Below are 57,671 nucleotides of genomic sequence, written 5' to 3' on the forward strand. Positions count from 1 at the left end.
AAAAATTAGAACAGATTCCATTGAGAATAAATAGTAGCTTGTTAAAACCAGTTAAATCATTGGTGATCTTTAGCTTTTTACCATATTGTTCTCCACCAGGTTGTAATATTGTAACTACAGAAGATTTTGATGATACATCAATTCCTACAACAAAGTCATTAATAAAATTATTCATAAACATTCTCCTTTGTTTGAATAGATTCCTCATTGGATATCAATGAACTATATCCTCGTTTGTTATTCGGGTAATTCTACAATATATAGAAACCCAACCAGTTACTCATAGAATTCATTGAATGAGGTAACAGTCTAAACAGCGGGTATTGCATAAGCTCCCAGGAATTTAACGTCAATAACTCTATTCAAAATAATTTAGTTTCACTAGTTAGGGTTTACACTAAAAATATGAATATTCGTATATGTTTTTATACTTTTATAATACGAGGAATTTATAAATTCCATCCTTCAGTGAGTAGAAGAAGCATATATAGCGTAAAAGTCATCGTAACAAGCTTTAGAAATTCTTATTTATTTTCGTAATATATGCCTTTGTTCTATTAAATATTGCGAAATTGTAAATATTTAATAAAAAATATAGTATAATTATACAATTGATAATATTTATGGTATAATAATCCCTGGATTGTGTTTATAAACTAATAATGCTAAATATTACAAAATAAAGTGAAGGAAGGTGACGTTATGTTTAATAACATAATAATAAAAGGAATTGGAATTTATCATCCTGAGAATATAGTTGAAAACGAATTTTTTGTTGATCATTTTTCTAAAATAGGAATTAATATCGAAGAAAATTTAAGAGGAATGGGTAGAGAAAAACGATATCTTTCTAATATAGATGGAGAAACTGTAATAACAATGGGTAAAGAGGCTTCACTTAAAGCATTAAAAGAAGCTGATGTGATTCCGGAAGATATAGATATGTTGATTTTTGCTACGGATAGTCCTGAGTATACTTGTCCTACTAATGCTTTATTATTAAATTCTGAATTAGGGGCTACTAATGCTGGCCTAACATTTGATATAAATACTAATTGTACTGGAATGCTATATGCAATTGATGTGGCTTGTAAAATGATGAAAGGTAGTGAAAGTATAAAAAAAGTTTTAATTGTGGGAAGTTTACTTGCTAGTCTAATAGCATGTGAAAAAGATCCTGCGATATATGCAAACTTTGCTGATTCAGCAGCTGCATTAGTTTTGGAAAGTGTAGAAGAAAATACTGAAAGAGGATTTATAGACTCTGCTTGTGTAACTAATGCGTTTGTAAAAGATGGATTTATGATGCCTAAAAAAGGTTTCTCTCAAATTTATAATGATGATATTGAAGTACATGATAAAAAGTTTCAGTTAAATCCATTTGATGCTAGTTTTGTACCAGAAGAATGGGTTAAGTTGATAAACAAGCTTTTAGAAAATAACAATTATAAGGCAGATGATATAAAACAATTCTTATTTTCTCAATATGCAAAACAAATGGGAGAAGGAACTTTGGACATGCTAGGATTATCTACGGATTTTCTTACATATGTAGGGCATATTTATGGATATACAGGTGTAACTAGTCCAATACTAGCATACTATCATGCTCTAGAAGAAAATAAAATAAAAAATGGGGATAATATTATATTTTGTTCAGTAGGAGCAGGATTTAATGCAATGGCAAATTTATATAAACAATAAAAAAGAAGGGGCTAAATATAGCCTCTTCTCCTTGTATAGGAACTTATATATGCCTTTGTTCTTTGAAGTATTTTACAGTAGTGTATATGCTTCGTCTTTTGAACTTACAAATGTAAGTTTATCAAAGCCTGGACGAGTTTTTCCAAGTCTTACAAATTGTGATTGACCGATAAAATCACTTAATTTTACTACGAATCTTTTCTTAAATGGACCTTCTATGTATAGCTTAATTGCGTTATTTAAAGCTTCTGCAACTTCTTTTGTAGATGGTTTTACTCCTCCAGCATCAACGATTAAGTTATATTCGTTTGCAGGTAAAGCATTAGATTTTTGTATGAATTCCTTACAAAATCTTTCACCTTGCTCCATTGAAAAAAAACCTTCTGCAAATGCTATAAATACTTTCTTATTATGATCTACGATCATTTCATATTTTCCTGTTGCCATGTTTTTAAAACCCTCCTAATATTTAATTTGATTGTCAAAATAAAACACTTATAAGTATATAATAAATTTATGGAAATCACAAGAAAAAACTTATAAATTAAATGAAAAAATTAATAATATTTAAAAATAAATTATACAAACGTTGCGATAATTAAAAAAAGGTTATATTATTTGATTTTTTTACATAACTTGATATTGTATTAGGTCGATTCTTAGTATTTAAATATTTATAGCGGCATGGAGAATACAAAAAAACTATTTAATTTGAAAAGAAATTTATAAAACAATATTGACAAAATGAACCTTGTTCACATATAATATATGAACAAGGTTCATTTTGGTTGGTCAAGAGTTAATAGGATCTTAATAAGTTTAATTTGGAAGGTGAAAATTATGGACGATAAAAGAATAAAATTATTAAAAGACGCCCCTGTAAAGAAAGCTATAAATTCAATGGCTTTACCTGCTATTATAGGATTCATTGTAACTGCTATATATAATGTTGTAGATACAATGTTTGTTGCTTGGTTGGGAACTGGAGCTACTGGAGCTACACAAGTTATATTTCCTGTTGCTATGTTGATTTCATCAATTGGGTTATGTTTTGGTATTGGTGGAGGAACCTTTGTATCACGATTACTTGGTAATAAAGATTATGAAAAGGCTAATAAAGTAGCATCTACGGCATTGTTTAGCTCGATTATTATTAGTGTATTATTTACAGCATTATCAATTATATTTATAGAACCGTTATTAACACTATTTGGAGCAAGTTCAACAATTATGGATTTATCTAAATCGTATGGATTCTATATATTATTAGGAAGTCTATTCCAAATGGGTAATATGTCTATGAACAACTTACTTAGATCAGAGGGCAGCGCAAAAATGTCTATGATTGGTATGGCAACAGGAGCTGCTATAAATATAATTTTGGATCCAATTTTAATATTTGGACTTGATTTAGGAATAGCAGGGGCAGCCATAGCTACTACAACATCACAAGCTATTACTTTTCTTATATTGTTATCACAATATTTAAGACATAAAACTGTAACAAGAATAAGCTTTAAGTTTTTTACACTATCTAAAGAAATTTACTCTCAAATTTTTAAGATAGGAATACCTACGTTTTTAAGACAAGTATTATTTAGTTTTTCAATTGGTTTTATGAATCAGGCTGCTGTTGGGACAGGTGGTGACTCGCTATTAGCTGCTATTGGGATTGTGACAAAATTAATTATGGTACCAAATTATATAATATTTGGTATTGGACAAGGGTTTCAACCTGTAGCAGGATACAATTTTGGTGCAGGGAATGATGAGCGTGTTAAAGATTCTTTAGCTTATTCAATAAAAATAAGTGCTATGGTTTCAATCACTAGTGCGGTTATTCTAATAGTCTTTGGCGAACAACTAATGAATATATTCAAAGCTGCTGAAGAAGTCGTGATTTATGGGGTTAAAGGATTGAGATATTTTTCTCTGAGCTTAGTGTTAATGTCAGTAACAAATACTATAAGTATCTATTATCAAGCTATAGGAAAAGGAAAAGAATCATTAATTTTATCAGTGGCAAGGCAAGGAATTTTCTTTATCCCAGCAATATTTATTCTACCAGGAATTTTGGGTGTTGAAGGAGTCTTGATTTCTCAACCTGTAGCGGATATACTTACTATGATATTAACTATGGGGATGTATATTCCATTTGCTAAGAAAAAACGTCTTGAAGCGGAGATGAGAATATGAGAAAAAAAGCAGTAACAAAAGATTCTATTATTGAAATGGCAGCTGAAATAATTGAAGAAAAAGGCACGGCGCAATGTAATATGCGGGAAATAGCAGCACGGTTAGGAATAGCTGTAGGTACACTTTATAATTATTATAATTCAAGAAATTTACTACTCAATGATTTATTTCATCAAAGCTGGAACAAAACATTTCAAAGTCTAGAGATAATTCAAAACGCAGAGATTAGTTTTGAAGAAAAGATTAAAAAATTAGTTTTTGTAATTACTGATGATATCAATAAACGTGGTGGATTAGGATTAGAATTAATGAAAACACAAGATAAAGATTTAGATTTTAAAAAATCTCAGAAATTCGTTGACGTAAGGAATCATATTGTTAAAATTATTACTAATATATATATGATAGAAAACCAAGAGAAAAAACTTGGTTATTCAGATGAGGAATTGACTACATTATCTCGATGGATATATGCAATAGTCAATGATAGTTTAATGAGAAAGAAAGAATTTACGGATACTCAATTTGAGCTATTGTTTAAAATTTTAAGATAATGTTTTGTTTTAAGTAGCTGTTGATTTTGTGAGCAATTTATAGTGAAGAGTTATGGACACCTTTCGCAAGTGAAGGCTTTTAATTAAATAAAAGATGAAATATCTTCCTTTTGCATAGCAAAAGATCAGATTTACCGTTAGCGAAGTTAACAAAATCTAAATATATCGAGTCTATTCAATATGAATAGGCTCTTTTTTTATAAAATAAATAAATGGGGCTATATTTATGATATAATAGTTGGGTAATTATGAATATTATAGATTGTTAATTTAATATAAAGGGAGAAAAGTAATGGTTATTAAAAAAAATATTTCAAAACACCTAATCATCGGAAGTATAATTATTTTAGTATCACTAATAGCTAATGTGTTATTTGCGTGGACAAAGAGAATTGATGAACCAATTTTCTTTGAACATTTTATAGAAGAAGCAGTTTATAATAATAATTCAAGTTTTATAGAGATTCATTATATAACAAATGCTAATGATACAAGAAAACTTATGAATTTAAAATTCGAAGAATTATCTAATTATATTTATGTTGAGCACAACAATGAAGATAATGGAAAATACTACAAACATCATATAGCACATTTACAAATTGTCTTTTGTGATGAAGATATGAAGAAATTAGAAGATAATAAAAAGATAGTTTTAAAAAATGCAATCGCACAATTTTCAGATGGAAAGGAACAAGCTGTAGATATAGGCGAAATTGTTTTACTTCCAATAGACAAAAACAAGGAAAGATTAAGAAGTACCATGAGTAGTTCATCATCAAATCATACATCAAGAACGTCATACGATATTAATAAAAAAATCAAAATAACGAAGGTTGAATCAGAAATTCTTGATGAAGCATCAAATATTTTTAAAGTTGGAATTTCAGCAGGTAGTGATCTATATAGCAGTTCTAAAAACAGGGAATCAAGAACAAAAATTAGTGATATAAAGTTTCCAATAGTTGCTGAAAATACTTTAACAATTGATACAGAAGCAGTTCCTGATAGCGAATCTTTCTTCTTCTGCAGAATGTTATTAAAGCTTTCTTATGAAGATGACGATGGAAATAGCGGTATAATTGAAGTGTTAAATATGAGATACGAACCGTATTTATCGGAAAAAAATATAAGAGAATATGTTAAGAGTAAAGGAGAATAAGATGGGGAAAGCTTACAGTAAGTTATTTACAGGTGTTTTGTTTACAGTTATAAATATAAATATAGGTCCTATTGATATTCTACCGAATTTTATTGGGTATATTATAATTTTAAACGGGCTTTCAATTTTACATACAGAAACATCAATAAAAGATTATAAACACTCTTCTTTTATTTGTTATTTCCTCTTGATTGAAAGTATTGTCAGCATGTGCTTGCCTAATTATCTCAACATTGAGTATTTAACAACTACATCAGTAGGTTGGATGGTAATAAGCAATCTTGCACAATTATTCTTCGTTTATTTTACTTATACAGCTTCCATAGAATTATTGGGACAAAGCAGTAATTCTGAGCTTAGTGAAACTTTAAAATCAGGAAGATCAGGCTACGTATATACTATGATGGTAATTATAATGATATACACATTCCTGCCAAATTTAAGTGCTGATATAAGAACAATGGTTATAATTGGTTGTATTGTAGTAGGGTTCATTATGTTGATAAACTTTTTAGTTAATTTAAATAGACTTAAGAAGTATTTCTTGGCAGCAATATAAGGTGAAAAACAAAGTATAAAGGAGAAAAAATGAAAGCAAAGAGAATAATAACAATAATCGCTATAACAGCTTTAACGATTAGTTTATTTACTGGGTGTGGAATTAGTAATATGAATAGAATCTACAATGATAATAGTAAAATAGCGGACATGGCTGATACCTTTGGATTAGATGAAAGTGAAGAAATGATTGAAGAAGGTAGCTATAAAGGGAAATTCAAACTGAATGGAAGTGGAACCATTTGGAGATATGAGAGTGATGAAGATTTCGATTTGGAAGTACCATATAACTTATCAGTAAAAAGTGGAAAAGCTAAAATTGTTTTAATATCACCTGATAATACAGTTACTACACTTATTGAAAATACAGATAAAGCAACAATAGATGGAAATACGACTCTATCTATACCTGTTAGAAAAGGCATTAATCGCATAAAGGTAGTAGGTTACAAAAAATCAGATATTGATATTGAGCTACATATAAAAAAAGGTACATTTGAAAAAATAAGTTTTTAGTAAGTAGTAAAATAAAAATTATAAAAATAGCCTGTAATTTTCAATTACAGGCTATTTTAAGGAGTTTAAATATTAGTCATATGCAGGAAATTGAGAAAAATTGGAATCGGTAATATCTTTCATATTTACCCAACCTTCATTTCCGTCAGCAGCTTTCATATAAACCCATTCTTTATTATCTGTTGTTGTTAGAGTTACTTTTTGACCACTATTAATTGTACTATTTTTGGATTCTAAATCTTTTTCTTTATAAGATGTTACTGAATTTTTAATATCAAGAACAATACGAGTTTTATAATCAGAATCATATTTATGAATATTATCAATCAAAGAGCAATAAGTAGAATAATATGTAAATAAATTTCTACCAAACCAAGTTCCTAAAGTATCTAATCTTACAGGCGCTTCTATACCTTTGCTTTCTAAAAGTACAGCTTTATAGTCAAAATCTTCTTCATTATTTGAATCATACTCTGAGCTGTGAACTAGGAATCCTGGTACTGAACCAACAGTTACAAAGGCATTATTTCCATCAGGAGCAATTATTGAATATAGTTCAGTTACAGGGTCCATACTTGGTCCATAATCAATAATTCCTATCATATTCATAGCTGTGCCAAATTTATCTTTGAATTTAACAATAACGAAGTAATCACTTTCTGGAGCTTCAAGACAGAGTTCTATTGGATCATAACCTTTGACTGTAAGCTTTCCATTAAATTCATCAACAATTTCATATCTTATTTCTTCATCTTTACCATCTTCATTAATGTCAAAATATATTGTACTATTTAATTTAAATTTATAAAAGTTGGAACCTATTTTTTTTATTAGTCCATTATTAGAATTAGTAGAAGTAGTAGTGGAACTGCCTGTATCATTTTCTTGTCCTTGAGGGGTTCCAACATATAAATAGTAATAGCCTTCACCTTGTTCAATTCCGTAGCCAAGTGCTAAAAGTTTGTCCACATATTTTTTGAAATCTTCATTTGTTTTGTAAAGTTCGAATTGTTTAATATCTTCATCATAAAATCCACCTGGAGAATTATCAAGAAATTCGTGAAGTTTTGTTTCATATTCAACTAAGGAGGCTTTTAATTCTTCATCTGAAAGTTTAGTTATTTTGTTTTCCTCTTTTGCTTTCTTTTCTTTCATCTCAACTTCAGCTCTAACTTCTTCTTTGAGTTTGTTTCTTTCTTCTTCATTAGTTTTAGAACATCCTGAAAATACTAATGACAATATTAGTACACTAAATAAAACACTCCACTTTTTTTTCAATATCAATCACCCCGTTGTAAGAATTAATCCAATATATACATATGTAGTATTAATATGTATATAACATGAACATATGTATATAATAGACTAATTATGTAATGAAATCAAGAATATATCTATGGTTATTTCCGTGTAGCGCGCAATATCATATCATAGTGTTGCTGAACATATTGATCAGATGCTTTTGTTGAATGAGGCTTACTATTTTGAAGATATAAATCTTTTTCTTTCAGTTTTTGCCCAACGATTATTGAATCTGAAGTTAGATTATTAAATATTTTCGCTTGTCAAAGAATTATATTCTTTTATGTTATCAATACTAACATTATACTATTGAGAGATTTTCCATAATGAATCCCCAGATTGTACAGTGTGAATTATAGAGGAGGGACTTGTAGTGCTATTTTCTGCTTTTGCAATTTTAGGGTTTGCTACACCTGCAAATGAGAGAGAGCATACTAATACTGAACCAAATAATATCTTGCAAGTGTTGATTTTTTTATTTGGAAATTCTTCTTTTACATAATCACTAATATTCTGATTTAGTTTTTTATCTTTTTTTCTGAATTTTTCTATAAACTCTAAAGAAAACTCAGTTAAGCTATCATCTAGGTATAAATAAAGAGTGTAGCCGTCTTGGTTCTCTTCTAGTTTGTGATATTTAAATGCGTTCATCAAAGAAACCTCCTTTTCCTTAGTATGTACGGAATTTAAATCATTATGAATTAAAATAAAAACTACAGTCGAGTATATTATCGACTGTAGTTTTTGTTTAGTATTTACCAAAATCCAAATCATTCAAGAGGATTTTTTCGGGAATTTCTTTCTTTTTATCTTTACTCATACTTTCTAGTATTTTAAGAACTTCTGGGTTTAGAGATTCTGCATCTTTATAAGCAATAACTTCATTCTGTTCTTTTAGTTTGAATTTGCTAACTTGATTTTTTAGCATTTCTGCTTGACCAGAAAGTTCTTCACTAGCAGAAGCTGTTTCTTCAGAAGTAGCTGAAGTAGTTTGTACAACATTTGCAATTTGACTAATACCTTGATTAACTTGGTTTACACCAAGTGCTTGTTCGTTGGAAGCTATTGCAATGTTTCCTACTAATTCTGCAGCATCGGCAGCTCCTTTTACTATTTTATGAAGAGAATTTGCGGTATTATTAGCAATTTTAGTACCATCTTTGACTTTATTAATGGAACCTTCTATTAACGCTGTTGTTTCTTTTGCGGCATTTGCTGAACGAGCTGCTAAATTCCTCACTTCTTCAGCGACTACAGCAAATCCTTTGCCGTGTTCGCCAGCTCTTGCAGCTTCTACAGCAGCATTAAGAGCCAGTATATTAGTCTGGAATGCAATCTCATCAATAACTTTAATAATTTTGGAAATATTATTTGAAGATTCATTAATTTCTCCCATTGCACTTAACATTTTTTCCATTTCTAAATTACCTTTTGTAGCATTAGATTTAGCTCCTTCAGTAATTTCTTTTGCTTTGTTAGCGTTTTGTGCATTTTGTTTTGTTTGTGTGGAAATCTCTTCAATAGTTGCAGTTAATTCTTCTACAGAACTAGCTTGCTCAGTAGCCCCTTGAGATAAAGCCAAACTTGAATCAGAGACTTGTTTTGAACCAGAAGCTACTTGATCTGCTGCATTGTTAATATCTGATAAAACTTCATTTAAAGATTGAATTATATCATTTAAAGAAATTTTAATTTGGGAGAAATCACCTTTATAATCAACAGTTGTTTCAACGTCTAAATTTCCATTAGATATACTAGATAGGATGTTAGATAATTCGTTTATATTTTCTGATATACTTTTTATGGCAGCTTTGAAATAATTGTTTATCTTTAAAAAGTTTTCTCTATCTTTCGTTGTATATTCGTCTGCTTCCGCAACATCGAAATTAAGGTTTAAATTTCCTTCAGAAAGTAAATCAAGATTTTTAGCAAGTTTTTCAACTTCTGCATCTTGGTAAAGTTTTTTTCTATATTCCTCAGTGATATCGGTTATTAGTTCTATATGACCAATTTTTTCACTGTCCTTATTATATAAATAAGATGTAGAGATATTATAATTATTACCATTTTGATTAAACTTAGTTTTATTAATATTATTTTTCAATTTAGCAATTCCACAATCTTCTGTATTACACACATTTGCATCCCAATTAGAACAATGTTTTCCTAAAACATCTTCTCTTTTTATATCAAGATGTTTTAAAAGTGCTTTATTCAAGAATGTCCAGTTCATATCTAAATCAGTAACTGATATTGGATTTTCTATAGAATCTAATATACCTTCGTACCAATAAATTTTCTCTACTACAGTATCAAGAGTTTCATTTATACCTTTAACAATTTCTTTATGCTCACCATTAAATTTCTGTAAATCTCCACGAACTTCGAATTCTCCATCTACAGCTGCTTTTGTCAACATATTTGTTTCAGAGATAAGATTTTTAAGGGTTTCTACTACTGAATTCATACTGTTACCTAGTAAATCTTTTTCGGATTGTAAATCTACGCTCACTGAAAGGTCACCAGAGGCAATTTTTTCAGCTACAGTAGCATGATCTTTTATATTTGTAATCATTTTTTTGAATGAAGAGGTGAGTTGTCCAATTTCATCATTTGAATTTGATTCAACATTTACATCTACATCACCTTCAGCAAGTTTTTCTGAAGCTTCTAATAATTTTTTTATTGGTTTACTAATTATGTTTGATATGTAGAGACCAAAAACAATAGCTAATATCACTGCTATAACCACATAAATTCCCATATTTATCATAGTTTTTCCCGCAAGTTTTTTAGTCTCATTAGCTGTTTCTTTAGCTAATTCTAATTTTTTCTCAGCTAGGTTATTTATTGCAGTTTCCAAGTCGAAAGCTTTTGCACCTAATCTTCCTTTTAGTAAAACTAAAGATTCGGTATCTTTATTCTGTTGGCATAATACAAGTAGTTCGTTTAGACCTTCAGCAAATTCGGTTTTAGTAGACAAAAATTCGTTAAATAATTGGTTCATTTCTTTTGATTCAGGAGTATCACCATGAATTGATTTCTGGAATTCAGCACCAACTGTATCTAATTCTTGTAAAACCTTATTCATGTTTGAAAATTTATTATTAACTTGATAGGAATCATCTTCAAGAATCATTTCTTCAGCAGAAACCCATATTCTTTGATAGAGCGTTAGCATTTTTGAAGACTGAGATACAGGAATTGTCATATTCTCGTAGAGCTCTATATTACTGTTTTGTAATTTGAAAATTTGATTGATTCCTATAGCACCCACTATACCGGCTAGTATTGCAACTAAAATAAAACTGGTTGTGAGTTTAGTTGAAATTTTTAAGTTTCTAAATCCTTTCAATATTTTAGTGTTTTTCTTTTTATTACTAATAAGTAATTTCTTTGTTTTCTTTGTGCCTTTAAGTCTTTTCACAATTAATTTCTCCTTTATGGTAAATATTTGATTAATCGGTTTCTTCGTCATCTTGTTCTAAAAGTTCTTCGCAATCAAGGATTAATACTACCTTGTTTTCTGTTTTTCCAATATTCTTAATATAATTTTTTGTGTTATTATTAACATTTGGAGGTAGTATAATATTTTCTTCAGATATAGAAAGTACTTCTGATACACTATCGACTATAAGTCCAATAGAAATATCATTGAAGTCTATGACAACTATGCATGTCCTGTCATCATATTCAACAGCAGGTTTTTTGAATTTTAGCCTTACATCCATAACAGGAATTATTTTTCCTCTTAAATTTATTATTCCTTTTATGTATTCTGGTAATTCTGGTACTTTTGTAATTGGATGAACATTAATAATCTCTGTTACATGGGAGATTTCAACACCATATGCTTCCTTTTCAATTGAAAAAGTCAGGAATTTTCCTTTTTGTGAATCTTGAGTTTGGTTTTTAACTAAGTTTTCAGCCATATTATCGCTCCTTTTATTTTTTTAGAATAGTCTTTATTGAATTTTGTATTGGCAATGTTCTATTATTGGAAATTTTAACGTTGATTAACTATTTATCTTATTATTAAGCTATGTTTCAAAATAGGGTTGATATCAATTAAAAAGAACACGATTGAAATAAAAGACGAACTATTGCTCTCAAAATCAACAGCTATTTAAAACAAATCCTATTATAAAATTCAATAATACTTTTGTTAACCATATTAAATTATATTATAAAATGTATTGAGTGCCAAGTCTTTCCTTGAAATTATTTGTAAAATATTATATTAAATTTTATTATATTAAAAATTATATTTAATTATATGATAAAAAGTTTGAATTTTGTTAGTTCAGAAGTACATCGTCAAATAATGTTGACTTATGTAAATTTAGGTGATATCATACCTAAGGAGAAATTAAATAGTATTATATACCTCATATAAATCCGATAATATGGTTCGGTTGTTTCTACGAGAAAACCTTAAATTTTTTCGCTATGAGTAAATCTATATATATTTATACTAAATTCTAGTATCGGATTTGCTTTTATCTGAGTACTAGATTTTTTTTATGGGGAGGAAAAACTAAATGGAAACGACAAACGCAAGACAAAAATCATTATTGGAAACATTATTTAAATTATCAGAGAATGGTACAAATGTAAAAACAGAAATTTTGGCAGGATTTACTACTTATATAACAGTAGCCTATGCTTTGCTAGTTATTCCTAATATTTTAAAAATGTCTGGAATGAACGCAGCAGGATTAAGAGGGGATGAGGCAGCATTACTTACTATTTTAAATGATCCTATAGTAGGTTCAGCTTTTGCATCTACTTGTTTAGCGGCCGCCATTGGAACATTAATAATGGCATTTTATGCAAACTTACCTTTTGTACTAGCACCTGGAATTGGCCTTACAGCATTCTTTTCTTATAGTGTTTGCTTAAAGTTAGGATATACATGGCAGCAGGGATTAACTGCAGTTTGTATTTCGGGATTTATATTTATATTAATAACACTTACTTCCATAAGAGAAAAAATAGTTGATGCTTTGCCACAGAATTTAAAGCTTGCTATAACAGGTGGTATTGGACTTTTTATAGCTCTTATAGGACTGAAAAGTGGAAGTGTTATAGTGGCAAATCCAGGAACTTTAGTAAGTTTTGGGAGTTTTACAAACCCACATACTGCATTAACTATAATCGGGATAGTTATAACAGGAATACTTATGGCTCGTAAAGTAAAAGGTTCTATGTTAATAGGAATTATATTAACTACTATAGTAGGTATACCTATGGGGATAACACAGACAAGTGGTTTTAAATTATTTTATGTACCTCCAATTGGAAAGACTTTTTTTGCTTTTGATTTTCCGGGACTATTAAGTCATGGAGGAAGTGGTGTTATTGGTGCTATTGTTAGTATTGTAATGGTTGTTATTACTTTTAGTTTGGTGGATTTATTTGATTCTATAGGAACATTAGTAGGAACAGCTCAAAAGTCTGGGATGGTTGATGAAAATGGACGAGTTAAAAATATTAGAAAAGCGTTATTCGCTGATGCTTTCGCTACAACTTTAGGAGGAGCATTAGGGACAACTACATTAGCAACTGTAGTAGAATCAGCAGCAGGGATTGCAGAAGGTGGAAGAACAGGACTTACTAATGTAGTAGTGGGGATATTGTTTATTATTTCTATTTTCTTTGGTGGGGTTATCGGAATTGTTCCAGCAGAAGCGACATCACCTGCTCTTGTAATTGTTGGTGTTCTTATGCTAGGAGCCGTTACTGATATAGATTTTAATGATTTCACAGAAGCACTTCCAGCTTTCTTTACAATAGTAATAATGCCTTTTAGTTATAGTATAGCAAATGGGGTAGCAGCAGGAATTATTTTTTATCCCATAATGAAGGTTGCTACAGGAAGAAAAAAAGAAGTACATTCTATAATGTACATAATGGCAGTATTATTTATTTTAAGATTTATATTGCTGCCTGAATAATTGTTGAGTTAGAATATCTAAATAAGTATATATAAATACTAAAGGTTTCTTAAAAGTTTTGATCATTGGTGTGATTTCTAAACTTTTAAGAAACCATTTTTAATTTTATTTATAAATAAGATGTTATTTATGATATGGTTAAACCATGATATAATAATTATAGATTATGCCATTATTTAGGAAAATTAAAATTGTGCAAATGTATAAATAAAAATAAGTTTATTTATTTTATAATTGGAGAGTATTATAAATATATAAATAAGTTTTTTATGGTATTATAAAAATAAAAATATAATAGGTGATTGTATGAATATTTATTCTGTAATTAATATAGATATAGTTAAGTCTAGAGAAATTGATAATAGAGATGAGTTTCAAATAAAACTAAGTAAGTATATAGAAAATCTAAATGAAAAATATGCTAATATTTTACTTGCTCCTATAACTATGACTTTAGGAGATGAATGGCAAATAATCTTGATGCAGCCTAAAGAAAGTTATCATGTTATCGATAGATTTCAAGAGTTATTTAGGGGAGAAAATCTTAAAATATATGCAGGTATTGGCATTGGAACTATTAGTACTAAAATATATAAAGATACTAGAATGATGGATGGAGAATGCTTTATCAAAGCTAGAGAAGCTTTAGAAATTACTAAGAATCGGAATACATTCTATAACAAAAGAATTAACAGCAGAGATAATCGAGTATATTTTAATGCAGATAATGTAGGGTTTAATAATTTAGTCGATAATGACTTATTAGATGAAGTTGCTGTTACAAATGATGATGTGAATGAGGATGCGTTAACTTTGAATAAGATGATAAATACATTAATTGAAAATAATGAAGTATTGAAAAGTAAATTTACAAAAAAACAGATGGATATTATTAATCTTTATAAAAACAATAAATCTTATAGTAATATACTAAAAGTTAATAAGAATCTTTCAAAATCAGATATCAGTCAAAAACTAAATGCATCGAATTATTTTCTTGTAGATAGTAATAATAGAATGATAGAAAACTTACTAAATGCTTATTGTAATATTCGAAAGGAGTATTAAAATGCAATTTACAGTCCTCTTAATGTTTATTATAAGCCATATATTTTTTGATTTCATATTTCAAAATGAGGATGTTATAGAACAGAGATTTAGTATTAGAAAATTTGATAGAGTAAAGGGGAATAAAGCTCATGCAAAAGATCATTTTGTAGGAATGTTAGTAGCTTTAATTTTATATATTATTTTATTTGGAGGATTATATGCTAATTATATAGGAATACTATGTGCTATAGTTATTATAACAGTCTCACATTATTTTATAGATAGTTTAAAATCAGAGATTTCATCTAAAATAGTTTCCTATAAAAACAATGTGTGGGTTTTTATAAGTGATCAATTAATACATATTTTTATAATTATTATAACCCTTTTACCATATAGGGTGATGGGGCTATTAAAACAATTATTTGATGGACAACCCTTAAAAGAAATTTTAAAGATTTGTACTTTGAATTTTGACTTGATAGATAAATGGTTAATTGCAATTGCCATATTTTTGTCTTGTACTTTTGCTGCAGGAATATTCATAAAGATTTTTTTTGAACATAAAAATTATAAGGATGATAAGAATAGTGAAAATAGATTTTTAAATAAAACTGTTAATTTAGGAACAAAGAGTGGTGGAATGATTATTGGGATTCTAGAAAGAAGTATCATAATTATTTCAATTATAAGTGGATATCATCAATTTGTAGCTTTTATTTTAACTACAAAATCTATTGCAAGATTTAAAAAATTAGATAATGAAGTTTTTGCTGAATTTTTTATAATTGGTACTCTAATTAGTTTTATTATTGCAATAATAGGTGGTATATTAATTAGGTTAATAGATATCTTTCCACCCATTGGCTAAAACAACTAAAGGTAAGTTGTTTTTTTTTGCATAATTAATGGCATCTCTTGCTCTATAAAAAGAGGAACCATATAGCTGATTAGTTGTTAGTTTGGGATCTATTATAGAAAGATTTCCAATACCAATCCCACTATAAAATTTTATTTCAGGAATAAAAGAGTTAAAAAATTTTATAATATTCATAAAATCAGATGGATATTTCAATAAACCTTCCCATTCATCTCCAACTGTAATAACGAAAGGAGAAATAATAATATCGTTGAATTTATCATTAGTGATTTTTAGCATATCGATAAGTTTATATTGAATGTCTTGACGATGATTAAGACATTTTGAATTTTTTATATCACAAATTATAGTGCAATACTTCATATTATCCTCCCTAAGAATCTATAAGCAAAGCTTTTCTCTTGAAAGTATTTAAAGTTAATATTTAAAGGTAAACAGTAAAACAGTTTAGGTTAAGAATTAAACTGTTCTATAGTTTAGTTTTGAAGCTAAACTATAAAAACTAATAATTAAAGATTTTCAGTAAGTAAACACTCCTAATAATATACATTATATGTGTAAAACCTCGTTTTGGTATAAATAATTGCAGGGTTGATATTTTACAATTCTTTAATAAGATTCTTATAATACAAATTATTATTTATGATATAATAATTTTTACAGTAAGTATAATTTAGAGTTCGTAGCAATTTATGTAAAAATGTTTAATTAGGATTAGGAGTGATATATTGAATTTAAAGGAAATGAAAAAAGACAACAAAAGTATATTAATCATCGCATTAATTTTGAGTATATTTAACTTGCCATTAGTAATTTATTTTATAAAGGGCCAGTATTCAGTTTTTAGAACGATAATGATTATTACAATAATTATTCTTAATCAATTAATTTTATCAAGTTTTATAAAGGATTTTATTTTTATAAAACATTTTAAGATAATTGATAATGCAAAAAGAATTACATGTTCAAATTTTAGAGAAAAACTTATTATGGTATCTTATACAAGTTATATAGGATTTTATTATATTCTTTTATTTTTTATTATGGTCAACAGTGATTATAGTGGTGGTATTGCTCTTTTGTATGTAAATATAATGAATTTAACTAATCTATTAAATGGACAAAAGACATTTAACGTATATAAAGGAGATAATTATTTTTTATATGGTGAAAGACTTATTGAAAATAGAGAAATCTTGTATTATGACGTTAAAACAGTAAAGAAGTATAAAAAAAATAAGAAAGATAAGATAACACTTACTATTCATATAAAAGGTGTACAAGATCTAGTAATTTTGGATAGCAAAATGGCATATAAAATTCAAGACGTTATTAAAGAAATTTGTGATGACAGATTTGTAGAAGATAAGATGAAGGAATTAGGGCTAATTTAGGGGGAAAGTATATGAAAACAGGTGAATATATATTTAAAGATATAAAGCATATAAAAATAAATAAAGTACTTATGGACAAACTTTACGCATCTGCATTATATTTTGAGAAAAATAAATGTATATTAGAAGTATTAGCACCTCATAGTATTGCAAATACTTATGAAGAATACGATGAGGATCATGAACAGAAACTTACAGTTGGAGAAAGTTGGGCTCATAATTTAAAGAGCGCAATGGCAATAAAGTGGCCTTTAGAACATGCAAACTACTATATTGAAGTCAATGGTATAAAAATAGGGAAGAATTTTGGTAGGACAACAGGTTATAGATACGAACCTGAAATAATAAATAATAATGAGTTTGAAAGAGAAAAAGAAACTACTTTTATTAATTCACATGATGATGTAAGTGAAGAAAAAAATTTAGAAGAAGTTATTAAGCCTACAAAACATGGAGTGCAAATACCTTCAAGTTCTCCAGCTGATGATTTGAAAAGTCTTTTTGAAGATGAAGACCTTATAGAGGCATTTGAATCATCAATGTCATCTTTATTTGAAATTGAAGATTCAGAAGAGGGATACTCTGATTTTCAAGATAAATGGAATGAAAAAGAAAGAAAATTATTTTATGAATTTAGAAATACTGCAATTATACCAGACTATTTAAATAATGAATCAATGATGATTGCAGATTTGATTTTCAAAGATAAGAATATTTCTTTAATAAGTAATAAAATAGAGAGTTTGAAATTTATAATTGAAAGTTATAAAAAACAATATTTAACACGTATAAATCTTAAATTACCTTTTGGTAAATTCGAAAAGCCAGTTAAGATTTTTTCTAAGGAATGGAGTATATTTACAGAGAAAATTTCAATAGAAGGTATTGTTGAAGTGAAAAAAGATAATGAACAGGGAATAAAAATTCCTTCTGGGAAAAAGGCTGTTTTTGTTACTTATGAAACAATAGATAATGTATTGATTGTATCTAATTTTTCTACGAGAGAAGTTTTACAATCTTATAAGCGTCCTGAGTATTTATTTGATAGAATAGAATTATTAAAGGAAAAAGGGATAAATGGATTCAATAAGTATACAACCTGTGCAGGATATGTAGATGAAAATGCAGAAATAGCAGATTTAGAATTATTTTCTATATGTATTACCTGCGAGTGTAATAAAGAGTTTGTATTACTCTAGTAAGTAATAGAAATGAATAGTTAAGAGTTATCTTTTCTGGGGAGGAAAACTAAATGAAATTTAAATGTCCACTTGTTGTTGTTTCTAATATTGATATTGCAAGAAATTTTTATGAAAAAGTATTAAATCAAAAAGTGAAATATGATTTTGGGGAAAATGTAACCTATGAAGGGGACTTTGCTATACAATTAAAACCTCACTTTGCTAATATGATTACTATAAATGAAGATCGAATACTAGGTGAATCAAATAATTTTGAATTATATTTTGAAGAAAATAATATAGATGGTTTTATTGATAAACTAAAAAGTAATAAAGAAATTCAATATATTCATGATTTAATAGAACATCCATGGGGGCAAAGAGTTATTAGGTTTTATGATCCTGATAAGAATATTATAGAAGTTGGCGAGTGTATGGAAAGTGTTGTAAAAAGGTTTTTGAACAGAGGATTATCTATAGAAGAAACAGCAAAACGAACTCAGCATCCCATTGAGTTTGTTGAAAAATGTTTATAGAACATAGTATAAAAAGAGCGGAGGTGAAGAGTTGAAGCTTAAAGTTTTAGTAGATAATAATACATATATTGACCAATATTATTGTGGTGAACCAGCTGTTTCATATTATATTGAAGATGAAGATAAAAAATTATTACTTGATGTAGGGTATTCGGATTTGTTTCTTAGGAACGCAACTGCATTAGGGATAGATATAGACAAGATAAATACAATTATTGTTTCACATGGACATGATGATCATACAAGAGGATTGAAATACTATTTTGAACAAAATAATAGAAAAAATACTTCTATTATTGCTCATCCAGATGCATTTAAAGAAAAAACAATTGATAATCTGAAAATTTGTTCGCCAATTTTACAAGAAGAGTTACAAGGAAAGTGCAATCTTGTTCTCTCAAAACAACCTATCAAAATAAGTGACCATATAACTTTTTTAGGGGAAATACCTCAGATTAATAATTTTGAAAAGAGAAAAGCTATTGGGAAACAAATTGTGGGTGAAACTGAAGTTGATGATTATGTATTTGATGATACAGCACTTGTATACAAAAATGACAATGGTATTTATATTATAACTGGGTGTTCTCATAGCGGAATCTGTAATATAGTAGAATATGCTAAAGAAGTATGTAAAGATAATAGGGTACTTGGAATTATAGGTGGTTTTCACTTATTTGAAGTAACGGAGCAAGCTTATAAAACTATTGAATATTTAAAAGAGAATAAAGTGAAGGAACTATATCCTTGTCATTGTACTTCCTTTATTGTTAGAGCAGAAATACATAAAGCTTTACCAATAAAAGAGGTTGGAGTAGGGCTTGAGATTAACTGGTAAAGCTGGTTCAAATCATTGAACTAGCTTTACTTTTTTATTATTATACCTGATAAGAAAGAAAATTTCTTTTTTTCTGGTCCTGATTCACTGTATTTCGTAAATAGATTCATTACCTCATTTTGAAAGTCCTTGAATTCTTCTTCCGTTAAATAAATATCGTCTTTAGAAATAATACTTTTTTCGTTGAAAGATTTTTTGTTATTTTTTAAACTAATTGCAACGTCATGTAATTCTTTTTTGAATTCATCTAAAATACTATCAAATAAGGTTTCGGTTGAATTTATATAGTTAGTATTATCCATTTGAGTATTAGAATAATCTATCTTAAAACAGTCAGTCTTCAATTTATAATATTTTGCTTGAATGCCTTTAATGATTTCAACATGATCAAGCTCTAGAATATCAATTGCTAGTAATTTTTTTACATGATAGTGAACTTTAGCTGGTACTTCACCCATAAGATCGGCAACAGCCTTTGCAGTTAGCGGTTTTTTTTGTTCTTGATAAGTTGAAATTATACGCAATCTATAAGGGTCAGAAAAAATTTTTAATTCTTCATCAGTTTTTATAACTCTTGTTTCTTTCATATCATCACCTAGATATATTATATCTCTATTTTTACCAAATTGGAACGGGTTTTTATGCAAAAAACTAATGATACAACGAAACCTGAAGCACCCATAATAATAAATAAAGTAGAAACATCGATATATTTACCTAAAATACCTACTAGAGCTCCCCCTATAGGAGTTGCACTTAAGCTCACCAAACTAAAAATAGAGGATAATCGACCTAAAATTTCTTTATCTGTACTTTTCATCATTAATGCTTTTATAGGCGTTTGAGCAAAAGGTAAGAAAAAACCAAAGAAAAAGGATAATATTGATGCATATGAAATTGGAGATATTAATTTGAGACTTATATAATGAGGTAATCCCATTAATGCATAATTCATACCCATCAAAGCTAACCCAAAAGAAATTGCAGTAACAGGATTGAGTTTGTTACCAACCTTGGCGATAACAATACTACCAACTAATATGCCTATTAAAAGACTTATACCTAAAAAACTCATTCCTTCCACTCCTGTATTTAGCACTTCTTTTACGTAGACTGGCATTAATACATTATAAGGCACAAATGAAAAGTTAATAAAACCGGCTAGTAATAATATATTAACTAATAATTTATTTTTTCCTACATATAAGAAACCTTCTTTTATCATATTAATAAAATTTTCAAAGGAAATAGTTTTATTAACTATACTAGATTTTTCCTTAAAACATATACTGAGGGTTATAATGGCTGAAAGAAAGAAGGTAAACCCATCAATTAATAAAGCAAACCACACTCCAAATGATGAAATGATAACGCCAACTAAACCTATACCAACAAGCTCACCTAAAGTTGTGCTACTAGTTAAATATGAAGAACAAGTAACATAGTGATCTTCTTCAATGATTAAAGGTAAAATAGCAGTTCTTGCAGGATTTGCAAAGGACTCCATAAATGAATTTATAATTATGAAAAGAAACAAATGCCATACTTCAAGATAGCCAAAATAATAAATTAGAGCCATAGCTGAAACTGATATACCTCGGCCCAAATCGCTAAGAACAGAAAGCTTCTTTTTAGAGATAATATCAGCTATTACACCTGCAAAGGGGAGGGTAATTAAATTTGGAATAAAGCTTACAGCAAATAAAGTTCCCATTAATACTTTAGAGCCAGTCATAATATAAACTAGCCAACTCAAAGCAATGCTATCCATAGCATCGCCAAACCTAGTGATAACTGTAGCAAGTAATAATTTCATATAATTTGAATTTTTGAAATACTTATAATTCATAGTATACCTCCTAATAAAATAAATTTAACGTTAAAATAATTTTAACGTAAAATTAGTGAAATGTCAATTTCTTTAAAGGTGGATAAGTGAATTATAAATACGAACAATAACAAAAGAGTAGTTAAGAGTTAAAAGTTAAGAGTGAAGAGTTAAGGTTGATTATCTTTAAGAAAATCTTTAACTAAGCTTTTGTTAGCGTCGCTAACTGGAATAAGGAGCTTTTGCTACGCAAAAGGAATCTTTTTTAATTAAAAGCTTTCGCTTGCGAAAGGTATCCATAACTCTTAACTTTTAACTTTTAACTCTTCACTATAAATTGCTTCGCAATTTATTGACTCCCACTTTTCGACATGGTATACTATAAGTGAATTATAATTAAATTTAGATTGGCATTGTTCGTAGTATGTTTTATTATATGCAATTGATGAATGGAATTCCCAAACTAGATTGTATCAAAATATACTAATTTTATTTTATTTTACATGTAACGTGTTACATGTAAATGTGAAATGATTTACACAAACAATGAGTCAGAGGTGAAGATATGCATAATATAAAAGAAGTAGCCAAATTAGCTAATACTTCAACGGCTACTGTATCTAGAGTTATCAATGAATCGGGATATGTAAGTGATGATATGAAAAATCGTGTTTTAAAAGCTATAGAAGAGCTCGATTACAAACCGCTTCAAAGAGATGGAGTAAAAAAAACAAGAACTATAGCGTTGATTGTTCCTGATATTGAAAATCCATTCTTTGGTAAGTTAACAAAAGAAATAAGTACAATAGCTAATACTTTGAAATATAACATATTGTTGATTAATGTAAGTGGACTTAAGAATGATGGTGGGGATTTCTTATTAGATCTTATTGGTACTCGTGTGGATGGAATTATATACGCATCATCATATAGATTAGAGGATGTTATTAGAAAAGCAAAAACAAATAAAATACCAATTGCAGTTCTTGATCGAGAACTTAGGGATATTCAAATAGATTCTATTGCGGTTAATAATGATAACGCAGCATTCTTAGCAACTGAACATTTGATTCAACTCGGTCATAAAAAAATAGCGTTTATCGGTGGAACAGAAAATATGGAGATTTCTATTAACCGTCATAAAGGTTACAAAAGAGCTCTTGAGAAATATGGAATAGGTTATAGTGATAGTCTTGTACAACATGGGGACTTTAGTATTGAATCTGGTTATAAATCTACTAAGAAGCTAATTAATTTAAGTAGTGATATTACTGGAATCATTGCAGCTAACGATTTGATGGCCATTGGTGCTATTAATTATTTAAATTTCAAAGGATATAAAATATCAGATGATATTTCAATTGTTGGATTCGATGATATAGAATTGGCTTCTTCTATTACTCCAAAGCTTACAACGGTGTCTTATCCTCTTCAAAAAATGAGTAAATTAGCATTAGAATCAATTATTAAACGTATTTCAAATGCAGATTCTGATTATGAGAGTGTACATTTATTTGCTAAATTAATAATACGTGAATCTACGGGCGTTGCGATTCACAGATAAATTTATATTTTAAAATCTAGAAAAGGAGAGTTGATATGAAAAAGAAGTGGTTTTACACATTATTAGTGCCTGGGTTAACTTTGATAATTATATTCTTATTTATCCCATTGTTATATACTATAGGTTCTACTTTGATGGGGGAAACAGGGTTTACCATAGAAAGGTATTTGGCATTTTTTAAAGATGGATATTATTTAAAGATTTATAATAGAACTCTTAAAATTGCTTTAATTACTGCCGTTGTTTCTATGGTTTTAGGTATGCCTGTTGCGTATTACATATCTAGAAGTAAAAAAAGTATTAGAGGAATATTTATTGCATGTACAGTTTTTCCATTGTTAACAAACTCAGTTGTTCGTTCATTTGCATGGATGACTATTTTAGGGAAAAACGGTGTTTTCAATAATTTGTTTATGACCTTGAATTTAATAGACAAGCCTTTAAAGCTTCTATATACAGAGTTTGCAATTATAATAGGTACTGTTTATTTATTTTTACCATTAATGGTAGTGTCCTTAGTTGGAGTTATGGAGAATATAGAAGATGATTTACTGGAAGCTGCTGAAAGTTTAGGAGCAAATAGAATTACAGCCTTTTTCAAAGTTGTGTTTCCTCTTAGTGTTCCAGGACTTATAGTTGGAAGTGTTCTTGTTTTTACAGGCGCTTTTACAGCATATACAACACCTCAACTTTTGGGAGGTAATACCAATATGGTTTTATCTACTCTTGTTTATCAAAGAGCGATGACTTTAGGAGATTGGACAGGAGCTTCAGTTGTTGCAACTGTAATGATTATAACAACTTTAACAGTTATAGGAGTTATAAATAAATTAGCTAGTAAATTAAATGAAAGGGGAGTGTAATATGAAACAGAATAAGTGGTTAACTTTTTTTACTGCTCTTGTTTATCTATTTCTATTTGCCCCAATAGTTATTATAATAATGACAGCTTTTGGGCCAGAAGAAGTTATAGCTTTTCCACCAAAAGGATTTAGCATAAAATGGTTTTTAAATATTTTCACCTCTGATATGTTTATGAGAACTTTTAAAATTAGTATGGAAGTGGCAGTTATAGCAACTATTATTGCACTAATTTTAGGAGTGCCTGCTGCTTATGCAATGAGTAGATTTGAATTTAAGGGAAAAGCAATTATCAAAAATATATTTTTCTCTTCAATAATAGTACCTGGAATAGTTTTTGGTTTTTCACTTTTCAATTTTATTATTATCAAATGGAGATTACCTATTTATACAAGTTTGCTATTAGGACATACCATTGTAATATTACCATATATCATAAGAGTTGTTGCTTCAAGTTTGGAAGGTTTTGATTATTCTATTGAAGAAGCTGCTGTAAGTTTAGGAGCAAGCAGACTAAAAACTTTCTTTTTAGTTGTGTTCCCTAATATAACGTCAGGGGTTATTGCAGCTTTTATGTTAGCTTTTATAAATTCATTTAACAATGTGCCTATATCAATTTTCTTAACAGGTCCTGGAGTGAGTACATTGCCAATCAAAATGATGAGTTATGTTGAGTACTTCTACGATCCTACAATTTCGGCATTATCAGTTACACTTATGATTATGACTATTGGTATTATGTTTATTGTTGAGAGAACTTTAGGACTTAGTTATTTTTCTAAATAGAGATGGAGGTATATTATGTCATTAATAAATTTAAAAGATATTACTGTCTCATACGATGGTAAAGTAGATATATTAAAAAAGTTAAATATTGATATTGAAGAAGGAAAGCTAGTTTCTTTATTAGGTCCTAGTGGATGCGGAAAAACTACAACTTTGAGAGTAATTGCGGGTTTTATTCAACCAAAGAGTGGTGAGTTTATACTTGATGAAAAAGACTATACGAATATACCAGTACATAAAAGAAACTTTGGTTTGGTATTTCAAAGTTACGCATTATTTCCTCATTTAACTGTATTTGATAATGTTGCATTTGGATTAAAAATGAAAAAAACTGGCAAGAAAGAAATAAAAAAGGCTGTGGACGAAATCTTAAAGGTTGTTGATTTGGATGGATATGGATCACGTTATCCAAAGGAATTATCAGGTGGGCAAAGACAAAGAGTAGCACTAGCTAGGGCTTTAGTAATTGAGCCGAAATTGTTACTATTAGATGAGCCACTTAGTAATTTAGATGCCAAATTGAGATTGAAAATGAGGGTGGAAATTAGAAGATTACAACAAAAGCTTGGAATCACAACAGTTTTTGTAACTCATGATCAAGAAGAATGTTTCTCTATTTCTGATAAAGTTGCTGTAATGAATGGAGGAATTATCGAACAATACGATACTCCAGAAAAAATATATGCAAGTCCTGCTAGTGAGTTTGTAGCACGGTTTGTAGGCTTTGAAAACTTTATAGATTTGAAGAAAATAGAAGGTAATATGTATCAATCAAAATCAGGAACAAAATTTGATTGTGACTTAGACAATAAAAATATCAATATTAAAGATGAAGTAGTAGGAACTATTAGACCAGATGATATTCAGATAATGAGTGATGAGTCATCTATTGGAGATAATATACTGGAAGGAACAGTAGAAATCAGAACATACTTAGGGAAGGAATATCAGTATTCAATTAATACTGAAGTTGGTACTATTTTAGTTACTGATAATAAGGATAAAAAGTTTGATCAAGGTGATAAGGTAAAGATTCTTTTACCATCTAATAAAATAATCTTAGTATAAAATTTTGGAGGGATATTATGAAAAAATTATCAATTGTTTTAGCGTTAATGTTATCATTAACAGGTATTGTAGGATGTGGAAAAACAAATGAAGTAGAAGTAAAAGACGGAGGAGAGGATAAAGGCCCAACTGAATTAGTAATTTCTACATGGGGTTACAGTGAAGATTTATTGTGGGAAAATGTATTTACTCCTTTTGAAGAAGCGAACAACGTAAAAATAGTTTTAGAAACAGGTAATAACTCAGAAAGATTGACAAAACTTAAAACTAATCCAGACAGCAACATTGATATTATTTATTTAGCTGAAGCATTTGCACAAGAAGGTATTGAAGCAGGATTGTTTGAAAAAGTTGATTACAGTCAAGTTGCTAATGCAGAAAAGCTTGATGAAAAAGCTAAATACTTGGTAGATGCAGGTTATGGTCCAGCTTATACTTTAAACCGTGCTGCAATTGCATATGATCCAAATAAAGTTGGATTTGAAATTAAATCATGGAATGATTTATGGAATGCTGATTTAGCAGGAAAAGTTTCTATTCCTGATGTAACTACAACTTTTGGTCCATCAGCTATGTATATTGCTTCTAACTATAAAGGTGTTGATATTACTTCTGATAAAGGAGAAGCAGCATTTAAAGCTTTAGAAGAATTAAAACCAAATCTAGTTAAAACTTATTCAAAATCATCTGACTTAGCAAATATGTTTGCAAATGATGAAGTAGCAGTAGCAATTACAGCTGATTTCGCTTATGGAAGAGTTAAAGGTGGAGCTCCTGATGTAGTATTTGTAGATCCAGAAGAAGGAGCATATATCAACTTCAACACTATTAATATTGTAAAATCTTCTAAAAATAAAGAATTAGCATTAAAATTCATTGATTATGCATTAAGTACAGAAGTTCAAACTAGAACTGCTAAAGGTCTAGGAGAATCTCCAGTTAATTCAGAAGTGGAATTAACTGCTGAAGAATCAGCAAACTTAACTTATGGTGAAGTTGTTGAAAAAGCAAACACAGTTGATCATACTTTTGTAAATCCTGTAAAAATTCAATGGATTGATAATTGGAATAGAACATTAAATCAATAAAATTAAATAGAAAAAGGGAGAGTACTATGGAGTTAAATCTAATTATAAAAAACGTTAGAGTATTTAATGCATATTTTAAGAAATTTATCCATGGAGACGTAGCTATACTAGACGATAAGTTTTTATATATTGGTGAAACTGATAGCGAAAACTTAAATGCTAAGGAAATTGTAGATGGCAGAGGAAAGTATATGATTCCTGGACTAATTGATATTCATATGCATGTTGAAAGTTCTATGACTACTCCTTTTCAGTTCTCTCAAGCTGTTATTCCACATGGGATTACAACAGTAGTTGCAGATCCACATGAAATTGCAAATGTTTTTGGAATTGAAGGAATTACAGCTATGATAAAAAGTACTAAGGATAATGCCGTAGATATGTTCTACGGCATTCCTAGTTCAGTTCCATCTACAACTGAACGGTTAGAGACAACTGGAGGAAAAATAGATGTAGAAGATGTAGAAAATCTTCTTAAAATTGAGGAAATAAGTTGCTTAGGTGAAGTTATGAATTTTAAGGATTTGATTAATGATGAAGAGTCCTTGATAAATAGAATAATAAGTAGAATAAAAGAAGAAAAGCCTCATTTAAGAATAGAGGGACATTGTCCGAAAATATTCGGTTTAGATTTGGCAAAATTTATTTATAGGGGAGTAGATGCCGATCACACGCAACAAACCCCTAAATCAATGGAAGAAAAAATAAGAAATGGAATGTTCATGGAAATCCAAGAAAAGTCAATGACTGAAGATAATATTAATTATTTAGTGGAAAATAGCTTATATGAACATTTTTGTCTTGTAACAGATGATGTTATGGCTGACAAACTAATGGATGGACATTTAAATAAATTAGTAAAAAAAGCAATAGAAATGGGAATGTCAAAGGAAATGGCTGTATATGTGAGCACTTTCACTCCTGCAAGAAGAATGCTCTTAGATGATAGAGGGAGCATAGCTCCTGGTAAGATTGCAGATTTTATATTACTTAGTGATATAGATAATTTTAATATAGATAGTGTTTATAAAAAGGGGAAATTAGTATTTAATGGTGATGTGCAATATAAAGAAAGTTCAAAAGCATTTCCAGAAAAATTTTATAAAAGCATAAATTTAGAGTATTTATCAGAATCAGATTTTAAAGTTCCTGCACCTATAGAAGAAGGTAAAGTAGATTGTAGAACAATGAAAGTTACAGAAAATACTACTTTTACATTAGAAGAAAAAAGCACATTAAGTGTAGAGAATAAGGAACTTAAATGGCAGTCTTCCCAAAATTGTTTGATAGCTGTATTTGAGAGATATGGTAAAGGAAAAAATAAATCTTTTGGACTTGTAGGCGGGAGTATAATAAAGGAAGGGGCTATTGCAACTACCTATGCACATGACCACCATAATTTGATGGTTATGGGTAAAAATGAAAAAGATATGACAATAGCAGCTAACTGGATTATAAAAAACGGTGGAGGATATTGTGTTGTAAAAGATGAAAAAGTTATTGCTGGTGTAGAATTACCGGTAGGCGGAATTATATCAGAAGAGAGAATAGATAAATTAGCCCAAAAGGTTAAAAATGTAAGTGATAGCATGGAAAAATTAGGCTATGAACATATAAATAAAATAATGTCTTTTAGTACATTATCACTTCCAGTTAGTCCAAGTTTGAAAATATCAGATAAAGGATTAATTGATGTAACTAAGCAGGAAATAGTAGATTTGTATTATAAAGTATAATTCAAAGTTTAGCAATTAAGAAATTACAGGAGAAAATTATATGGCTTTAATGATTATAAAAAATGTAAATATTCTTACTATGAATAAAAATAAGGATATTATTGAGAATGGCGTTGTTGTAATAGTTGATAATATAATTCATGATATTGGCAATGAAGAAATATTATCTAGATACTCATGTGATAATGTTATTGATGGAAAAGATGGGATTCTTATACCAGGCATGATAAATACTCATACACATACTTCTATGGTAGTATTTAGAAGTCTTGGTGATGATGTACCTGATCGTTTAAAAAGATATCTATTCCCTTTAGAAAAAATGTTAGTGGATAAAGAATTGGTATATTTAGGCGCTAGATACGGAATAACTGAAATGTTGCTTGGAGGAGTTACAACATTCACTGATATGTATTACTATGAAGATGAGGTTGCAAAAGCAGCAAAAGAATTAGGTATAAGAGGGGTATTAGGTGAGTCTATTTTAGATTTTCCTTCACCAGGTTCAAAAGAGCCATACGGAGGCCTTAAATACAGTAAATGGTTTATAGAAAAATGGAAAGATGATGACTTAATTACTCCAGCTGTAGCACCTCATGCTATATATACAAATGACAAAGAACATTTGAAGATGGCCTCAGATTTATCAAAAGAATATGATATACCTATGATGATGCATGTTGCTGAAATGGGTTATGAATTTAAGCAATGTGAAGATGAGTATAATATGACTCCGGTTCAGTACCTAGATAGCATAGGAATTCTAAATGAAAGGTTTATATCTGCTCATTCAATACTGGTTACTGAAGAAGATATAGATATATTAGAAAAAAGAAAAGTAGGAATAGCTCATAATGTAGGGGCTAATTCAAAAGGTGCCAAGGGAGTTGCACCAATTGTAAAAATGTACAAAAAAGGTATGAAGCTTGGCCTTGGTACAGATGGACCAATGAGTGGTAATACTCTAGATATTGTTACTCAAATGTCTCTTGTAGGGAAAGTACATAAATTGTTTAATAATGATCGCAGTTTATTTCCAGCAAAAGAAATTTTAGAAATGGCTACAATAGGTGGAGCTAGAGCATTGAATATGGATAAAAAAATAGGATCTATCGAAATTGGAAAAAGAGCAGATTTGGTATTATTTGAAACAAATTCTATCAATATGCAGCCAATTTATGATTATTATTCAGTTTTAGTATATTCTGCGAACCCAAGTAATGTTGATACTGTTATTGTTGACGGGAAGGTTATTGTTAAAGATAAAAGACTAGCTAGAGAAGATAATTTTTCTAAGGAAACTACGAATCAATTAAAAATGATGAAAGAGAAAATACTAGAAGTATCGGAAAAACTTTAAATAAATATTTTCAGGTTTTTAATTATACTAAAGAAAAAAGACTAAATTACGTATTATCTAAGATAGTACAGTATTTTAGTCTTTGCTTATTTTGAACTTATTTCTTTTCGCTTATTTTGAATGAAATTTTTGGTTCTCTAATATACTCAGACTATTAAAAAGATTTATATTCTAATATGCTTTTTTCTTTTCTTCATTGAGTTTACTAAAAAGCCACCTCTAAACTGTGTTGGTTCATAAGCAATGATAAATGCTGAGGGCTCGTAAGTATCTATATAATTTAGTAAGTCGTGTTCTCTACTTCTCTTCGTGAGGATTTCTAATTTTATTCTTTTGCTATCTCTTCCTTCACCTTCGAAAAGTGTGACACCAAATCCTTTTTCACGAAGAAAACAAATCATTTCATCATTTCGTTTGTTTAAATTAACTGAAAAAGATGTGTAGCCTATTGCCATTTTGTTTTCTACAATTCCTCCTACGTAAAGCCCAAGCCCAAAGCCTAGTGCATAAATAACCATTGCAAGTGTAGTTTGATTACCACTTAATACCAATGAAAGGCCAAAAACATAAATGAAAGATTCTAAAACGCCAAAGATAGATGCTAAAAGGTTCATTTTTTTTACCATAAAAATAGTTCTTAATGTTAGTAATGGCACAAATGTCAATTGCAAAATTATGATTAATATAATCTGTTTCATAAATTTTCTCCTCAAAATTTTTCTATTCTTAATTATTTGCAAACAAAACCAGTAGAGAAGTATCCTACTCTACTGGTTTATTAATTAAAATACATTTAATCTTATTTTTATATAATCAAAGATTTCTTTTGCAACATTAATTTCAGTAGCGGATTCAAAGCCTTCAAAACCAGGGGCAGAATTTGCTTCACATATTTTATAGTTTTCTCCATCAAACAAAAGATCAATTCCAGCAATATCAAGACTTAATACCTTCGCACTTTCCATAGCAATCCAAGATATTATATTATTAAGTTCGTAATTTTGTACACTTCCGCCTTGAGAATAATTAGCTTTAAAGTTGCCTTTTCCAGACCGTCTCTCCATGCAACCAATTGCTCTTCCTCCAATTACAAGAACACGTAGGTCTTTACCATAACTATCTTGTACGAATTCTTGTATAATTATGTTCATATTAGTATTAGTACAATTAATTAATTGCATTAAATCTTCAAAATTATTTTTATCATTAGAAAGGAATACTCCACTTCCTTGAGAACCATGTATGGTTTTAATTATTGCAGGAAAACCAATATGCTTTTCTACTAAATCATTATTAATCGGAAATTTTGCAAGCATTGTTTTAGGAAAAGGCAAATTACTAGCTGCTAATATCTGTTGAGTGTATAATTTGTCTTTTACTGTTTCTATGCTATTTGGGGAATTAACAATATATATTCCCAATTTTTCTAAATGTCTTAGGACAGCTAGAGAAAAATAAGTAGTATGTGATCCCATTCTTGGCAAAACAAAGTTTGGTAAATCCACAGTTTCTCCTCTTAAAAAGATTGACTTCTTACCATCTTTTGTTACAATCAAATCTAAATCTTCAGGTGATAAAACTTCCATGGTAATTCCATGCTTTTCTGCTTCTTCAATAAATCTTTTGTTTTCATAACTATCTTGAGATAGTCTTTCCTTAAATGGTTTGTGTAAAATCCATCCTTTAATGCTCACATAAGTATCCTCCAAAAATTAATTTTTATGGACTAATTATATTCTTATTTTCACACTAAGTAAACAAAAATTTGAAGAGAAAATTCATATTTTTATTGACCAAAATTTAATGAAATCACAATTTTATTTGATATAGTTTTCCGTTTTATCAATAATATTAATTGTTTCAACAGTTCTATCTTCAATACCAGTAATGGTTGCGTTTTCTTCTAATAATAATCGAATATAATTGTATGATTCTTCACTGATTAATTCTCCAGGAGCTAAAATAGGAATACCAGGAGGATAAAACATAACAAATTCGCCGCTTATCCTACCAATGGAATCTTTGAATTTGATTTTTTTCTGTGGGCTATAAAAAGCTTCTCTAGGAGATAATATTTGTTGTGATTTACACCAGGGTCTAAAATTAGCCTGTTTTTTATAAACACAATGGTTCTCTTTTATCTCTGATAAAGCAATAATCAGCTTATTTATATTATCATCTGTTGTTCCAATGCCTACAATAAATAATATGTTATCTGCATCTCCAAATTCTGCATAAATATCATATTTTTCTGCTAAAATTTCAGATAAGCGTATCCCTGTTATATCTAAAAACTTAACATTTACGACTAATTTAGTGATGTCATAATCAAACATTAATAATTCTTCAATATTTTCACGACTAATAGGAATATACCCATCCATTTTTTTTATACTTTCTCTAGCTTTTTCAGTTAAACTAATAACTTGTTGATACATTTCTCTTCCATTAACTGCAAGTTGTTTTCTTGCAACGTCAAGTGAACTCATGAGTAAATATGAGGCACTTGTAGTTTGGGTTAAATTAACTATAGTTTTAATATAATTTCGTTTCAAACGTCTTTCATTTAACAAAAGTATTGAACTTTGTGTCAATGAACCTCCTGTTTTATGTAAACTTAACGCAGCCATATCAGCTCCAACACTTATAGCTCCTTTAGGTAATTCTTCATGAAAATAAAAATGCGTACCGTGAGCTTCATCTGCCAGAGCTAGCATACCTGACTCATGAGCTACTTTAACTACTTTTTCTATATCACATACAAATCCATAATAAGTAGGATTAATTATTAGTACAGCTTTTGCCTCAGGGTGGTTTTTTATAGTTTCAATATAATCTATTTCAGTTACTCCTAATGTTAAACCTAACTTTTGGGATGCAATAGGCTGAACATATATCGGAATTGCACCGCAAATAATAAGTGCATTGATTACAGATTTATGAGCATTTCTTGGTATGATAATACTATCTCCCTGCTGACAACTAGCCAAAATCATTGTTTGAACAGCTGAGGTAGTTCCATTAACTATGAAAAAAGCAGCATCAGAATTAAAAAGTTCTGCAGCCAGTTCTTCTGCTTCTCGAATAATGCCTTGCGGATTTAGAAGATTATCCATTCCATGCATGGAGTTAATATCTCCTCTCAACATCCTATTACCAAAATAATCTGTTAACTCTGGAATTCCTTTACCTTGTTTATGACCAGGAACATCAAATTGAACTGTTTGTTTACTGCTATGATTTTTTAATGCGGTAAATAAAGGTGTTTTGTATTGGTTTTTCATTTTATATAGCATCCTTTCTTATGTGATATATTTATATTATTATCAATTGATTTTGTTTTTACTTATATTGATATAAAATCGGTATTTGTTTTATTCTTTTAAAAAAACAGAAATTGAAGATAATTAGTATTGACATTTAAGTAGAATTAAACTATACTAAATAAAATTTTAGATGGGGTGGTTGAATGATTAGGTTAGCGAGACTTGAAGATTTGCAAACTATGACTGATATTTATAATATGGCAATAGTTACGAACAAATGCACTGCTCATACAGAAACATTTACTAGGGAAGAGAGAATACCGTGGTTTGAGGAACATCAAGTTTTTAAGTACCCACTTTATGTTATAGAAATTGATAGACGTATCGCAGGGTATATTTACTTAACTCCTTATCGACCAGGTCGTTTTGCTATGAGACATACTGCTGAAGTTAGTTACTATCTACATCCTGATTTTCATGGAAAGGGCTTTGGTAGTGAAATGCTATCTTTTATTATTAATGAAGCAAAGGAAATAGGAATTAAATCTCTAGTTGCAATTTTATTAAGTATTAATCTTCCAAGTATGAATTTATTAAAAAAGCATCATTTTGAAGAATGGGGCCGTTTACCTAACATTGTAGATTTTGATGGATCAATTTGTTCTCATCTTTATTATGGATTACATCTTGATTCATCTTTAGACGATCTTTAGAAATTATCCATAGATAATTTCTAACTATCATATAAGTATTCTTTATAGTAAATATATTAGTATTAAATTTTTCTATTTTATATTTTGAATACAAATTGATATAATCAATGGGAAATAATACTATTATATTAGGAGGAATACATATGAAAAATTCACCATTTAAATCTACCAATGGGATGATTTTTGCATCATTGGGTATTGTAATTAATATTGTTTTAGGAACGATAGTTCAGTCTATCCAAATCCCATTATTGTTTTTAGATACAATAGGTACTATTTTTGTTGCAGCAGTTTTAGGACCATTTGCAGGTGCTTTAACAGGAGGATTAACTAACATTATTCAAGGAATGATTACAAACCCTAAAAATATTCCATTTGCTATTGTTAATGTTGTTATTGGACTTATTGTTGGTTTTATAGCTAAAAGATATAAATTTAATCTGAAAATTGCAGTTATTACTGGTCTTATCTTATCAATAGTAGCGCCTCTTATAGGAACCCCAATTGCTGTATTTGTTTATGGTGGTTTAGCAGGTGGTGGAACTGATCTTATTTTTGCTTGGCTACTAGCTAGTGGACAAAAAATATTTACTGCTGCTTTTATTCCAAGAGTAGCTGGGAATATTATTGATAAAATTGCTAGTTGCGTTATAGTTGCAGGTTTATTAAGACAGATGCCTAAAAATTTAGTTTCAGGAAATCATACTGAAAATGCGTAGAGAGAAAAAAATTATTCTAACAGCACATTGTGTGTTAAATCAAAATTCAGTTATAAGAGATTGGGAGAGAGCACAAGGTGCTTTTAATGATATTGTGAGGGTATTTTTAGATAATAATATTTCTATTATTCAATTACCTTGTCCTGAATTCACTTTTTTAGGAGAAGGAAGACCTCCAATGACTAAGGAGGAGTATGATATTCCTAAATATAGAATAATTTGCGCTGAATTAGCTGAAAAGGTTATTGATCAAATAAAAGAGTACATCAGGAATGAATACAAAATTCTTGGTGTAGTAGGAATAGAAGGAAGCCCTTCTTGTGATACGTTATGTAAAAAAGGGGTTTTCATGGAAGTATTTCAAAAACTTTTGAATGAAGAAAATATAAATTTATCTTCTTTTGATATACCTGAAAACTATATAGAGGGAAAAGATAAGGCGACTGTTGAACAGTTTAAAAGATTTATTAAAATAAATGCAGGATAGAAAAGAGAGGGAGAAAATATTCACCCTCTTATTTTAAATTCTTTTTTTCTTTTAATAATTCATTTAGTTTATTATCCAGCTCTTCAATTTTTTGCTTATCTGAGGTGGTTGATATTTTTCCTATTATCATGTTTATCTTATTTTCTATTACCATTAACTGTTGTTTTTCAAATCTATTTTCACCTTTTTTAGTTTGTAATATATCTTTACTTTCAAGGAATTTTTCATAGTTTCCTTCAAATCTTGTTAACTTACAATTATTAAATACTAGAAGGCTATTTGTAACAGTATTCAAAAAACGTCTGTCATGTGAAACTAAAAGCAAAGTTCCATTGAAATCGCTAAGAACTTCTTCTAATGCTTTTATAGATTCCATATCTAAATAATTTGTTGGCTCATCTAAAATTAACATATTGTATTTGCTCAAAATAAGTTTTGCTAGAGAAGCTTTGATTTTTTCTCCTCCACTTAATACTGATATATTCTTAAATACATCATCATTATTAAATAGTAATCTAGCTAATATAAGTCTAATATAAGCTTCGTCATAAGGAGAGTTTTCTTTGATATATGCTAGTAAAGTTTTATCTGAGTTCAATAGTTCTAAGTGTTGACTAAAATATCCAATATTTATTTTTTGAGAAAGTGTAATGCTTTCACTGTTTAGTATCATTTTAATTAATGTTGTTTTACCGCAACCATTGTTACCAAGTAATCCGATTTTATCTCCATTATTAATAGTGAGATGTGCATTATTTAATATGATTTTCTTTCCAAATGATTTATTAATGTTTTTTCCTTCTACTAAAATTTTTGAATAAATTTTTTCAGAATAATGTATATCAAATTTAGTCGTTCTAGTTTCACAAGGCTTGTTTTTTTTATCTAATTTCATTAACCTTGTTTTTAAGGCTTCGCTTCTTTTATCTAATTTAGATTTAGCTTTTTGGTTTCCCATTTTTCTATGAAGCCTTGCTTCAGAATTTCCCATTCTTTTTGGTGTTTTTTTCATATTACTTGATTTACTTTTTAACTTATAAATTGATTTTTGTATATCTCTCTTTTCTTTGATAAACTTTTCATATTCTCTATATTCAGTTTCATATTCAATTTTTTTCTGCTGAATATAATCACTATAATTTCCTTTGTACTCTTTTAATTTTCCATTGTTGATCTCAATTATTTTTTTACAAATACTATCTAAAAATTCTCTGTCATGCGAAATAAGAACTATAGCTCCTTCATAATGGTTAAATTGTTTCTGTAATTCCTCAATAGCATTAATATCTAAATTTGATGTTGGTTCATCAGCAAATAAGATTTTGTTTTTCATCGATAAAGCTTTATAATTTAGTTCTTTTTGTTTTTCACCACCACTTAAAGTAGTTTCTGAACTTGTTAATTGAGGAATGTAAGAATAGTTTCCAAATACTTTTACATCACCACTATCTATTTTTTCTATACCCATCAATATTTTCATTAATGTGGTTTTTCCAACACCATTCAATCCTACAATACCTATACGATCATTATTGTAAATCCTTAAATTTTTTATATCTAATATTAATCTATCTATAAAATATTTTTTTATATTATTTGCTTTAATTAAAAGCATAAAAAAACCTCCCTTTTTGAGAGAGGATATATTAAACGCACTTTATCTAGGAAATTAGAGTTTAGGTTAATTTCAATGTGCATAACAATATCCTCAGAATTTTTTGCACCACAAAAAAACTATCTTAGAAAGAATTTTTGTATATTATTGGTGCTTAAAATAAAGAATATTATTTACGCATTTTTAAATTACCTTTGCCTTTCATTTTGTATTTAAATATATATACTTCTAATTATATATTATAGGTAAATAAGAATAATTATTCAAGTAAAAAAAATATTTTAAGGAATAAAACGTATGAATGTAACTTTAAATAAAATTGCCGAAGAGGTAGGTGTAGCTGAAACTACAAAGAATATGTTGATAATTTAAAGTATTAGTATTAAAGCTTAAAAAAGGTAAATGGATATTTAGAATACCATTCACCTTTTTTTTCTAAAAATAATTAAAAGAGTATTATTCAATTTAAGCTAAAGTTTATGAGCAAATTTGTTTAAGGTATCTGCTAATTTAGATAATTCATTTATCTCCGCTGTAATTTCTTCAGTACCTTCAGCTTGTTCTTGTGTTAAAGCTCCATTTTTCTCAACCATTGTTAATATTTGTGATACTCCATGCTGAATTTCTTTTAGTACAGTACCAATTTTATCAACGGACTCATTACTAGAAACTGCAAGATTTCGTATTTCATCTGCTACAACCTCAAATCCTCTACCAGCATCTCCAGCTCTAGCAGCTTCAATTGCAGCATTTAAACCAAGTAAGTTAGTTTGTCTTGCAACTTGTTGCACAAATTGTACTACTTCATCTGTTTCTTGTGCCTTGGTTAACGCATTATTTACGTAAGAAATCATCTCTTCTCCTGAAAATGCTATTTTATCAGCACTGGAAGAAATTTGTGTTGTTGTTTTTGACATTTCATTTAAAGAATTTGCTAATGTGTTAATAATATCATAAAGTTCTTCTTTATCACTTATACTTTTTACAGTAGCAATAGCTCCAATAATTTCTTCGTCTTCGTCAATTATAGGTATTGCGGTGGCTGTCATAGGCTCACCGTGTATTTCTTTTGGAATATTGATGGTTACTTTTTCTTTTTGATTCATTGCTTTAAATAATGCTAGATCATTATTTAGTAATTGTCCTTCAACTACACGTAGAGTCACATTTTGACCTGTAATACATTTTATTACCTTTTCTGTATCACTAACAGAAACGGCTAAATCATCTTCGGTAAAATCATTAACATATGGTGCGATTTCTACATATCTTTTTAGTAATTTGTGCATCTTTTATCCCCCTATAAAACAAATGCTTTTTAATATTTTTGTTCAACACTATTATACTAATTCTACATTATTTTTCAAATTCCTGCATGAAAAACCTTTTTCTTAGAAGTAATTATTTTGATATCAAATGAATTGTTTTTATGAAATGATAATTCTATTAGAAAAAGAATTAAATATCAAATACTAAGAAAAAATAAATTAAAGTACTTTCCTATTGTCAAAAATATTTTACTATGTTAGTATATGAGTAAAATCAAATATAATCATATTAAAGGAGGGGTTAAAATGATTCAGTTTTTTAAAGCACTTGCAGATGAAAATAGACTCAGAATTATTAATCTATTAATGCATTCTGAACTTTGTGTTTGTGAAATCGAAGTTATGCTTGAAATGACTCAGTCTAATGTTTCGAGACATTTAAACAAACTTAAAAGTGCTGGTATTATAAGTTCATCAAAAGATGCTCAATGGGTCCATTATAAGACAAGTGCTAAATTTGAAATGAAAAATGAATTGTTATTTACATATTTAAAAAATGAATTTGGAGCAAGTAATTTATTTTTGGATGATTTAGCAAGGTATAAAAGGTATGAAGAACAAAATTTAAATTGTCAATTAATAAGAGAAGACAAAGAAAAAGTACTAAAACTAATAAAATAGGGGAATTTAAAATGACTAAAGAAAAAGATATAAAAATTACAGATGAAATGGGTATATTCGGGAGATATTTAACTATATGGGTTGCACTATGCATTATTGTAGGAGTTATCATTGGTAAATGGGTACCTGCAATACCACAAACACTCAGTCAATTTGAGTATGCAAAGGTATCAATTCCAGTTGCTATTCTAATTTGGTTAATGATTTATCCAATGATGTTAAAAATTGATTTTACAAGCATTGTTGAGGCAACTAAAAAACCAAAAGGTTTAACAGTAACATGTGTGACAAACTGGTTAATCAAACCTTTTACGATGTATTTAATAGCGGCATTTTTTATGAAAGTTGTTTTCAAAGGTCTTATTGGACCAGAATTGGCAAATGAATATTTAGCTGGAGCAGTATTATTAGGTGCAGCACCATGTACAGCAATGGTATTTGTATGGAGTCATTTAACAAAAGGTGATCCAGCTTATACATTGGTTCAAGTTGCAGTTAATGATTTGATTCTTTTACTAGCTTTTACACCAATTGTTGCTTTTCTGTTAGGGGTTAGTGATGTATCTGTACCATATGATACTTTGTTTTTATCAGTAGTTTTATTTGTAGTAATTCCATTAGTAGGGGGATATTTATCTAGAAAATATATTGTAAACAAAAAAGGATTAGATTATTTCGAAAATGTGTTTTTAAAGAAGTTTGATAATACAACGATTATAGGATTACTTCTTACTTTAATTATTATATTCTCTTTCCAAGGGGAAATAATTTTAAATAATCCGATTCATATTGCACTTATTTCAGTACCGTTAATAATTCAAACATTTTTCATTTTCTTTATTTCTTATTTCTGGGCAAAAGTTTGGAAGTTAAATCATAACATTGCAGCACCTGCAGCAATGATTGGTGCAAGTAATTTCTTTGAATTAGCTGTGGCGGTTGCAATTTCATTATTTGGCTTACAATCAGGTGCTACCTTAGCAACAGTAGTTGGTGTTTTGGTAGAAGTGCCAGTAATGTTAACACTTGTTAAAATTGCCAACGGAACAAGAAAATGGTTTGAATAATACTAAAAAATTTTTGAAGGAGTGATTGGTATGAGAATATTGATTATAGGTGCAGTTGCAGCAGGTACATCTGCAGCAGCTAAAGCACGTAGAAATGATGATGGGGCGGAAATAGTGATTTATGAAATGGATAAGGATATTTCTTATTCTGGTTGCGGGCTTCCTTATTATATTGGAGGAGAAATCGAAGATATTGGAGAACTTACTCCAAGAGATTCAGCTTTTTTCAAGAAAAAATATAACATTGATGTTATGATAGGACATGAAGTTTTAAGTATTAATTCCAATAATAAGGAGTTAACTGTAAAGAATTTACATACTGAAGAAACATTTGTAGATAAATATGATAAATTAATTGTTGCTACTGGTGCAACTCCATTTGTACCTAATATACAAGGTGTAAATAAAGAAAATGTTTTTTTCTTAAGAAACGTTCAAAGTGCTAGAAATATTAGAAATTTCATAGAAAATAAGAAGCCCAAAAATGCTGTTATAGCTGGTACTGGATTTATAGGTTTTGAAATGCTTGAAAACCTAATGAAAGATGGAGTTAATGTGACAATAGTTGAAAAACTAAGTAAAATCACTCCAAACCTAGATGAAGATATGGCTCAATTTTTAGAAAATGAATTATCTAAGAAAAAGATATCCATACTAAAAAACACAAGTATTGTTGAGGTTTTAGAAGATAAAGTTATTCTTGAAGATGGAAGGAAAATAGCTAGTGACATGGTAATTATGGCTACAGGAGTAAGACCAAATGTAACTTTAGCTAAAGAAGCTGGAATTGAATGTGGTATTACAGGAGCTATTAAAGTTGATAATACAATGAAGACAAATATAGAAGATATTTATGCTTGTGGAGACTGTATTGAAACTTTCTCAGTTATAACTGGAAAACCAGTTTATAGACCACTTGGCTCTACTGCAAATAAAACGGGAAGAATAGCTGGTGATGTAATAAGTGGAGGAAGCTTACGATATAAAGGAAATTTAAGTACAGGAATATTCAAGCTATTTGATTTAACAATAGCAAGTACAGGTTTATCTGAGAGAGAAGCATTAGAAGAAGGATATGACATAGCAATAAGTCATAATATTAAACCAGATAAACCAGCTTATTACAATGGGAAAGAAATGGTTATAAAAGCAATTGCGGATAAGAAAACAGAAAAAATCTTAGGAGTACAAATAATAGGTCATGAGGGAGTAGATAAAAGAATAGATGTTTTTGCTACTTTGATAACTTATGGAGCAACTGTCGATGAATTATTCCATTTAGATTTAGCATATGCGCCACCATTTTCTACAACAAAAGATCCTGTGCATTATACAGGAATGATACTTGATAATGCAATTAATAAGAATAGGCCAATAATTACGTCCAAAGAAGCTCAAAAGTTAGTCGAGAAAGGGGATAATTTACAAATAATTGATGCAAGAATAACGAAACAATATGATGAGTCTCATGTTGATACTGCTGTAAATATGCCCCATGCTGAATTGAGAGATAAACTTAAAAGCTTAGATAAAGATACTGTTACAGTATCATACTGTAACAAAGGTGTTACTGGAAATGCAGCACAGAATATTTTGCTTAATCGTGGATTCAAAAAAGTTTATAACCTTTCTGGAGGTCATAAATTTTATAAAGCAACTAAAATAAAGTAATTATGTAAAAAGAACCTGTTGATGTGAACAGGTTCTTTTATCTACTGAACTGAATATGACATTTGTTTGAAATTTCCAAGGACATTACTAACTGCAGTAACTGTAATAAATGCTTTTGGATCTATAGTATCAACTATTCTTTTTAAAGGGATTAATTGATTTTTTTGGACAACAACATAAATGAATTTTTTATCTGCTCCAGTATATGCACCTTCCGCATTTAATAACGTGACACCACGGCCTAATTTTATCTGAATTTCATGGACGATTTCATCAGCAAAATCACTTATAATAATACATTGTCTCGATGAAGCTAATCCTTCTTGGATAGCATCAATAGTTTTAGTTCTAATAAAACTCATTATAATTGCATACATCACTGAACTTAATCCCATTACGGTTCCAACAAAAATATATATGAAAATATCTTGAACTAACATGATTTTGGCTAAATCTAGAGTTTTAAATTTGTTTTTTATTATTTTTGCAGATATATCTGCGCCACCTGTGCTTGCACCACCAATAAATAATAAAGACATTGAAATTCCAGATAACACTCCAGCAAAAATTGTAGCTAATAGTTTTTCTTCGAAAGTTGGAAAAGTGAAGGTTACGTTTAGAAAATCTATAATAATAGATGACAAAAATACAATAAATGCACTCATGATTGCAAATTTTTTCCCAATTAATTTGAAGCCGAAGACGAAAAGAGGAATATTAATAATAAGTAAAACTATACCTATTTTAAAACCAAATAAATAATTTATACTCATTGCAATCCCAGCAACTCCACCAGTACCTATTTTATTAGGAAGTAAAAAAACTGACATATAAATTGCATAAAGCAAACAGCCTACAATCATAAAAGAAAACTCTTTAATTAAATTTTTCATACTATATCCTCACTTTTAATTAGGGGTATACCCTTTTGTTGCAATAATAGTAGCATATTTTATTTAAGAGTGCATATTCTAAAATTGGGATTTTAAAGTGAAATTCCATTGTTGAGAGATATTATGGTTAATTTTGAGTCATTTATTATAGTTTACTAAGGATTCCTACACTTTAAGAATGACTTGAAATATATGTTCTACAAACTTTCATAACACATATATACATAAAATTACCATTCAAGTTTTGGTTTAAAAACTTGCAAAAATGAAGTGATTATCATAGAAATTAATAGATTAATTTAAAATTGTGACATGATTATATATAAATAATGAATATTAAAAATTGAAAATGATTAATTATGAAGGTATTCTTGCAGAAAAAAATTGAAAAATTTAAAAAAAACACAGAGTTAACAACTCTGCGTTATTTTTTAGTGTCCTCGTTTCTTTTGTTTTTTCTTTTGCTGTTTTTTTTCGTAATTTAATTTTTTCTGTAGTTCTTTCTGTTCTTTAGATATTTTTTTACGCTCTACTTTATTCTCTTCACGCTGTAGTTTAATAGCCATTTGAGATTTTGTACTAATACCTTTTTCTTCAGTAGATTTATGAATTTGCTTTTGTAATCTTTTGGGATTAATTCGTTTTTTTGATTTCGAATCAATACTAATAGGTTTACTAAACTTAAGATTGCGATAATTTTTAAGTATAAACTCATAAATTTCACAATCCCTAGGTTCTGCTCCAAAAACTACTTTACAGGTTTCAATTTTATCAGATTGTGTACGTTCAAATACACCAACCCAAAATGGATTTTCGTAATAAACGGTTAGCTTAATAGATAAAGTAATACTCATATTTATTTCCTCCTGTTTTTAGCTTGTATTAAGAATGGACAACCCCAGGAGGGCAGGTTACTGACAGAAATTCTGCATCCGGACTACCAACCGGATTGTGTTTTTATCTTAAGCTATTCTTCAAAATAATACTAACATGTACTTTGAAAGAAGTAAATACTTAGACAATATGTTATAATTGTTTTGAAATAAAGATATGCTTGAATTTGATGTTGATATTAAATATTTATTTTAGTGCACAATTGAAATAAAAGACGAACTAAAACAGTGACAAGTGATAAGTTACAAGTGACAAGTTAAGGTTGATTTTATTGCAGAAAATCTTTAACTAAACCTTTGTTAGCTTCGCTAACTGAAATAATGTTCTTTTGCTGATGCAAAAGGAATCTTTTTATCTTTTATTTAGTTAAAAGCTTTCGCTTGCGAAAGGTATCATGAACTTGTCACTTATCACTTGTAACTTGTCACTAAAATTGCGAACTTGTTCGTAATTTATAATTGTGTTGATTAAAATAAATTACTTGAAAGTTGGGAGGGAATAATATGCAATTGGATTTTATTATAAAAGGTGGTCATGTTATTGATCCTGAAAATAATGTGGATTATAAAAAAGATATTGGAGTATTAAATGGTAAAATTGTTGGAGTAGATGAGAATGATACAGCAAAAAACATTATAAATGCTGAAGAATATTTTGTGTGTCCAGGGTTTATAGATTTTCACACACATATTTTCCATACAGGTAGTGGCCTTGGAATAAATCCGGATTTGTTTTTTTCAGATGGAGTCACAACTGTTGTAGATGCTGGAACAGCAGGATGTTCAACATATGATGCTTTTCATAATACTGTAATTGTAAATTCGTGGATGAATATTAAATCTCAGCTTAATATAAGTTCACAAGGACAAATACAATTAGGATTTGCAGAAAACTATGATAAGAAATTAATGGATAAAGAAAGAATTAAGTATTTATTCGAAAAATACCAGGGAGAATTGATTGGACTTAAAATAAGACTCCAGAGTGAAGTAGTTGGAGAGTTAGGGATTAAACCGTTATTTGACACTATTGAGATAGCTGAGTATATAGGTTGCCCAGTTGTTATTCATACTACCAATCCTCCTGAGAGTGCATCTGAGATTGTAAAAGTTTTAAGAAAAGGCGATGTTTATTGTCATTGTTATCAAGGAAAAGGACATACCATTATTAATAGTAATGGTAAGGTATTTGAAGAGATAAAAAAGGCTAGGGAAAGAGGCGTAATTTTTGACATATCCAATGGAACAGGAAATTTCGGTTTTAAGGTAGCAAAAGAAGCTCTAGAAGATGGTTTTTATCCAGATATTATAAGTTGTGATAGTGCTCGTTATCTTTCATATTCATTGGATTATTATGCAAAGAATTTACCATTTGTAATGTCAAAATTTTTAGCTTTAGGAATGAGTTTAAATGATATTATAAAAGCAACAACCTCTACACCTGCAAAATGTATTGGAGAAGATATAAGAGGTTCTTTAAAAGAAAATAATTTAGCTGATATAGTTATATTTAAACTCCTTGATAAAAACATTGAATACAGAGATCCATTAGGAGAGAATTTATTTGGAAATAAAATAATAGTTCCTAAATTAACAATGTCTAATGGAGAAGTTGTATATTGTACTAATGATTTTTAGTGTAACAAAGAAAAATGAATGATTGGGAGGATAAAGTGTAATGGCAGAAATAAAGTATGAAATAAAAGAACCAATAGGATTAGTATCAGAATCTAATAAAGGGTGGACAAAGGAACTTAATTTGATTAGTTGGAATGGAAGAACTGCTAAGTATGATTTAAGAGATTGGTCCCCAGAACATGAGAAGATGGGGAAGGGAATTACTCTTAGTAGAGAGGAATTAATGCAATTAAAAGAGATTCTTAATAAAATGGATTTGTAGAAAATCTAAAAATATTAGAGATAAGTGAAAAGAGACCTTCTCACTTATCTCTAATTATATATATACTTGTATACGTTGTTAAAATTATTTTTTTCCTAGAAATTTTATTGATGTTTCTTTATTTTATCATAAAAAGATTGCAAGTCTTTTTTAGTTATTGGTTGAGCATCATTTGTTAACTCATAACCTAGTTGACCGTTCACTTCAATAACTCCTAGTTTTATATCTTTTGTGGTAGACATTCCATTCTGCCTTAATCTAGTATAAAGCTCATTTTCAGTAATTCTTAATTTTTTTAAATTTTCATAAACTATTTTGCCATCTTTTATAACTATTATTGGTTTACCAATAAATATTTTTTCAAATAATTTAAATCTATAAACTAATATTTCAAAAGCAACTACAATACAAATAAATGTTAATGCAGATAATAAAGTGTTTGGTATATTCTCATCTAAAAGAGGATCTATAATAATGTCTCCTAAAGAAATCATTACAACAGCTTCAACAACAGATAACTGAGAAATGGATTTTCTGCCAGACAAACGAAGCAGTATAATTCCGCTAATAATCATTAACAAAGACTTTAAAACAATTTTCATTTTCTTCTCCTATACTTTATGTAAATTAAAGAACTAGTAAACTATTAACACCATTATATTTAAATAGTATTTCCTATCAATAGAAAAACATTCCAAGAAAATAGTATAAATATGATGAAAAATATTAAATATTGACAATTATTTAAGGTTGAGATAATCTAGAATTATAGTGAAAGATTTGAGAATCAATACATTAATACATAATATTTACAAAATAATGACAGAGGGTGATTGATATCAAGAATAATAAAAAGCAAAATATTAAGGTTAATAAAATATATTATTTATCTACAATAATGATTTTTGTTATTATTACCCTATCTTTAGCGATTATTTATCAAAATTATAAAAGCAATTTATACAAGGAAACTTTGGAAAACTTAAAAATTAAATCCAGCTATTACACAGATTTTTTTGAAAAAGAGTTTACTACTAATGCTAATTATATTGGGGCTATTGGAGATTTATTAAAAGAATCAATTGACGAAGAAAGTGGAGAAATCAAAAATGTAGATTTTTTATCTGTTTTAGGGAAAGTTAGTTACTCTAATAACATTATTAATTCTTTATACTACGTTAGCAACAAAACTGGTAATTTAATTACTAGTACAGGAAAAAATAAGTTATCTCAAATGAGTACGGATTTAAGGAAAAGAGATTGGTATAAAAGTTCAATTATTTTGTCTTATCCTATAATTTCAGATGTCTATGAGGATATAAATACTTCTAAACCTTGTATATCAATTAGTTATGCTCTAAGAAAAAATGATAAAGTTCTAGGAGTTATTAGTGGTGACATAATGTTAGAGAATCTAAGTGATTATTATTTTAATCTTACTAAAGAAGATACTTTTTGTATTAATGTTATTTCTACTGAAGGAAATATAATAATAAATCATAATAAAGCTTCTGTTGGTAAATCATTTTCTGCAAATTTTGATGACAATAGTCCAACAAAAAAATATATAAATGATAGCATTTCTTGGAACTTTATATTGGAACAACTATCCCAAAATATTGAGTTTATTAGTACTTCAAATGAACATGTTGATAGCTACTATAGTACAAGCAATCTACTAGGGTGGAAAGTATTTTGTATAGCAAAGAAATCAATGATAGAAAAAAGTTTAAAACAATATATGTTCATCTTAATAATAATAGGAATATTAAGCATTTTGGTTTTTGTATCATTTTTCCATATGTATTTTGATATACTGCAAAAATATGATAATACTACTTGGCTAATGAAACAAAATCAATTTTTAAGATATTTAAAAAACAAATATAAAACACCGAAAAACCTAAAACTATTATTTATTAGTATAAGCAACTTAGATATACTAAAGTCTGAATTAGATAATGAAACTATAGATAAAATATTACAAGATTACTCAAAAATACTTAAGACCATAATCGGCAAGCAAGCTAAAATATCTATAGGATATGAAGATATTTTTATCTTATCATTTTATACTTATAAAGATAATAAAGATTTAACAAGAATTATGGAAAGAATTTTAAATGAAATTTCTTTTATAGAGATTAAAGCAAGTGATGAGAGCTTATCATTGGATTCTTTATATGTATATGTAGATTTCCAAGGATATGAAATAAAAAATCTTGAAAAAAATATTAGAATAGCTGAAAGTTCTATTAGGAAAAAACAACATAATACAACTGGATTAATTAATTTAAGTTTAAGAGAATTAATTGAAGAAGCTGAAAATGACAATAAAAAATTAAAGACTTTAAGAAGAGTAATAAAAAATAAAAATATTATTCCTTTTTATCAACCAATATATGATATCAAAAAGAATAAAATTGCTAAATACGAGGTTTTAATGAGATTAAAGTGCAACGAACATTATTTATTGCCTTATCCATATATTTTAATAGGTGAGAAATATAACCTTATAGAAGAAATGGATCTTATTATATTAGAGAAAGCATTAAAGTATAAAAATGAAATTGATATAGAAGATAAGTTGATTTTTTCTTTTAATATTTCAGGTAAATGCCTAAATGATAGTACTCACTTAATGCAAGCAAGTAATATAGTTGATAAATACAACATAAATCATAAGAATATTGAATTTGAAATAACTGAAACAGAAAATGTTCAAAACTTAAATCTATTAACACAAACTATCAGTAAATATATAGATAAAGGGTATACTTTCTCAATAGATGATTTTGGTGTTGCTTATTCAACTATTGGTTATCTAAAAAAAATACCATGCCAAAATATAAAAATTGATGGTTCGTTTATTAAAGATATAAATGCCAATGAAAAAAATCTATATCTAGCTAAATCTATTGTTTCTATGGCAAAAGGATATGATAAAACAACAGTAGCAGAATTTATTGAAAATGAAGAAATTCTAACAACATTGAAAAGTATTGATGTAGATTATGGACAAGGCTTTTATTTAGGGAAACCCTCTGAGTTTATAGAAAAGTAGTTTAACCAGTATATAATTTTATTATAATAGTAAATAATATCTTTAGATAATAAATTATTATATATTGCGTAAGAGGAGAGGGATTATGAAAAGTTCACCAGTAAAAATATCTATTATAGGTGCTGGATTTGTAGGGTCTACTACTGCGTTTACTCTTATGAATGCAGGGTTAGCTTCAGATATAGTTATGGTAGATATAAATAAAGAAAAATCTGTTGGAGAGGTTTTAGACTTGTCACATGGAGCTTCATTTGTTAAGCCTGTTGATATAATTGCAGGAGATTATCAAGATACTTTAGATTCGGATATAGTCATTATCACTTCAGGTGCTCCCCAAGAACAAGGAGAAACAAGATTAGATTTAATACATAAAAACTATAAAATATTTAAAGATATTATTCCAAAGGTTGCAGAGTATTCTCCAAATTCAATTTTGTTAGTGGTGTCAAACCCTGTAGATATACTAAGTTACATAACATATAAGTTGTCTGGATTTCCAAAAGAAAGAGTAATTGGTTCAGGTACTGTATTAGATACTTCGCGATTTAAATACCTTCTTAGCAAAAAACTAAATATTGATGCAAGGAATGTACATTCGTATATTATGGGAGAGCATGGTGATTCTGAAATAGCAACATGGAGTTTAACTACTGTGGCAGGTATGAATATAAATGAGTATTGTAAGAATGTTTGCAGGCAATGCGATGGTTTATCCAAATACAATATACATCAAGATGTTAAAAATGCAGGTTATGAAGTGATAAACAGAAAAGGTGCCACTTATTATGCGGTGTCTTTAGCAGTTAAAAGAATTGTTGAGGCAATAATAAGAGATGAAAATTCAATTCTAACCGTATCCACTATAATAGAAGGGGAATATGGTATTGATGGTATTTATCTTGGAGCTCCAGCAATAGTTGGCTCATCAGGAGTAAAAAAACTATTAGAAGTGCCTTTAAATGAAGAAGAGCTAGAAAAATTGCGAAAATCAGCTGAAACTTTGAAGAAGACTCTTTTAAAGCTAGATTTTGAATAGTTACTGCGTAGAGAATCTATTTTAGCTTCTAGCAATGTTTTACCAGTGTTGATATTAATATTTCTTTCCTTTTGCGATAGTAAAAGCACCTTATTCCAGTTAGTGAAGCTAACGAAAGCTTAAATCATTAAAGATTTTCTGTAAGAAAATCAACCTTTACTGTAGACTGTCAACTATAAATTGCGAAGAAAAGCGCTTCGCAATTTATAATTACTTTCCTCTAAAGTAACTGCACTTAGTTTCTCTACAGCCATGAGGATGCCGGTGATTATCTTTGCAAACAATATGTATTTCATGTGGAAGTTTTATATTTAAATGTTTTTCTGCAAGATAACAACTCTCAATTAAAGATGTGCGCATAAAATTTTTACAACAACAAGGACCTGTTTCATTAGCTATAGCATCAATTATATGAGAAACGACATGCATAGTAGTAGCAGTTTCTTTGTTTTTAGGGCATGCTGCTCCTAGTATAACACTAAAACAAGCTCCTATAGCTGGTGCTATTCCACAAATTCCTGTTAAACCACAATAGGCACCTATGGCTTGTTTTTTTGTACGATTTAATGCTTCTCTAATTTCATTATCTGTAATTTTAATTTCTCCATGATTTCTTATAGCTGTTAAAAAAGAACCAGCAGTAATCCATGCATGTTCACAGCCTAACATAGGGATAGAAGATATCTCTAATATTTTTTCTGCAATAATTAAAGGGTTAGATTCTTTTGAAGAAAGAGATAATTTTTGAATCAAATCGAATGAATCCTTACCATGACAATCATCACAAATATAATGGTTATTAGAACAATAAACATATCCTATTTCTTTTTTACCACATCTTATACATAGAAACTCTTTTCCAATATCCAAATACTCAAGTTTATTATTACAAATCAAACAATTTTCTTTACTCTGTCCAAGGTATTCACCTATACCTTCTTCATTAGGACCTCAACAAGATTGAGTATGCTTTAGTTTATCATCATTCATGATTTTCCTCCCTTAAATAAATTGCGAAGAAAAGCGCTTCGCAATTTATAGTGATAAGTTATAAGTGATAAGTGACAAGTTGAGGATACCTTAACTTGTCACTTGTCACTGTTTTAGTTCGTAGTTTATTTCATATCTTTTCTTTATTATAATTGAATCATCGTTTCAAATCCAACCATTTATTAATACGCGAATGTTAAGTTTTCTATAGAAACAGCAACAGGTTTTGATAAAAGCCATTGATTTGTAACAGTTGAATCATAAAAGAATAATGCACCGTTTGTAGGGTCTTGTCCATTAAGTGCTTCATAGGCAGCTTTTACAGAGTCTGCAGTTGCAGGTTTATAAATATGACCATTAAGGACAGGTGTAAATTGGTAATACCCATTTATTGTTTGGTAAATAACAGAACTTATTGAATTTGGAAAGCTACCACTTTGAACTCGATTTATAACTACTGCACCAACAGCTACTTTACCGGCATATGGTTCTCCTTCTGCTTCAGCAGTTATTAATCTAGCCAGTAAGTCTACATCACTTTGAGAATAATTGATTACTCCTGAAGGTGGTTTTACGCCTGGTATATTTAATGTTTGCCCTGGATAAATATAGTTATTCCAAATATTATTTGCTTTTCTTAGATTATTAATAGATACTCCATATTTTTTTGAAATTAAGTAAAGAGAATCGCCACTTTGTACTTTATGAGTTTCACATGATACATAGATAGCTTGTCCAGGATAAATACTTGTACTTTTTAAACCGTTATCATTCATCAAAATAGTTGAAGAAGTATTAAATAGAACACCAATTTTATATAATGAATCTCCAGGTTGAATTTTATAAGTTGCTGCGAAAACATCATTTGTTGAGAAAAAAGAAATGCCTACTGTTAAAGCACTGGCTAAAAGAATAGTTTTCAAACTTTTAAATTTTATCATTTGTATCCTCCTAAGGTTTGGTAAAATATTTAATCATAAATAGATAGTAAGTAGTAAACTATCATAGAAAAAATGAGGGGTCCCGGCAATCTACGGGAATAATCGACGTCAAAGTCATTTTATAATAAAAAAATTTCTTAATCAATGGAAGTTGTTTGTAGTTGTAGCAATATAAAGAGTTATGTGAATTATATAGTATAAATAATATATAATATTAATTTTTTATGAACGAGGTGTAGATAGGAGTACTAAAGAACTAGTGGACAGTATTATGGTTTGTATTGCTTCAGAAATAAATATTTTGTAAAGGGGCTTGACTATTTTTGTGGAAAATTCTATAATTTAGTTATAATTTAATATTCAGGGGAGCTTGTGCAATCAGGCTGAGATGATATCTAATGCGATGAATACCCTCAAACCTGATCTGGATAATGCCAGCGTAGGAATATGTTTTAGCGTATTTTAGCGTGTTGCCTAATTGGGTAACACGTTTTTTTTATGTAGTTTTTAGAATATCAAAATATTACAAGGGGGAACAAAAATGAACATAGCGATTATTTTAGCAATTATTTTCACACTGGCAATATTAGTAGTAAGTATCAAAAGATTGAGAGGATTTAAATTTGAGGCAAGAGTGATTTCAAGAATTGGTCTTGTGGCAGCCATAACCATAGTTCTTTATATGATAAAACTAGTACCATTTCCACAAGGTGGAGGGTGTAGTTTATTATCTATGCTTCCAATAATGATTCTTGCTGTAGTTTTTAGCACTGAAGAAGCAATAATTTGCGCAATAATTGTTGCTAGTTTAAAAATAATTATTCAGCCACCATATTACCCACTTCAAATACCATTAGATTATTATGGCTCAATGATGGCCATTGCTTTTACACCAATGTTTGGAGTTTTTAAGAAATCAGAGTTAGTGGCTGGAGCACTTACTGCATCCGCAATATCAATATTTTTTAGTATATTATCAGGGGTTATTTTCTTTGGAGAATTTGCGCCGGAAGGTATGAATGTATGGCCTTATTCTATTATCTATAATGTATTAGGGTCTGGTGTAGAAGCAATACTATGTGTTGTTGTACTAGCAATAATACCTTTAACAAATTTAAAAGTGTTACAACTAAGAAATTGAGGTGAGAGTATGAGTTTTTCAAAACGACTAGTAGAAGATGAAAGAGTTTTAAAGTTCTATGAGGATTATATGAAACATCCTTTTATTAGAGGATTAAAGGACGGAACATTGGACAGAGGTAAGTATAGAAACTATTTGATCCAAGATTCTTTATACCTTAAGGACTATGCAAAAGTTTATGCACATGCATTCTTGTTAGTTAATAGGGTAGAAGACTTACAATTTTTACATACGTGTATAGGAGTAGTAATGTCTGATGAAACCAATATGCATATAAAATATCTTCACGATTATGATCTTGATGTATACAAAGTTGATGATATGGTAGTAAAACCTGCCAATAGAGAATATTTAGATTATATGCTAAGCTTTGCGGAGGGTGGGGATATAAAAGAAATATTTATGTCTGCGCTGCCATGTACTTTAACATATGAATATATTGGGAAAACATTAAAACAAGAATGTGGTGATAGTTTATCAAATAATTATTATGGTCCATGGATTGAAGCTTATGCAGGAAAAGAATTTGAAGAGTTTAGTGTAGAATCATGTAAGTTATTAGATAGAATTTGCATTGGAATTGATAAAGAAGAGGAAGAAAAATTGATAAATATTTTCCTTGAAGCGTGCCAGCATGAGATGAACTTTTGGGACATGAGCTTTGAATAAAAATAAATTAATTTGTTTTATAAAGTAGAGAAGGAGTGATTAAATGTTTAAAAAATTATTAGAGAATCTAAAGTTAAATCCACCGCTAGTGCATAACATAACAAATTATGTTACTGTAAATGACTGTGCAAATATTGTTTTGGCAGCAGGGGGATCACCTATAATGGCTGAGGGAGTAGATGAAGTAGAAGATATTGTTTCAATAAGTAATGCTCTAAATATTAATATAGGAACACTTAATGCAGCAATGATAGAATCTATGGTAAGAGCAGGAAAGAGAGCTAATGAACTAGGTTTACCAGTAGTTTTAGATCCAGTGGGAGTAGGAGCTTCTAAGTTAAGAAATACTGCAGTAAAAACATTAGTTGGAGAAATAAATTTTTCTGTTATCAAAGGAAATATGTCAGAAATAAAAGCTTTAAACTCAAATTCAAAAAATACAGGTGGTGTTGACGTACAAGAGGATGATGTTATTGGAGATAATAATATCGATGAATCTATTGAATTTATAAAAAAGGTCTCTAGAAAGTTTAATTGTGTTATTGTTGCTACAGGGGCTATTGATATTGTTACAGATGGTGAAAAAGTAGCTTTGATACGTAATGGTCATGAAATGATGTCAAGAATTACTGGAACAGGTTGTATGACAAGTAGTGTTATTGCAACATATTGTGGTCCAAACAGAGATGATATTTTTGGAGCTACTGTTATGGCTATTACAACAATGGGGTTATCTGGAGAAAAAGCTTATGAAAAGGTAACAGCTAGAAAAGAAGGAACAGGTTCTTTTAGAACATATTTAATTGATGGAGTTAGTTTGATGGAGTTGGAAACTTTAAAAGAAGGTGCTAAGATTGAAAGTAGATAAAAAATCTTTATTACTATATCTTGTGACAGATAGAAGCTGGTTAGGAGAAGATAGCTTAATTACTCACGTTAAGGAGAGTTTAATCAATGGAGTTACGTTTCTACAGTTAAGAGAAAAAGATTTAGATGAAAATAGTTTTTTGAATTTAGCTTTAGAAATAAAGGATTTAGCTAAAGAATATGCTGTTCCTTTTGTAATTAATGATAATATAGATATTGCCTTAAAAAGCAATGCTGATGGAGTACATATTGGACAAGATGATATGTCTATAGATAAAGCTAGAAAAGCTATTGGTGAAGATAAGATATTAGGTGTTTCGGTAGGAACAGTTAATGAGGCTATAGAAGCCGAAAAGTTAGGAGCAGATTATTTGGGAATTGGTGCAGTATTCTCAACAGATACAAAAAAAGATGCAGGAGCGGTTACTTTTGAAACACTAAAAAATATTTGTCAGTCAGTTGATATTCCTATAGTTGCAATTGGTGGAATTAATAAAGAGAATGTTTCATCATTAAAAGGTAGTGGCATTGATGGGGTAGCAGTAATCTCAGCTATTCTAGCTAAAAAAGATATTGCTAAGGCAACTTGTGAATTAAAAGATATTTGTGAGAGGATTTTTTAGAAGTCAACTGTCAACTGAGAAAAGGGGTGTTTGTATGAAAAACGTATTAACTATAGCAGGTTCTGATTGTAGTGGAGGAGCCGGTATACAAGCAGATTTAAAGACGATAATAGCTAATAAATGTTATGGAATGAGCGTAATTACAGCATTAACGGCACAAAATACAACAGGGGTTTATGGAATAGAAGCTTGTTCAGTTGATTTTGTAAAGAATCAAATGGATTGTGTTTTTACAGATATTTTCCCTGATGCAGTAAAAATTGGAATGGTATCATCCATCGAGATTATAGAAGCAATTGCAGAAAAGTTGAAAGAGTATAAACCTAAAAATATTGTTATTGACCCTGTAATGGTTGCAACTTCAGGATCTAAACTTCTTGACGAAGATGCAATACATAAGCTTTTAAATAAATTAATACCACTTGCAACGGTTATTACTCCTAATCTTTTTGAAGCAGAAATCTTGTGCGGATTTGAAATAAAAAGTTCAGATGATATGATAAAGGCAGCTGAAAAAATTGCTGGAAATTATGATGGTCATATATTAATCAAAGGTGGACATCTTGAAAACAATGCTAATGATTTATTATTCTCTAATGGAGACATACATTGGTTTGAAGGAGAAAGAATAGAGAATTCTAATACCCACGGCACAGGATGTACATTATCTTCTGCAATTGCTAGTAACCTTGCTTTAGGATATAGTGTTGAAAAAAGTATAGGAAATAGTAAAGAATATATTACTGGTGCATTAAGAGCAAATTTAGATTTGGGAAAAGGTAGTGGACCATTAGATCATTCTTATAGAATTTGATTTAAAAACAATGATGTTTATGTTGTAAATTTAGAGAATCCAATTTTGGATTCTCTAAAATACAACAAAATATGTTATTTATTATAAAGTTTAGATATAAAACTATTATACGCTTAGCGATTTATAAAAATCTCCCTCTTTATTTTTGTATAGGAATTTATAAATTTTTTTAGCAATTTTATACTTATCAAGTGCAGTTATATCAACACATTGCAGTGTTGTGTAAAAATTTTACACTAATTTTTAAATTCCATCCTTCAGCGAGTAGAAGAAGCATATATAGCGTAAAAGTCATCTTAACAAGCTTTAGAAATTCTTATTTATTTTCGTAATATATGCGTTAAGAAAAATTATTGTTTGAGTGCAACGAGTTATAATTTTTTAGTATATATTTAAGAAAATAAATTAGAATTTCTTAGTGAAGTGGAGTGACTTTCTAGCTATATATGCCTTTGTTCATCATTCCTTCAATTTGGTTAAAGGGTATTTTAAAGGTTACAAATCCTGCAGCATAAGGACCTATTTCATAAGGGGGAAAGTATATATACAAATTTTCATCGTCCAAATAGAAGGGTTGATCTTCTTTTATACTTTTAAAAGAATCCTTAAAGATATACTCGTACTGTGGATCAGTTTCAATCATATTTTTAATGATTTTATTTAATTCTCCAACCCAATACACACCGCCCATAAATAAATCTCCTAGGGTATAAAACTTTCCTGTCACTAAATCTATACTAGGTGTCTTTTTAACAGGCATTCCATGTGCTGCTCCTAAAGGATAATAATACCCAAAAATGTCTAGAGTTAATAGATTATTTTTAAAAAATTGTACAGAAAAATCACCAAAATAATTATAGTTTAAAACATCATCTGGAGATACAATGTAAGGAGATTTTAAGTTTTCTTCAAACAATGGCTCAAAATAAGATATTTCTATTAATTTTTTATTTATATTTTTTTCTACTTTTTTATTCGATACTCCATTAACTGCAGGATTATATATTAAGTAATCTATATTTGGACTATATTTGACCTTAGTGACTGAATACTTTTTGCTAAGAAGTATAGTATCATTTGGTTTATAAATTATTTTACCTGATTTACTTAAATAGTATGGATAAAAATCAATATTTGCATAGACTATATTATCCTTAAGTCCTAATTCTCCACTTCCTTTTTCAATAGGAAGGCTATTATCAATTTTTCCATTTTTATTAATAAAGAAAGTATACTCATTATCAGATCCATAAGCTAGTTCTTTATTATAATTACCGACAGCTAAGTAGTTAAAATCACTTAATTGTTTGCCTGTTGTATCTCCTATAGCGTATATGCTAGGACTTGTAAACTTATCTTCTCCAATTGGCATTCCAAGGGCGAAACGACTTTCACCTAAATAATATATTTTGCTATAAATAGGCTGAAAAATGTAGTTTCCATTTTGATCAATTACACCATAGGGACCATTATAACCATCTTCTGTACTTACTACTGCGAAACCATCTTTAAAACCTCCAGCAAAAGAATAAATAGGTTTTATAACTACTTGTCCTTTTATGTTAATATAACCTGATTTATCTCCATAAGATTTGGAAAAAACCATTAAGCCATTTCCATATTGACTTACAATTTCATAGTTATAAGTGTTTATTATATTTCCATATAAATCTATCAACGCATACTTTTTATCTTTGATTTTAACTAATACTACACCATCTATAAAATCATTAGCTTGGGAAAACTTTGGAGGTATAATTTCATTTCCAAATCTATCTATATATCCGTAAGTATAGGAGTTAGTAGAATTAAGTATCCCAATCATTGCTCTAGACTCTTTATAATCACCTACATAGTTGTAAGGTTTATTTGTCATTATATTACCTTTTTCATCCATAACACCCATATTGCCATTTAATATATAGGTAGCACGTCCTTCTTTAAAAGAGTTAATATTGTCATAAATAGGCTTAATAACATATTCCCCTTTAGGATTTATTGCCCCTGTTAAGTTATTTTCCTGGACTATAGCTATATTAAATTTATTAAAATCGTTAGCATTTTGGTATTTTGGTTTTAAAATAAATTTTCCTTTTCTATTAATGTAGCCATAAATGGGGCCATCTCTATTATTAGTTAGCGCTGGATATAACTTTTGTAAGTCTATTTTTCTTTTACTTTCCCTTTTTATTCTCATTTATACACTCCTATATTTTTAGATTATACTCATCTAT

The 57,671-nt window shown here is 28.9% G+C and carries 54 protein-coding genes and 2 riboswitches; of the genes, 35 read left to right on the forward strand and 19 right to left on the reverse strand.

Annotated features, from left to right (window positions below; genetic code table 11):
• Positions 1 to 702: 702 nt before the first annotated feature.
• The gene (locus ACQ3F0_RS00005; protein WP_428862927.1) at positions 703 to 1,704 is read left to right on the forward strand and encodes a 3-oxoacyl-[acyl-carrier-protein] synthase III C-terminal domain-containing protein; all 1,002 of its coding nucleotides are present in this window, start codon (positions 703 to 705) and stop codon (positions 1,702 to 1,704) included.
• Between the two features lie 72 nt (positions 1,705 to 1,776).
• Here ACQ3F0_RS00005 and ACQ3F0_RS00010 read toward each other — a convergent pair whose 3' ends face one another.
• A complete protein-coding gene (locus ACQ3F0_RS00010) occupies positions 1,777 to 2,151 on the reverse strand; it encodes a hypothetical protein (RefSeq protein ID WP_428862928.1) in 375 nt (124 codons plus the stop codon).
• 393 nt (positions 2,152 to 2,544) lie between these two features.
• Between ACQ3F0_RS00010 and ACQ3F0_RS00015 the strand changes: the two genes are divergently transcribed.
• The 5 genes from ACQ3F0_RS00015 to ACQ3F0_RS00035 all read left to right on the forward strand — a co-directional run bounded on the left by ACQ3F0_RS00015 (position 2,545) and on the right by ACQ3F0_RS00035 (position 6,690).
• Entirely contained in the window at positions 2,545 to 3,900 is a 1,356-nt protein-coding gene (locus ACQ3F0_RS00015) for an MATE family efflux transporter (RefSeq protein WP_428862929.1), read from the forward strand.
• Complete coding sequence (locus tag ACQ3F0_RS00020; protein ID WP_428862930.1) at positions 3,897 to 4,454, forward strand: TetR/AcrR family transcriptional regulator; 558 nt, start codon at positions 3,897 to 3,899, stop codon at positions 4,452 to 4,454. Before ACQ3F0_RS00015 ends, ACQ3F0_RS00020 begins: the two co-directional genes overlap by 4 nt.
• 292 nt (positions 4,455 to 4,746) lie before the next feature.
• Entirely contained in the window at positions 4,747 to 5,616 is an 870-nt protein-coding gene (locus tag ACQ3F0_RS00025; protein WP_428862931.1) for a hypothetical protein, read from the forward strand.
• Position 5,617: 1 nt separating this feature from the next.
• On the forward strand, positions 5,618 to 6,175 hold the full coding sequence (locus tag ACQ3F0_RS00030) for a hypothetical protein (RefSeq protein ID WP_428862932.1): 558 nt from the start codon (positions 5,618 to 5,620) through the stop codon (positions 6,173 to 6,175).
• Positions 6,176 to 6,204: 29 nt separating this feature from the next.
• Positions 6,205 to 6,690 (forward strand): 50S ribosomal protein L7ae, encoded by a 486-nt coding sequence (locus tag ACQ3F0_RS00035; protein WP_428862933.1) that lies wholly within the window; start codon positions 6,205 to 6,207, stop codon positions 6,688 to 6,690.
• A gap of 72 nt (positions 6,691 to 6,762) precedes the next feature.
• On the opposite strand, the gene ACQ3F0_RS00040 is transcribed toward ACQ3F0_RS00035, so the two are convergent.
• The 4 genes from ACQ3F0_RS00040 to ACQ3F0_RS00055 all read right to left on the reverse strand — a co-directional run bounded on the left by ACQ3F0_RS00040 (position 6,763) and on the right by ACQ3F0_RS00055 (position 11,924).
• The gene (locus ACQ3F0_RS00040) at positions 6,763 to 7,968 is read right to left on the reverse strand and encodes an SH3 domain-containing protein (protein WP_428862934.1); all 1,206 of its coding nucleotides are present in this window, start codon (positions 7,966 to 7,968) and stop codon (positions 6,763 to 6,765) included.
• Between the two features lie 330 nt (positions 7,969 to 8,298).
• Positions 8,299 to 8,643 (reverse strand): LysM peptidoglycan-binding domain-containing protein, encoded by a 345-nt coding sequence (locus tag ACQ3F0_RS00045; protein WP_428862935.1) that lies wholly within the window; start codon positions 8,641 to 8,643, stop codon positions 8,299 to 8,301.
• Between the two features lie 97 nt (positions 8,644 to 8,740).
• The gene (locus ACQ3F0_RS00050) at positions 8,741 to 11,419 is read right to left on the reverse strand and encodes a methyl-accepting chemotaxis protein (protein WP_428862936.1); all 2,679 of its coding nucleotides are present in this window, start codon (positions 11,417 to 11,419) and stop codon (positions 8,741 to 8,743) included.
• Positions 11,420 to 11,450: 31 nt separating this feature from the next.
• Complete coding sequence (locus tag ACQ3F0_RS00055) at positions 11,451 to 11,924, reverse strand: chemotaxis protein CheW (protein WP_428862937.1); 474 nt, start codon at positions 11,922 to 11,924, stop codon at positions 11,451 to 11,453.
• A 436-nt stretch (positions 11,925 to 12,360) separates the two neighbouring features.
• A riboswitch (purine riboswitch) is annotated at positions 12,361 to 12,462 on the forward strand.
• A 71-nt stretch (positions 12,463 to 12,533) separates the two neighbouring features.
• Between ACQ3F0_RS00055 and ACQ3F0_RS00060 the strand changes: the two genes are divergently transcribed.
• The 3 genes from ACQ3F0_RS00060 to ACQ3F0_RS00070 all read left to right on the forward strand — a co-directional run bounded on the left by ACQ3F0_RS00060 (position 12,534) and on the right by ACQ3F0_RS00070 (position 15,870).
• Positions 12,534 to 13,949: an NCS2 family permease gene (locus ACQ3F0_RS00060; protein WP_428862938.1), complete on the forward strand. Its 1,416-nt coding sequence runs from the start codon at positions 12,534 to 12,536 to the stop codon at positions 13,947 to 13,949.
• A gap of 306 nt (positions 13,950 to 14,255) precedes the next feature.
• On the forward strand, positions 14,256 to 15,017 hold the full coding sequence (locus ACQ3F0_RS00065; RefSeq protein WP_428862939.1) for a SatD family protein: 762 nt from the start codon (positions 14,256 to 14,258) through the stop codon (positions 15,015 to 15,017).
• Position 15,018: 1 nt separating this feature from the next.
• Entirely contained in the window at positions 15,019 to 15,870 is an 852-nt protein-coding gene (locus ACQ3F0_RS00070) for a DUF3307 domain-containing protein (protein WP_428862940.1), read from the forward strand.
• Here ACQ3F0_RS00070 and ACQ3F0_RS00075 read toward each other — a convergent pair.
• Positions 15,841 to 16,242 (reverse strand): SatD family protein, encoded by a 402-nt coding sequence (locus ACQ3F0_RS00075; RefSeq protein WP_428862941.1) that lies wholly within the window; start codon positions 16,240 to 16,242, stop codon positions 15,841 to 15,843. The genes ACQ3F0_RS00070 and ACQ3F0_RS00075 overlap by 30 nt on opposite strands.
• A 365-nt stretch (positions 16,243 to 16,607) precedes the next feature.
• Here ACQ3F0_RS00075 and ACQ3F0_RS00080 point away from each other — a divergent pair, with 365 nt between their 5' ends.
• From ACQ3F0_RS00080 to ACQ3F0_RS00095, 4 genes are read left to right on the forward strand one after another with little or no spacing between them, the layout of a single operon-like run.
• Entirely contained in the window at positions 16,608 to 17,273 is a 666-nt protein-coding gene (locus ACQ3F0_RS00080; RefSeq protein WP_428862942.1) for a hypothetical protein, read from the forward strand.
• Positions 17,274 to 17,284: 11 nt separating this feature from the next.
• Positions 17,285 to 18,472: a hypothetical protein gene (locus ACQ3F0_RS00085; protein ID WP_428862943.1), complete on the forward strand. Its 1,188-nt coding sequence runs from the start codon at positions 17,285 to 17,287 to the stop codon at positions 18,470 to 18,472.
• Positions 18,473 to 18,525: 53 nt separating this feature from the next.
• Positions 18,526 to 18,990: a VOC family protein gene (locus ACQ3F0_RS00090; RefSeq protein WP_428862944.1), complete on the forward strand. Its 465-nt coding sequence runs from the start codon at positions 18,526 to 18,528 to the stop codon at positions 18,988 to 18,990.
• A gap of 31 nt (positions 18,991 to 19,021) precedes the next feature.
• Positions 19,022 to 19,828, forward strand: coding sequence for an MBL fold metallo-hydrolase (locus tag ACQ3F0_RS00095; RefSeq protein ID WP_428862945.1), 807 nt, complete (start codon positions 19,022 to 19,024; stop codon positions 19,826 to 19,828).
• Positions 19,829 to 19,854: 26 nt separating this feature from the next.
• Here the strand turns inward: ACQ3F0_RS00095 and ACQ3F0_RS00100 are convergent, their stop codons facing one another.
• The gene (locus tag ACQ3F0_RS00100; RefSeq protein WP_428862946.1) at positions 19,855 to 20,415 is read right to left on the reverse strand and encodes a helix-turn-helix domain-containing protein; all 561 of its coding nucleotides are present in this window, start codon (positions 20,413 to 20,415) and stop codon (positions 19,855 to 19,857) included.
• A 17-nt stretch (positions 20,416 to 20,432) separates the two neighbouring features.
• Positions 20,433 to 21,677, reverse strand: a complete 1,245-nt coding sequence (locus ACQ3F0_RS00105; protein WP_428862947.1) for an MFS transporter — start codon at positions 21,675 to 21,677, stop codon at positions 20,433 to 20,435.
• 544 nt (positions 21,678 to 22,221) lie between these two features.
• On the opposite strand from ACQ3F0_RS00105, the gene ACQ3F0_RS00110 reads away from it, so the two are divergent.
• The 7 genes from ACQ3F0_RS00110 to ACQ3F0_RS00140 are packed head-to-tail and all read left to right on the forward strand — an operon-like array spanning position 22,222 to position 30,119.
• Entirely contained in the window at positions 22,222 to 23,220 is a 999-nt protein-coding gene (locus ACQ3F0_RS00110) for a LacI family DNA-binding transcriptional regulator (protein WP_428862948.1), read from the forward strand.
• A gap of 35 nt (positions 23,221 to 23,255) precedes the next feature.
• The gene (locus tag ACQ3F0_RS00115) at positions 23,256 to 24,083 is read left to right on the forward strand and encodes an ABC transporter permease (RefSeq protein ID WP_428862949.1); all 828 of its coding nucleotides are present in this window, start codon (positions 23,256 to 23,258) and stop codon (positions 24,081 to 24,083) included.
• Position 24,084: 1 nt separating this feature from the next.
• Complete coding sequence (locus ACQ3F0_RS00120) at positions 24,085 to 24,867, forward strand: ABC transporter permease (RefSeq protein ID WP_428862950.1); 783 nt, start codon at positions 24,085 to 24,087, stop codon at positions 24,865 to 24,867.
• Between the two features lie 15 nt (positions 24,868 to 24,882).
• Positions 24,883 to 25,935, forward strand: coding sequence for an ABC transporter ATP-binding protein (locus ACQ3F0_RS00125; RefSeq protein WP_428862951.1), 1,053 nt, complete (start codon positions 24,883 to 24,885; stop codon positions 25,933 to 25,935).
• Between the two features lie 17 nt (positions 25,936 to 25,952).
• Positions 25,953 to 27,023 carry an ABC transporter substrate-binding protein gene (locus ACQ3F0_RS00130; RefSeq protein WP_428862952.1) on the forward strand — a complete coding sequence of 357 codons (1,071 nt, stop codon included), beginning with the start codon at positions 25,953 to 25,955 and terminating at the stop codon, positions 27,021 to 27,023.
• A 26-nt stretch (positions 27,024 to 27,049) separates the two neighbouring features.
• Positions 27,050 to 28,759, forward strand: coding sequence for an adenine deaminase (locus ACQ3F0_RS00135; protein WP_428862953.1), 1,710 nt, complete (start codon positions 27,050 to 27,052; stop codon positions 28,757 to 28,759).
• A 40-nt stretch (positions 28,760 to 28,799) separates the two neighbouring features.
• Positions 28,800 to 30,119 carry an amidohydrolase gene (locus tag ACQ3F0_RS00140; RefSeq protein WP_428862954.1) on the forward strand — a complete coding sequence of 440 codons (1,320 nt, stop codon included), beginning with the start codon at positions 28,800 to 28,802 and terminating at the stop codon, positions 30,117 to 30,119.
• A gap of 164 nt (positions 30,120 to 30,283) precedes the next feature.
• On the opposite strand, the gene ACQ3F0_RS00145 is transcribed toward ACQ3F0_RS00140, so the two are convergent.
• The 3 genes from ACQ3F0_RS00145 to ACQ3F0_RS00155 form a co-directional block, all read right to left on the reverse strand.
• Positions 30,284 to 30,817: a DUF2179 domain-containing protein gene (locus ACQ3F0_RS00145; RefSeq protein ID WP_428862955.1), complete on the reverse strand. Its 534-nt coding sequence runs from the start codon at positions 30,815 to 30,817 to the stop codon at positions 30,284 to 30,286.
• 84 nt (positions 30,818 to 30,901) lie between these two features.
• Positions 30,902 to 31,813, reverse strand: coding sequence for an ATP-grasp domain-containing protein (locus ACQ3F0_RS00150; RefSeq protein ID WP_428862956.1), 912 nt, complete (start codon positions 31,811 to 31,813; stop codon positions 30,902 to 30,904).
• Positions 31,814 to 31,936: 123 nt separating this feature from the next.
• Positions 31,937 to 33,403 (reverse strand): aminotransferase class I/II-fold pyridoxal phosphate-dependent enzyme, encoded by a 1,467-nt coding sequence (locus ACQ3F0_RS00155; protein ID WP_428862957.1) that lies wholly within the window; start codon positions 33,401 to 33,403, stop codon positions 31,937 to 31,939.
• Between the two features lie 185 nt (positions 33,404 to 33,588).
• Here ACQ3F0_RS00155 and ACQ3F0_RS00160 point away from each other — a divergent pair, with 185 nt between their 5' ends.
• The 3 genes from ACQ3F0_RS00160 (at position 33,589) to ACQ3F0_RS00170 (ending at position 35,304) form a co-directional block, all read left to right on the forward strand.
• On the forward strand, positions 33,589 to 34,098 hold the full coding sequence (locus tag ACQ3F0_RS00160) for a GNAT family N-acetyltransferase (protein ID WP_428862958.1): 510 nt from the start codon (positions 33,589 to 33,591) through the stop codon (positions 34,096 to 34,098).
• A gap of 143 nt (positions 34,099 to 34,241) precedes the next feature.
• On the forward strand, positions 34,242 to 34,817 hold the full coding sequence (locus ACQ3F0_RS00165) for a CD3073 family putative ECF transporter S component (protein ID WP_428862959.1): 576 nt from the start codon (positions 34,242 to 34,244) through the stop codon (positions 34,815 to 34,817).
• Complete coding sequence (locus ACQ3F0_RS00170; RefSeq protein WP_428862960.1) at positions 34,810 to 35,304, forward strand: CD3072 family TudS-related putative desulfidase; 495 nt, start codon at positions 34,810 to 34,812, stop codon at positions 35,302 to 35,304. The genes ACQ3F0_RS00165 and ACQ3F0_RS00170 overlap by 8 nt, the downstream gene beginning before the upstream one ends.
• A gap of 28 nt (positions 35,305 to 35,332) precedes the next feature.
• Here the strand turns inward: ACQ3F0_RS00170 and abc-f are convergent, their stop codons facing one another.
• Entirely contained in the window at positions 35,333 to 36,919 is a 1,587-nt protein-coding gene (gene abc-f / locus ACQ3F0_RS00175; RefSeq protein ID WP_428862961.1) for a ribosomal protection-like ABC-F family protein, read from the reverse strand.
• Positions 36,920 to 37,389: 470 nt separating this feature from the next.
• Complete coding sequence (locus ACQ3F0_RS00180) at positions 37,390 to 38,208, reverse strand: methyl-accepting chemotaxis protein (protein ID WP_428862962.1); 819 nt, start codon at positions 38,206 to 38,208, stop codon at positions 37,390 to 37,392.
• Positions 38,209 to 38,493: 285 nt separating this feature from the next.
• Here ACQ3F0_RS00180 and ACQ3F0_RS00185 point away from each other — a divergent pair, with 285 nt between their 5' ends.
• Genes ACQ3F0_RS00185 through ACQ3F0_RS00195 form a run of 3 tightly spaced genes read left to right on the forward strand, consistent with a single transcriptional unit; the run spans position 38,494 to position 41,606 of the window.
• Entirely contained in the window at positions 38,494 to 38,868 is a 375-nt protein-coding gene (locus tag ACQ3F0_RS00185; RefSeq protein ID WP_428862963.1) for an ArsR/SmtB family transcription factor, read from the forward strand.
• Between the two features lie 11 nt (positions 38,869 to 38,879).
• Complete coding sequence (gene arsB, locus ACQ3F0_RS00190) at positions 38,880 to 39,935, forward strand: ACR3 family arsenite efflux transporter (RefSeq protein WP_428862964.1); 1,056 nt, start codon at positions 38,880 to 38,882, stop codon at positions 39,933 to 39,935.
• A 30-nt stretch (positions 39,936 to 39,965) separates the two neighbouring features.
• Positions 39,966 to 41,606 (forward strand): FAD-dependent oxidoreductase, encoded by a 1,641-nt coding sequence (locus ACQ3F0_RS00195; protein ID WP_428862965.1) that lies wholly within the window; start codon positions 39,966 to 39,968, stop codon positions 41,604 to 41,606.
• A 41-nt stretch (positions 41,607 to 41,647) separates the two neighbouring features.
• On the opposite strand, the gene ACQ3F0_RS00200 is transcribed toward ACQ3F0_RS00195, so the two are convergent.
• The gene (locus ACQ3F0_RS00200; RefSeq protein WP_428862966.1) at positions 41,648 to 42,499 is read right to left on the reverse strand and encodes a YitT family protein; all 852 of its coding nucleotides are present in this window, start codon (positions 42,497 to 42,499) and stop codon (positions 41,648 to 41,650) included.
• Between the two features lie 431 nt (positions 42,500 to 42,930).
• Complete coding sequence (locus ACQ3F0_RS00205) at positions 42,931 to 43,353, reverse strand: YjdF family protein (protein WP_428862967.1); 423 nt, start codon at positions 43,351 to 43,353, stop codon at positions 42,931 to 42,933.
• A 543-nt stretch (positions 43,354 to 43,896) separates the two neighbouring features.
• On the opposite strand from ACQ3F0_RS00205, the gene ACQ3F0_RS00210 reads away from it, so the two are divergent.
• Both ACQ3F0_RS00210 and ACQ3F0_RS00215 read left to right on the forward strand, forming a co-directional pair.
• On the forward strand, positions 43,897 to 45,030 hold the full coding sequence (locus ACQ3F0_RS00210; protein ID WP_428862968.1) for a metallo-dependent hydrolase: 1,134 nt from the start codon (positions 43,897 to 43,899) through the stop codon (positions 45,028 to 45,030).
• A gap of 40 nt (positions 45,031 to 45,070) precedes the next feature.
• Positions 45,071 to 45,292 carry a YdbC family protein gene (locus ACQ3F0_RS00215; protein WP_428862969.1) on the forward strand — a complete coding sequence of 74 codons (222 nt, stop codon included), beginning with the start codon at positions 45,071 to 45,073 and terminating at the stop codon, positions 45,290 to 45,292.
• A 104-nt stretch (positions 45,293 to 45,396) separates the two neighbouring features.
• On the opposite strand, the gene ACQ3F0_RS00220 is transcribed toward ACQ3F0_RS00215, so the two are convergent.
• The gene (locus tag ACQ3F0_RS00220) at positions 45,397 to 45,894 is read right to left on the reverse strand and encodes a DUF421 domain-containing protein (RefSeq protein WP_428862970.1); all 498 of its coding nucleotides are present in this window, start codon (positions 45,892 to 45,894) and stop codon (positions 45,397 to 45,399) included.
• 371 nt (positions 45,895 to 46,265) lie between these two features.
• On the opposite strand from ACQ3F0_RS00220, the gene ACQ3F0_RS00225 reads away from it, so the two are divergent.
• Positions 46,266 to 48,356: an EAL domain-containing protein gene (locus tag ACQ3F0_RS00225; RefSeq protein WP_428862971.1), complete on the forward strand. Its 2,091-nt coding sequence runs from the start codon at positions 46,266 to 46,268 to the stop codon at positions 48,354 to 48,356.
• A gap of 85 nt (positions 48,357 to 48,441) precedes the next feature.
• A complete protein-coding gene (locus ACQ3F0_RS00230; RefSeq protein WP_428862972.1) occupies positions 48,442 to 49,392 on the forward strand; it encodes an L-lactate dehydrogenase in 951 nt (316 codons plus the stop codon).
• Between the two features lie 210 nt (positions 49,393 to 49,602).
• On the opposite strand, the gene ACQ3F0_RS00235 is transcribed toward ACQ3F0_RS00230, so the two are convergent.
• Both ACQ3F0_RS00235 and ACQ3F0_RS00240 read right to left on the reverse strand, forming a co-directional pair.
• Positions 49,603 to 50,382 (reverse strand): DUF5714 domain-containing protein, encoded by a 780-nt coding sequence (locus tag ACQ3F0_RS00235; RefSeq protein WP_428862973.1) that lies wholly within the window; start codon positions 50,380 to 50,382, stop codon positions 49,603 to 49,605.
• A gap of 182 nt (positions 50,383 to 50,564) precedes the next feature.
• Positions 50,565 to 51,323 (reverse strand): cell wall hydrolase, encoded by a 759-nt coding sequence (locus ACQ3F0_RS00240; protein ID WP_428862974.1) that lies wholly within the window; start codon positions 51,321 to 51,323, stop codon positions 50,565 to 50,567.
• Between the two features lie 351 nt (positions 51,324 to 51,674).
• Positions 51,675 to 51,786: riboswitch (TPP riboswitch) on the forward strand.
• A 78-nt stretch (positions 51,787 to 51,864) separates the two neighbouring features.
• On the opposite strand from ACQ3F0_RS00240, the gene ACQ3F0_RS00245 reads away from it, so the two are divergent.
• From ACQ3F0_RS00245 to thiD, 5 genes are read left to right on the forward strand one after another with little or no spacing between them, the layout of a single operon-like run.
• A complete protein-coding gene (locus tag ACQ3F0_RS00245; protein WP_428862975.1) occupies positions 51,865 to 52,464 on the forward strand; it encodes an energy-coupled thiamine transporter ThiT in 600 nt (199 codons plus the stop codon).
• Positions 52,465 to 52,473: 9 nt separating this feature from the next.
• Entirely contained in the window at positions 52,474 to 53,133 is a 660-nt protein-coding gene (gene tenA / locus ACQ3F0_RS00250) for a thiaminase II (protein ID WP_428862976.1), read from the forward strand.
• Between the two features lie 43 nt (positions 53,134 to 53,176).
• Positions 53,177 to 54,001: a hydroxyethylthiazole kinase gene (thiM, locus tag ACQ3F0_RS00255; protein ID WP_428862977.1), complete on the forward strand. Its 825-nt coding sequence runs from the start codon at positions 53,177 to 53,179 to the stop codon at positions 53,999 to 54,001.
• On the forward strand, positions 53,979 to 54,623 hold the full coding sequence (thiE, locus tag ACQ3F0_RS00260) for a thiamine phosphate synthase (RefSeq protein WP_428862978.1): 645 nt from the start codon (positions 53,979 to 53,981) through the stop codon (positions 54,621 to 54,623). Before thiM ends, thiE begins: the two co-directional genes overlap by 23 nt.
• Positions 54,624 to 54,657: 34 nt before the next feature.
• Positions 54,658 to 55,437 (forward strand): bifunctional hydroxymethylpyrimidine kinase/phosphomethylpyrimidine kinase, encoded by a 780-nt coding sequence (gene thiD / locus ACQ3F0_RS00265; RefSeq protein ID WP_428862979.1) that lies wholly within the window; start codon positions 54,658 to 54,660, stop codon positions 55,435 to 55,437.
• A gap of 436 nt (positions 55,438 to 55,873) precedes the next feature.
• Here thiD and ACQ3F0_RS00270 read toward each other — a convergent pair whose 3' ends face one another.
• Entirely contained in the window at positions 55,874 to 57,634 is a 1,761-nt protein-coding gene (locus ACQ3F0_RS00270; protein ID WP_428862980.1) for a WG repeat-containing protein, read from the reverse strand.
• Positions 57,635 to 57,671: the final 37 nt, after the last annotated feature.

The sequence above is a fragment of the Clostridium sediminicola genome (assembly GCF_050402865.1).
Lineage (GTDB): Bacteria > Bacillota > Clostridia > Clostridiales > Clostridiaceae > Clostridium_AF > Clostridium_AF sediminicola.

Excerpts from the sequence above, each read along its gene's own strand:
- ACQ3F0_RS00220 (WP_428862970.1), bottom strand. The coding sequence starts at position 45,894 with ATGAAAATTGTTTTAAAGTCTTTGTTAATGATTATTAGCGGAATTATA.
- ACQ3F0_RS00125 (WP_428862951.1), top strand. The coding sequence starts at position 24,883 with ATGTCATTAATAAATTTAAAAGATATTACTGTCTCATACGATGGTAAA.
- ACQ3F0_RS00270 (WP_428862980.1), bottom strand. The coding sequence starts at position 57,634 with ATGAGAATAAAAAGGGAAAGTAAAAGAAAAATAGACTTACAAAAGTTA.
- ACQ3F0_RS00145 (WP_428862955.1), bottom strand. The coding sequence starts at position 30,817 with ATGAAACAGATTATATTAATCATAATTTTGCAATTGACATTTGTGCCA.
- ACQ3F0_RS00065 (WP_428862939.1), top strand. The coding sequence starts at position 14,256 with ATGAATATTTATTCTGTAATTAATATAGATATAGTTAAGTCTAGAGAA.
- ACQ3F0_RS00160 (WP_428862958.1), top strand. The coding sequence starts at position 33,589 with ATGATTAGGTTAGCGAGACTTGAAGATTTGCAAACTATGACTGATATT.
- ACQ3F0_RS00060 (WP_428862938.1), top strand. The coding sequence starts at position 12,534 with ATGGAAACGACAAACGCAAGACAAAAATCATTATTGGAAACATTATTT.
- ACQ3F0_RS00045 (WP_428862935.1), bottom strand. The coding sequence starts at position 8,643 with ATGAACGCATTTAAATATCACAAACTAGAAGAGAACCAAGACGGCTAC.
- ACQ3F0_RS00230 (WP_428862972.1), top strand. The coding sequence starts at position 48,442 with ATGAAAAGTTCACCAGTAAAAATATCTATTATAGGTGCTGGATTTGTA.
- abc-f (WP_428862961.1), bottom strand. The coding sequence starts at position 36,919 with ATGCTTTTAATTAAAGCAAATAATATAAAAAAATATTTTATAGATAGA.
- ACQ3F0_RS00205 (WP_428862967.1), bottom strand. The coding sequence starts at position 43,353 with ATGAGTATTACTTTATCTATTAAGCTAACCGTTTATTACGAAAATCCA.
- ACQ3F0_RS00085 (WP_428862943.1), top strand. The coding sequence starts at position 17,285 with ATGAAAACAGGTGAATATATATTTAAAGATATAAAGCATATAAAAATA.
- ACQ3F0_RS00245 (WP_428862975.1), top strand. The coding sequence starts at position 51,865 with ATGAACATAGCGATTATTTTAGCAATTATTTTCACACTGGCAATATTA.
- ACQ3F0_RS00215 (WP_428862969.1), top strand. The coding sequence starts at position 45,071 with ATGGCAGAAATAAAGTATGAAATAAAAGAACCAATAGGATTAGTATCA.
- ACQ3F0_RS00140 (WP_428862954.1), top strand. The coding sequence starts at position 28,800 with ATGGCTTTAATGATTATAAAAAATGTAAATATTCTTACTATGAATAAA.
- thiD (WP_428862979.1), top strand. The coding sequence starts at position 54,658 with ATGAAAAACGTATTAACTATAGCAGGTTCTGATTGTAGTGGAGGAGCC.
- ACQ3F0_RS00025 (WP_428862931.1), top strand. The coding sequence starts at position 4,747 with ATGGTTATTAAAAAAAATATTTCAAAACACCTAATCATCGGAAGTATA.
- ACQ3F0_RS00135 (WP_428862953.1), top strand. The coding sequence starts at position 27,050 with ATGGAGTTAAATCTAATTATAAAAAACGTTAGAGTATTTAATGCATAT.
- ACQ3F0_RS00120 (WP_428862950.1), top strand. The coding sequence starts at position 24,085 with ATGAAACAGAATAAGTGGTTAACTTTTTTTACTGCTCTTGTTTATCTA.
- ACQ3F0_RS00180 (WP_428862962.1), bottom strand. The coding sequence starts at position 38,208 with ATGCACAAATTACTAAAAAGATATGTAGAAATCGCACCATATGTTAAT.
- ACQ3F0_RS00010 (WP_428862928.1), bottom strand. The coding sequence starts at position 2,151 with ATGGCAACAGGAAAATATGAAATGATCGTAGATCATAATAAGAAAGTA.
- ACQ3F0_RS00105 (WP_428862947.1), bottom strand. The coding sequence starts at position 21,677 with ATGAATTATAAGTATTTCAAAAATTCAAATTATATGAAATTATTACTT.
- ACQ3F0_RS00055 (WP_428862937.1), bottom strand. The coding sequence starts at position 11,924 with ATGGCTGAAAACTTAGTTAAAAACCAAACTCAAGATTCACAAAAAGGA.
- ACQ3F0_RS00170 (WP_428862960.1), top strand. The coding sequence starts at position 34,810 with ATGCGTAGAGAGAAAAAAATTATTCTAACAGCACATTGTGTGTTAAAT.
- ACQ3F0_RS00075 (WP_428862941.1), bottom strand. The coding sequence starts at position 16,242 with ATGAAGTATTGCACTATAATTTGTGATATAAAAAATTCAAAATGTCTT.
- ACQ3F0_RS00240 (WP_428862974.1), bottom strand. The coding sequence starts at position 51,323 with ATGATAAAATTTAAAAGTTTGAAAACTATTCTTTTAGCCAGTGCTTTA.
- ACQ3F0_RS00210 (WP_428862968.1), top strand. The coding sequence starts at position 43,897 with ATGCAATTGGATTTTATTATAAAAGGTGGTCATGTTATTGATCCTGAA.
- tenA (WP_428862976.1), top strand. The coding sequence starts at position 52,474 with ATGAGTTTTTCAAAACGACTAGTAGAAGATGAAAGAGTTTTAAAGTTC.
- ACQ3F0_RS00100 (WP_428862946.1), bottom strand. The coding sequence starts at position 20,415 with ATGAAAGAAACAAGAGTTATAAAAACTGATGAAGAATTAAAAATTTTT.
- ACQ3F0_RS00020 (WP_428862930.1), top strand. The coding sequence starts at position 3,897 with ATGAGAAAAAAAGCAGTAACAAAAGATTCTATTATTGAAATGGCAGCT.
- ACQ3F0_RS00195 (WP_428862965.1), top strand. The coding sequence starts at position 39,966 with ATGAGAATATTGATTATAGGTGCAGTTGCAGCAGGTACATCTGCAGCA.
- thiM (WP_428862977.1), top strand. The coding sequence starts at position 53,177 with ATGTTTAAAAAATTATTAGAGAATCTAAAGTTAAATCCACCGCTAGTG.
- ACQ3F0_RS00110 (WP_428862948.1), top strand. The coding sequence starts at position 22,222 with ATGCATAATATAAAAGAAGTAGCCAAATTAGCTAATACTTCAACGGCT.
- ACQ3F0_RS00185 (WP_428862963.1), top strand. The coding sequence starts at position 38,494 with ATGATTCAGTTTTTTAAAGCACTTGCAGATGAAAATAGACTCAGAATT.
- ACQ3F0_RS00155 (WP_428862957.1), bottom strand. The coding sequence starts at position 33,403 with ATGAAAAACCAATACAAAACACCTTTATTTACCGCATTAAAAAATCAT.
- ACQ3F0_RS00090 (WP_428862944.1), top strand. The coding sequence starts at position 18,526 with ATGAAATTTAAATGTCCACTTGTTGTTGTTTCTAATATTGATATTGCA.
- ACQ3F0_RS00005 (WP_428862927.1), top strand. The coding sequence starts at position 703 with ATGTTTAATAACATAATAATAAAAGGAATTGGAATTTATCATCCTGAG.
- ACQ3F0_RS00035 (WP_428862933.1), top strand. The coding sequence starts at position 6,205 with ATGAAAGCAAAGAGAATAATAACAATAATCGCTATAACAGCTTTAACG.
- ACQ3F0_RS00130 (WP_428862952.1), top strand. The coding sequence starts at position 25,953 with ATGAAAAAATTATCAATTGTTTTAGCGTTAATGTTATCATTAACAGGT.
- ACQ3F0_RS00015 (WP_428862929.1), top strand. The coding sequence starts at position 2,545 with ATGGACGATAAAAGAATAAAATTATTAAAAGACGCCCCTGTAAAGAAA.
- ACQ3F0_RS00070 (WP_428862940.1), top strand. The coding sequence starts at position 15,019 with ATGCAATTTACAGTCCTCTTAATGTTTATTATAAGCCATATATTTTTT.
- arsB (WP_428862964.1), top strand. The coding sequence starts at position 38,880 with ATGACTAAAGAAAAAGATATAAAAATTACAGATGAAATGGGTATATTC.
- ACQ3F0_RS00115 (WP_428862949.1), top strand. The coding sequence starts at position 23,256 with ATGAAAAAGAAGTGGTTTTACACATTATTAGTGCCTGGGTTAACTTTG.
- ACQ3F0_RS00200 (WP_428862966.1), bottom strand. The coding sequence starts at position 42,499 with ATGAAAAATTTAATTAAAGAGTTTTCTTTTATGATTGTAGGCTGTTTG.
- ACQ3F0_RS00165 (WP_428862959.1), top strand. The coding sequence starts at position 34,242 with ATGAAAAATTCACCATTTAAATCTACCAATGGGATGATTTTTGCATCA.
- ACQ3F0_RS00030 (WP_428862932.1), top strand. The coding sequence starts at position 5,618 with ATGGGGAAAGCTTACAGTAAGTTATTTACAGGTGTTTTGTTTACAGTT.